44 protein-coding genes (1 of these 44 only partly in view) are annotated in these 57,671 nt (G+C 42.9%); 29 read left to right on the top strand and 15 right to left on the bottom strand.

The window, feature by feature from the left end; translation table 11 throughout:
- Positions 1–551, top strand: partial view of an ATP-binding protein gene (locus CLV51_RS05335; RefSeq protein ID WP_106526959.1) — the 3' end only. Its footprint begins 2,839 nt before the window's first position; 551 of the gene's 3,390 nt are visible here — the last part of the coding sequence; its start codon lies off the left edge, out of view; it ends in the stop codon at positions 549–551.
- A gap of 253 nt (positions 552–804) precedes the next feature.
- Here the strand turns inward: CLV51_RS05335 and CLV51_RS05330 are convergent, their stop codons facing one another.
- Positions 805–1,176: a winged helix-turn-helix transcriptional regulator gene (locus CLV51_RS05330; RefSeq protein ID WP_106527585.1), complete on the bottom strand. Its 372-nt coding sequence runs from the start codon at positions 1,174–1,176 to the stop codon at positions 805–807.
- A 119-nt stretch (positions 1,177–1,295) separates the two neighbouring features.
- On the opposite strand from CLV51_RS05330, the gene CLV51_RS05325 reads away from it, so the two are divergent.
- The 6 genes from CLV51_RS05325 to CLV51_RS05300 all read left to right on the top strand — a co-directional run bounded on the left by CLV51_RS05325 (position 1,296) and on the right by CLV51_RS05300 (position 8,169).
- Positions 1,296–2,309: a zinc-dependent alcohol dehydrogenase family protein gene (locus tag CLV51_RS05325; protein ID WP_106526958.1), complete on the top strand. Its 1,014-nt coding sequence runs from the start codon at positions 1,296–1,298 to the stop codon at positions 2,307–2,309.
- Between the two features lie 216 nt (positions 2,310–2,525).
- Entirely contained in the window at positions 2,526–3,917 is a 1,392-nt protein-coding gene (locus CLV51_RS05320) for a cytochrome ubiquinol oxidase subunit I (protein WP_106526957.1), read from the top strand.
- 4 nt (positions 3,918–3,921) lie between these two features.
- The gene (cydB, locus tag CLV51_RS05315; protein WP_106526956.1) at positions 3,922–4,956 is read left to right on the top strand and encodes a cytochrome d ubiquinol oxidase subunit II; all 1,035 of its coding nucleotides are present in this window, start codon (positions 3,922–3,924) and stop codon (positions 4,954–4,956) included.
- Positions 4,957–5,406: 450 nt separating this feature from the next.
- Positions 5,407–6,372 carry a helix-turn-helix transcriptional regulator gene (locus CLV51_RS05310; RefSeq protein ID WP_146151224.1) on the top strand — a complete coding sequence of 322 codons (966 nt, stop codon included), beginning with the start codon at positions 5,407–5,409 and terminating at the stop codon, positions 6,370–6,372.
- 74 nt (positions 6,373–6,446) lie between these two features.
- Positions 6,447–7,478 carry a DJ-1/PfpI family protein gene (locus tag CLV51_RS05305; RefSeq protein ID WP_106526954.1) on the top strand — a complete coding sequence of 344 codons (1,032 nt, stop codon included), beginning with the start codon at positions 6,447–6,449 and terminating at the stop codon, positions 7,476–7,478.
- A 10-nt stretch (positions 7,479–7,488) separates the two neighbouring features.
- Positions 7,489–8,169, top strand: coding sequence for a GyrI-like domain-containing protein (locus tag CLV51_RS05300; protein ID WP_245898621.1), 681 nt, complete (start codon positions 7,489–7,491; stop codon positions 8,167–8,169).
- A gap of 63 nt (positions 8,170–8,232) precedes the next feature.
- Here CLV51_RS05300 and rnc read toward each other — a convergent pair whose 3' ends face one another.
- Genes rnc through CLV51_RS05285 form a run of 3 tightly spaced genes read right to left on the bottom strand, consistent with a single transcriptional unit; the run spans position 8,233 to position 10,476 of the window.
- On the bottom strand, positions 8,233–8,952 hold the full coding sequence (gene rnc, locus CLV51_RS05295; RefSeq protein ID WP_245898620.1) for a ribonuclease III: 720 nt from the start codon (positions 8,950–8,952) through the stop codon (positions 8,233–8,235).
- 10 nt (positions 8,953–8,962) lie between these two features.
- The gene (fabF, locus tag CLV51_RS05290) at positions 8,963–10,216 is read right to left on the bottom strand and encodes a beta-ketoacyl-ACP synthase II (protein WP_106526952.1); all 1,254 of its coding nucleotides are present in this window, start codon (positions 10,214–10,216) and stop codon (positions 8,963–8,965) included.
- Between the two features lie 23 nt (positions 10,217–10,239).
- The gene (locus tag CLV51_RS05285) at positions 10,240–10,476 is read right to left on the bottom strand and encodes an acyl carrier protein (protein WP_012788038.1); all 237 of its coding nucleotides are present in this window, start codon (positions 10,474–10,476) and stop codon (positions 10,240–10,242) included.
- A gap of 465 nt (positions 10,477–10,941) precedes the next feature.
- On the opposite strand from CLV51_RS05285, the gene CLV51_RS05280 reads away from it, so the two are divergent.
- From CLV51_RS05280 to CLV51_RS05260, 5 genes are all read left to right on the top strand, one after another.
- The gene (locus CLV51_RS05280) at positions 10,942–12,030 is read left to right on the top strand and encodes an efflux RND transporter periplasmic adaptor subunit (protein ID WP_158266935.1); all 1,089 of its coding nucleotides are present in this window, start codon (positions 10,942–10,944) and stop codon (positions 12,028–12,030) included.
- Between the two features lie 88 nt (positions 12,031–12,118).
- Complete coding sequence (locus CLV51_RS05275; protein WP_106526950.1) at positions 12,119–15,250, top strand: efflux RND transporter permease subunit; 3,132 nt, start codon at positions 12,119–12,121, stop codon at positions 15,248–15,250.
- Between the two features lie 63 nt (positions 15,251–15,313).
- Positions 15,314–16,648, top strand: a complete 1,335-nt coding sequence (locus CLV51_RS05270) for a TolC family protein (RefSeq protein WP_106526949.1) — start codon at positions 15,314–15,316, stop codon at positions 16,646–16,648.
- A 153-nt stretch (positions 16,649–16,801) separates the two neighbouring features.
- A complete protein-coding gene (locus CLV51_RS05265) occupies positions 16,802–17,335 on the top strand; it encodes a sigma-70 family RNA polymerase sigma factor (protein ID WP_106526948.1) in 534 nt (177 codons plus the stop codon).
- Between the two features lie 13 nt (positions 17,336–17,348).
- Entirely contained in the window at positions 17,349–18,698 is a 1,350-nt protein-coding gene (locus CLV51_RS05260; protein WP_106526947.1) for a S41 family peptidase, read from the top strand.
- Between the two features lie 109 nt (positions 18,699–18,807).
- Here the strand turns inward: CLV51_RS05260 and CLV51_RS05255 are convergent, their stop codons facing one another.
- From CLV51_RS05255 to CLV51_RS05235, 5 genes are all read right to left on the bottom strand, one after another.
- Positions 18,808–19,455 (bottom strand): hypothetical protein, encoded by a 648-nt coding sequence (locus CLV51_RS05255; protein WP_106526946.1) that lies wholly within the window; start codon positions 19,453–19,455, stop codon positions 18,808–18,810.
- An 8-nt stretch (positions 19,456–19,463) separates the two neighbouring features.
- Complete coding sequence (locus CLV51_RS05250; RefSeq protein ID WP_106526945.1) at positions 19,464–20,198, bottom strand: hypothetical protein; 735 nt, start codon at positions 20,196–20,198, stop codon at positions 19,464–19,466.
- A gap of 72 nt (positions 20,199–20,270) precedes the next feature.
- Complete coding sequence (locus CLV51_RS05245) at positions 20,271–21,656, bottom strand: hypothetical protein (RefSeq protein WP_106526944.1); 1,386 nt, start codon at positions 21,654–21,656, stop codon at positions 20,271–20,273.
- A gap of 75 nt (positions 21,657–21,731) precedes the next feature.
- Positions 21,732–24,968 (bottom strand): TonB-dependent receptor, encoded by a 3,237-nt coding sequence (locus tag CLV51_RS05240; RefSeq protein ID WP_245898619.1) that lies wholly within the window; start codon positions 24,966–24,968, stop codon positions 21,732–21,734.
- A 45-nt stretch (positions 24,969–25,013) separates the two neighbouring features.
- Entirely contained in the window at positions 25,014–25,925 is a 912-nt protein-coding gene (locus CLV51_RS05235; RefSeq protein ID WP_106526942.1) for a FecR family protein, read from the bottom strand.
- Between the two features lie 221 nt (positions 25,926–26,146).
- Here CLV51_RS05235 and CLV51_RS05230 point away from each other — a divergent pair, with 221 nt between their 5' ends.
- From CLV51_RS05230 to CLV51_RS05190, 9 genes are all read left to right on the top strand, one after another.
- Positions 26,147–26,746: a 3-keto-alpha-glucoside-1,2-lyase-like domain-containing protein gene (locus CLV51_RS05230; protein ID WP_106526941.1), complete on the top strand. Its 600-nt coding sequence runs from the start codon at positions 26,147–26,149 to the stop codon at positions 26,744–26,746.
- Positions 26,747–27,120: 374 nt separating this feature from the next.
- Complete coding sequence (locus CLV51_RS05225) at positions 27,121–28,968, top strand: type VI secretion system Vgr family protein (protein ID WP_106526940.1); 1,848 nt, start codon at positions 27,121–27,123, stop codon at positions 28,966–28,968.
- Positions 28,969–29,007: 39 nt separating this feature from the next.
- Positions 29,008–30,420, top strand: coding sequence for a DUF3289 family protein (locus CLV51_RS05220; RefSeq protein WP_106526939.1), 1,413 nt, complete (start codon positions 29,008–29,010; stop codon positions 30,418–30,420).
- A gap of 4 nt (positions 30,421–30,424) precedes the next feature.
- Complete coding sequence (locus tag CLV51_RS05215; RefSeq protein ID WP_106526938.1) at positions 30,425–30,916, top strand: hypothetical protein; 492 nt, start codon at positions 30,425–30,427, stop codon at positions 30,914–30,916.
- Positions 30,917–30,938: 22 nt separating this feature from the next.
- Positions 30,939–31,727 (top strand): hypothetical protein, encoded by a 789-nt coding sequence (locus CLV51_RS05210; RefSeq protein ID WP_106526937.1) that lies wholly within the window; start codon positions 30,939–30,941, stop codon positions 31,725–31,727.
- A gap of 27 nt (positions 31,728–31,754) precedes the next feature.
- Positions 31,755–35,708, top strand: a complete 3,954-nt coding sequence (locus CLV51_RS05205; protein WP_106526936.1) for a PAAR-like protein — start codon at positions 31,755–31,757, stop codon at positions 35,706–35,708.
- A gap of 20 nt (positions 35,709–35,728) precedes the next feature.
- Positions 35,729–36,856 carry a hypothetical protein gene (locus tag CLV51_RS05200; protein ID WP_106526935.1) on the top strand — a complete coding sequence of 376 codons (1,128 nt, stop codon included), beginning with the start codon at positions 35,729–35,731 and terminating at the stop codon, positions 36,854–36,856.
- 18 nt (positions 36,857–36,874) lie between these two features.
- A complete protein-coding gene (locus CLV51_RS05195; protein ID WP_106526934.1) occupies positions 36,875–37,306 on the top strand; it encodes a hypothetical protein in 432 nt (143 codons plus the stop codon).
- Between the two features lie 141 nt (positions 37,307–37,447).
- Complete coding sequence (locus CLV51_RS05190; protein WP_106526933.1) at positions 37,448–37,903, top strand: hypothetical protein; 456 nt, start codon at positions 37,448–37,450, stop codon at positions 37,901–37,903.
- Positions 37,904–38,049: 146 nt separating this feature from the next.
- Here CLV51_RS05190 and CLV51_RS05185 read toward each other — a convergent pair whose 3' ends face one another.
- Positions 38,050–38,796 (bottom strand): carboxypeptidase-like regulatory domain-containing protein, encoded by a 747-nt coding sequence (locus CLV51_RS05185; RefSeq protein ID WP_106526932.1) that lies wholly within the window; start codon positions 38,794–38,796, stop codon positions 38,050–38,052.
- 162 nt (positions 38,797–38,958) lie between these two features.
- Here CLV51_RS05185 and prs point away from each other — a divergent pair, with 162 nt between their 5' ends.
- From prs to CLV51_RS05160, 5 genes are all read left to right on the top strand, one after another.
- Entirely contained in the window at positions 38,959–39,891 is a 933-nt protein-coding gene (gene prs / locus CLV51_RS05180) for a ribose-phosphate diphosphokinase (protein ID WP_106526931.1), read from the top strand.
- Between the two features lie 123 nt (positions 39,892–40,014).
- Positions 40,015–40,461 carry a GNAT family N-acetyltransferase gene (locus CLV51_RS05175; RefSeq protein WP_106526930.1) on the top strand — a complete coding sequence of 149 codons (447 nt, stop codon included), beginning with the start codon at positions 40,015–40,017 and terminating at the stop codon, positions 40,459–40,461.
- A gap of 132 nt (positions 40,462–40,593) precedes the next feature.
- Positions 40,594–44,034, top strand: a complete 3,441-nt coding sequence (locus tag CLV51_RS05170; RefSeq protein WP_158266934.1) for a SusC/RagA family TonB-linked outer membrane protein — start codon at positions 40,594–40,596, stop codon at positions 44,032–44,034.
- 11 nt (positions 44,035–44,045) lie between these two features.
- Complete coding sequence (locus tag CLV51_RS05165) at positions 44,046–45,533, top strand: SusD/RagB family nutrient-binding outer membrane lipoprotein (RefSeq protein WP_106526928.1); 1,488 nt, start codon at positions 44,046–44,048, stop codon at positions 45,531–45,533.
- A gap of 127 nt (positions 45,534–45,660) precedes the next feature.
- Positions 45,661–46,377 carry a DUF2490 domain-containing protein gene (locus CLV51_RS05160; RefSeq protein WP_106526927.1) on the top strand — a complete coding sequence of 239 codons (717 nt, stop codon included), beginning with the start codon at positions 45,661–45,663 and terminating at the stop codon, positions 46,375–46,377.
- A 38-nt stretch (positions 46,378–46,415) separates the two neighbouring features.
- On the opposite strand, the gene CLV51_RS05155 is transcribed toward CLV51_RS05160, so the two are convergent.
- From CLV51_RS05155 to CLV51_RS05145, 3 genes are all read right to left on the bottom strand, one after another.
- Positions 46,416–46,904: a YcxB family protein gene (locus tag CLV51_RS05155; RefSeq protein ID WP_158266933.1), complete on the bottom strand. Its 489-nt coding sequence runs from the start codon at positions 46,902–46,904 to the stop codon at positions 46,416–46,418.
- A 19-nt stretch (positions 46,905–46,923) separates the two neighbouring features.
- Positions 46,924–47,424 carry a hypothetical protein gene (locus CLV51_RS05150; protein WP_106526925.1) on the bottom strand — a complete coding sequence of 167 codons (501 nt, stop codon included), beginning with the start codon at positions 47,422–47,424 and terminating at the stop codon, positions 46,924–46,926.
- A 551-nt stretch (positions 47,425–47,975) separates the two neighbouring features.
- Positions 47,976–51,293 carry a vitamin B12-dependent ribonucleotide reductase gene (locus CLV51_RS05145; RefSeq protein WP_106527583.1) on the bottom strand — a complete coding sequence of 1,106 codons (3,318 nt, stop codon included), beginning with the start codon at positions 51,291–51,293 and terminating at the stop codon, positions 47,976–47,978.
- 337 nt (positions 51,294–51,630) lie between these two features.
- Between CLV51_RS05145 and CLV51_RS05140 the strand changes: the two genes are divergently transcribed.
- Positions 51,631–52,386, top strand: a complete 756-nt coding sequence (locus tag CLV51_RS05140) for a phosphoglycerol geranylgeranyltransferase (protein ID WP_106526924.1) — start codon at positions 51,631–51,633, stop codon at positions 52,384–52,386.
- Positions 52,387–52,479: 93 nt separating this feature from the next.
- On the opposite strand, the gene CLV51_RS05135 is transcribed toward CLV51_RS05140, so the two are convergent.
- Both CLV51_RS05135 and CLV51_RS05130 read right to left on the bottom strand, forming a co-directional pair.
- The gene (locus CLV51_RS05135) at positions 52,480–53,208 is read right to left on the bottom strand and encodes a LytR/AlgR family response regulator transcription factor (RefSeq protein WP_106526923.1); all 729 of its coding nucleotides are present in this window, start codon (positions 53,206–53,208) and stop codon (positions 52,480–52,482) included.
- Positions 53,209–53,322: 114 nt separating this feature from the next.
- Positions 53,323–54,351, bottom strand: a complete 1,029-nt coding sequence (locus CLV51_RS05130; protein ID WP_106526922.1) for a sensor histidine kinase — start codon at positions 54,349–54,351, stop codon at positions 53,323–53,325.
- A gap of 222 nt (positions 54,352–54,573) precedes the next feature.
- Here CLV51_RS05130 and dxs point away from each other — a divergent pair, with 222 nt between their 5' ends.
- Positions 54,574–56,499, top strand: a complete 1,926-nt coding sequence (dxs, locus tag CLV51_RS05125; protein WP_106526921.1) for a 1-deoxy-D-xylulose-5-phosphate synthase — start codon at positions 54,574–54,576, stop codon at positions 56,497–56,499.
- 87 nt (positions 56,500–56,586) lie between these two features.
- Positions 56,587–57,633 carry a ferredoxin--NADP reductase gene (locus tag CLV51_RS05120; protein WP_106526920.1) on the top strand — a complete coding sequence of 349 codons (1,047 nt, stop codon included), beginning with the start codon at positions 56,587–56,589 and terminating at the stop codon, positions 57,631–57,633.
- Positions 57,634–57,671 lie beyond the last annotated feature (38 nt).

Here is a 57,671-nt window from a genome sequence, read left to right as displayed (position 1 = left end):
ACCACATGGAAAAAGATGAGGCTTACGGTGATCAGCTGTTCGAGAATATAAAAATCCTCATCACGGAATTACAGCAAAACGAAACGTGGCGCCGTAAAGTAACGGATGTACGCAACTGGCTGGACTTCGGCGCAAAAGAATATTACGTGGCTGATAATAAGGCTTTCAAATATTATGAAGATACTGCCAGTCTTTCTGGTGGCGAAAAAGCACAGTTTACCTACACTATTTTAGGTGCGGCTATTGCTTACCAGTTTGGCATCAACGAAGCCAACAGGCAACACCGCAGTCTGCGCTTTATCACAGTGGATGAGGCTTTCAGCAAACTGGATCCTGAAAAGAGCCACTACCTGATGGAGTATTGCGGTCAGCTGAATTTACAGTTACTCGTAGTAACGCCGCTGGATAAACTGAATATTGCAGAGCCATACATACATGCCTGTCACTTTGTAGCAAATAAAAACAAGCGCGATTCTGTGGTGTATAACTTCACCATGGAGGAGTATCGCGATAAAAAGAAAGAGTTTGAGGCAATGGCTGCAGTTGTCTGAACTGTGATTTTTATGATTAGTATGATTATCCTGATGAGCGAAGATCTCAGGGGATATTGTCTGAACCAGGATTTTTAGGATTCAATGGATTACCCTGATGGGTGCCGAAGATCAAAGCGGAGACATTCGCGTATATCTTCCAAATAAACAATATAACACCCATCAGGGTAATCCATTGAATCCTAAAAATCCTGGTTCAGACAATATCCCCTGAGATCTTCGCTCATCAGGATAATCATACTAATCATAAAAATCACAGTTCAGACATCACCAATTCATTCTCGCATACGCTTTCCATCCCCATCTGTTTCCGGCCCCACTGGCTGAGCAGCATAATAAACGGCAGTAACTCCTTACCTGTTTCGGTTAATTGATATTCCACTCTGGGCGGCACTTCCAGGTATACCTTACGGCTTACCAGCTCATCTTCTTCCATTTCCCGCAGCACCTGGGTGAGCATTTTAGCTGTTATACCGGTAAGGGACCTACGTAGTTCACCATATCTTTTTATACCTCCACTGAGGTGATAGATAACACGACCTTTATGTTTACCTCCAATACGCTGAAAAGCATAATCTACTGCACAAATGGTATCGGTATGAATATTTTTTTCAGATTTCTTCATTTTTTTAACATTGATTATCAGCGTTAGTACCCATTTGGTATCTACATTCCCAAATGGTGCATACTTGTCTGCTATGAAGTTAGTACCCAATTTTGTAGCAGAAAAAAAATTTTATTGATATGAAAGCAATACAACAAATAGCATTTGGACTGGAAAGTTTAAAACTCGTGGAGTTACCTACTCCCACACCAGCCCCACATGAAGTGCTGGTAAAAATAGAAGCGGTATCCCTCAACTACCTGGACGTAGCATTAGCCACCGGCACCTATAGCAAAGAACTACCGTTACCCCGCATTCCCACATCCGATGGCGCAGGCGTGGTAGCAGCGGTAGGAGAAAACGTTACTAAATGGAAAGTCGGCGACCGCGTGATGTTGCATTATAACCAACTGTGGCAACACGGACTGCCCAGCCGGCAAACCGATCACGTTAGAATTGGTGTAAGCACACCTGGTCTGTTATCAGAATATACAGTGGTGCCGGAATATGCGCTGGTACGCACACCATCTAATTTAACCAGTACAGAAGCGGCCACGCTGCCTGTAGCCGGCGTAACTGCATGGACGGGACTTGTAAGCTATGCGGGTATCAAACCAGGGCAAACCGTGCTTACACAAGGTACTGGCGGTGTTTCTCTTTTTTCCTTGCAGATAGCACTGGCAGCGGGAGCAAAAGTTATTGCCACCAGCAGCAGTCCGGATAAATTAAAAAAATTACAAGCGCTGGGAGCTCATGAAGTCGTTGATTATAAAAAATATCCGGAATGGCATACAGAAGTAAAACGTTTATCCGGTGGAGAAGGCGCACATGCAACCATTGATGTAGCAGGTGCTGCAACTATCAGCAATTCCGTCAAATCTATGCGTTACAATGGTTTTGTAGGGCTCGTAGGATTTATGACCGGTGCTCAGCTGCCTGTAGATCTATTTGCGGCAGTAGGAAGTTATGTAAGGCTGCAGGCTTATTCTGTAGGCAGTTTGGAAAGCTTTGAGCATTTAGCCGCCGCCATAGAAATTAATAATATTCATCCGGTAATAGATAGTGTATTCTCTATCAACGATGCGCAGGAAGCATTCAGATACATGGGAGGAAGCACTAACCAGTTTGGGAAAATAGTAATTGAGCTAAAGTAAAGCCCCGTATACATATAAACGTCCTGCACTACGGCAGGACGTTATATCAAGTAAACCATTACACTAAAATTATTGTTTCAAGATAGTGAAAACAAGGCGATAAACGGGTTATCAACTTGTTAAGGTGTGGATAACATTATATTTTTATGAATACATGATAAACATCAGTTTCATGGATATCTTCACCAGCTACCTTTGCATCAATAATTTACTATTATGCCTTCCGTAGAAATACTATCCAGGATACAGTTTGCTTTTACTATTGCCTTTCACTACATCTATCCTCCGCTAAGCATCGGACTGGGACTATGTTTGGTGATTATGGAAGGATTGTACCTCAAAACAGGTCTTTCGCTTTATAAAGATATTACCCGGTTCTGGATCAAGGTCTTTGCCCTGATATTTGGTATCGGGGTAGCCACGGGTATTGTGATGGAGTTTGAATTTGGTACTAACTGGGCTACTTATTCACATTACGTAGGTGATATTTTTGGCAGCGCGCTCGCAGCAGAAGGTATCTTTGCCTTTGCCATGGAATCCGCCTTCCTGGGGGTTTTGCTCTTTGGCTGGAATCGCGTTAACAAGGGGGTGCATTTCTTTTCTACCTGTATGGTAGCATTGGGTTCCATCTTCTCTGCCCTATGGATCGTAATTGCCAACTCCTGGCAACAAACACCTGCCGGCTATAAAATTGAAGGCCACGATATGCAGGCCCGGGCAGTAGTCACAGATTTTTGGGAGATGATTTTCAACCCCTCCTCTGTAGATCGCTTTTCTCATGTAATTATTGGCTCCTTTCTCGCCGGCTCATTCCTGGTAATGAGTGTGGCTGCCTGGTATATATTAAAACAACGTTTTGTAAAACATTCGCAGGCCATGTTTAAAGTAGGCCTGGGAGTGGCTGTGATAGCGGCTTTGATGCAACTCTTCACCGGCCACCGCTCTGCACATTACGTAAGCAAATATCAGCCGGCCAAACTCGCTGCAATGGAAGGCCACTATGATAGCTCATCTGTAGCGCCTATGTATATAATGGGTTGGGTAGATAATAAAAATCAGAAAACGACTGGTATAAAAATTCCCGGTGGTCTCTCTTTCCTTGTCCATGGCAGCTTTAGCGCACCTGTAGAAGGCCTGCGGGCTACTCCTGAAAAAGACAGGCCCGGCGCAGTGAACTTCGTATTCCAGATGTATCATATCATGATCACCATAGGCATGACACTGATAGGACTTACACTGCTGGCGGTTATCCTGCTGTGGCGGAAAAAGTTATTCAACCAGCGGTGGCTCATGATCATCTTTGCGTGGGCAGTATTACTCCCGCAAATAGCCAACCAGGTGGGCTGGTACGCCGCCGAAGTAGGCCGGCAGCCCTGGGTGGTATACAAGCTGCTCCGCACCTCAGATGCATTGTCCAGGAAAGTAACCTCAGACCAGGTGATGTTTTCACTGATATTGTTTACACTGGTATATATGTTGCTCTTTACGCTGTTTATATATCTGCTGACCCGTAAAATTCACCATGGACCGGATATTTCAGAGAATGCGGAAAGTGATTTTGACGGCTATTACCACGATAACATTACTCATCACCCTTCTAAAATATAGGCGCATGGAAACAATACTCGGACTGGACCTTCCCACCTGGTGGTTTTTAGTGATCGGCGGCCTGATCACTGGTTACGGCGTTCTCGACGGCTTTGACCTTGGCGCAGGATCATTACATCTTTTCTTTAATAAAGAAGAAAGTCGCCGCCTTGTACTCAACGCTATTGGCCCGGTATGGGATGGTAATGAAGTGTGGCTGGTAATAGCCGGCGGCGCACTGTTTGCCGGTTTCCCACTGGTATATGGCGTGGTGCTGTCTACCTTCTACGTACCATTTATGCTTTTCCTGGTAGCACTTATTTTCCGTGCTATCTCCATAGAATTCCGCAGTAAAGAGCCCTGGCTCTGGTGGCGCAAAATGTGGGATATCAGCTATACGGTGTCCAGCACGGCTATTACGCTGTTATTGGGGCTTGTACTGGGGAACCTCATTCATGGATTGCCTATGAATAAAGAACATGAATTTACCGGCAATCTGCTGACGTTCTTTAATCCTTACGCTATACTGATCGCCTTTACCACCCTGTCGTTGTTCATGTTGCACGGCGCTATTTACCTGGTAATGAAAACAGAGAACAGGCTGTATACCAAGCTCACCGTCATAGTCAACAACTGTAGTAAATTTTTTATCCTTTGTTTTATACTAACGTCTATGGCTACACTCATTTATGTGCCCCATATGACGCATCAGTTTAAAAATCATCCGGAGCTGTTTGTACTTCCGCTGGGAGCCGTACTTATATTACTCAATATCAAGAGGAATATAGATGCCCGTAAATATTTTACGGCCTTCCTCTTTTCCTGCATCATCACAGCCTGTTTATTGATCCTGTTTGCAGTTGGATTATATCCTAATATCGTGATATCCACCACCGATCCGGCTTACAGCATCAGTATCTATGCTGCCGCCTCTTCTGTAAAATCTTTGAAAATAATGTTGCTGATTGCTGCCATTGGAACGCCTATGGTAATAGGCTATATGATATTCCTGTTCTGGACTTTCCGGGGCAAGGTGAAGTTGAATGAGATGAGTTATTAGAGAGATGCCGGCCTTCGGCCGGAAATTATCTTTCACAGGATTAGACTGATTATAATGATTTTTCTGATTTTATCTTTCTTTATAAAATATTAAAACCTGATTTTAGTAAGACTATTAAAATGAGATTAGTGTATCTATAAGAAAAAGATAAAATCAGAAAAATCATTATAATCAGTCTAATCCTGTGAAAGACAAAGGCCGAAGGCCTTAAAAAAACAGGCCCCCGCAAGAAATTGCAGGGGCTTACCATTTAACCTATATTCTGTACTGTAGCATTGATTTGTTGATCTCCCGAAAGTCACTATTATCTCATTCTCAACCACTTAATTTTATCAGGAGATTTTCCTCTGTATTAAAGACAGTTTATTTAGCGCAAAGTTTAAAGAAGATAAAAAAAATCTGAAAAATAGTTTTCTGCTACCGAAATTAGTGGCAGAATTAGTAGTTGTTATGAACCGCATCGACCGGCTTACCGCCATCCTCATCCAGTTGCAAGGCAAAAAAATAGTAAAAGCCGCAGAGATTGCTGACCGGTTTAACATGAGCTTAAGAACGGTGTACAGAGATGTAAAAGCCCTGCAGGAGGCTGGTGTACCCATTGGAGCAGAAGCCGGCACCGGCTATTATATTGTGGATGGCTACCATCTACCACCCGTGATGTTCTCCAAAGAAGAGGCAGCAGCGCTGCTTACAGGCGAAAAGCTCATGGAGCAATTCAGCGATCATAGCAACAAAAAGCAGTTTAGCCTGGCTATGCAAAAGATCCGTTCTGTATTAAGGGGTACAGAAAAAGACTACCTCGAATCACTCGATGAAAACATAGCAGTACTCCGCTACCGCCCTAAACAGGTGGAAGAGGATAACTTTCCTAATCGCTTTTTAACAGATATCCAGCAGGCACTGGGCATGAACCAGGTCCTTAATATGGAGTACTTTTCCTTTCAGGATGAAGCAGCTACCCACCGGGATGTAGAACCCGTCGGCATCTTTCATATGAATCAAAGCTGGCACCTCATTGCCTACTGCCGTTTGCGCCAGGGTTACCGCGACTTCCGGATAGACCGTATCCGTAAATTAAATGTAACTGCCATCAGCTATAAAAAAGATAAACACATGTCGCTGCAGGAATACCTGCAACAGCAACAGAAAAATCATAGTGGTGAAGCCACCTACCTCATTAAAATAGCTGTAGATAACGATACCATGAGATACATCCGTGAACAGAAATACTATTACGGCCTCATGGAAGAAATAGTAAAAGGAGATAAAACCGAACTCACCTTTCTGCAACCCTCACTGGGATATTTTGCCAGGTGGCTGATTATGTTTGGTAATAAGATAAATGTTATCCATCCGGAAGAGCTGAAAACCGAGTTAAAAAGCCTGATCATGGAGCTTCACAACCATTATTTATAAATTTTCAGGTACTGCTGACATAGGGTTGTCACTGCCCGGTTGTTGTTTTGTATTGTTATCTAAAACAATACAATATGAAAACGCTCCGCAATTGCTATGTATTTCTCTTTAACGAATATTCCGACTGGGAACCGGCACTCACCATGTACGGTTTGGGTTGTTTTACTGATATAAATGTAGTTACCTTTTCACTGAACGGTCAACCCGTTACTTCAGGTGGCAAGGTGCCTGTACAGCCACAGGCAAGCCTGGCCCAGGCCATGACAGCAGATATCGACCTCCTCATTTTACCAGGTGGGGCACCCATGGAACAGGGTGGTAATACAGAAGTGCTTCCGCTGGTTAAACAGTTACTGGCACAAAACAAAACAGTGGCAGCTATTTGTGGGGCTACTGCCTTGTTGGCTCAACATGGTTTCCTGGATCAAATCTCTCATACCAGCAACCACCCTGAAGTACTGAAAATGCTGGCGCCGGCATATAAGGGAGCAGCCTTTTATAAATCAGCACCGGCAGTAGCAGCAGATAATATTATCACCGCCAGCGGCACGGCTATGGTAGATTTTGCACAAGCCATCTATACCCATTTCAATTTGCTGGAAAATGAAAAGCTCAATTTCTGGTTCCAGTTTTTCCCGGCTGCGGGCGCCGGAACGGAGATGCAAACCGTATTACCGTTACACTTCTTTTACCGTCGCTACCAGACCAATTTTGCGGGTATGCTGCCATTGGTGCGTACTGCCATCAAAGAAATATATCAGCAGGCTATTGGTCTGGATCTTGAAATATGTGGCGGCGCACAATGGCATTACATCAATTTTGACGGGAATCCCGAAACGGTATTCACACTGGACATTGGCCTGCCTGTAACGGCTGTGAAAGCAGTGCCCGCACCTTATCATTGCGAAACACTGCCGGGCTTCAAATGCGTCAGCATGCAGCATAATGGTTCATGGGATCAACTGGCAGATACTTATACAAAACTGATTACCGGTATACAGATGCTTGGTATCCAGATGAATGGCCACACCCGCGAGCAATATCTCCGGTATGATTTTGAACAGCCATCACAAAATATCACCAACGTGCAAATAGGTGTTGCATAACCTTTGTCATATGAAAACCTACATCTACCTGGGATGGATATTATTAATAACATTCGTTTTTGATCAGCAATTAACACTAACGGAAATGACTAAACTGGATCTGACTAAAGTATTTAAAAACTACTACAGCGCTGCTATAACACCAGAGCTGGTCACAATTGAAAAGGGTTTATTTATCACTGTTTCGGGCAAGGGCGATCCTTCCGGCCCCGAATTCAGCGAGGCCACAGAGGCGCTGTTTACGGTAGCCTATAGCATTAAATTTGGCTGCAAGCAGCAGGACAGGGATTTTACAGTAAGTAAACTGGAAGGCTTCTGGTGGGTAGATGATGCAACTGCAGATCCTTTGAAGGTACCGAGGGATCAATGGCACTATGAGCTGGCCATCAGAATGCCGGACTATGTAACCTGGCAACAATTTTCGGCGGCAGTGATCACTGCGGAGAAAAAGAAAAAATCGGCGTTAATAAAGCAGGTAGATTTTAAGCAGATAGAAGAAGGAAAATGTGTACAAATCATGCATATTGGCCCCTACAGCGAAGAACCAGCGTCCCTGAAAAAGCTGGATGACTATATGCATCTACAGGGAATGACATCCAATGGGCGTCATCATGAAATTTATTTATCTGACTTCAGAAAAACAGTGCCGGAGAAATTGAAGACAATATTGCGGCATCCGGTTAGCTTTTAGCAGTTAGTCTTTAGCAGTTAACCTGCATTGATTTCCTAAAAGCTAATACCTAAAGGCTAATAGCTAATCTCCAAGTCCTAACTGTATAATAGCTTGTTGGGCTGCAATCTGGCTGGCGTCTTTTTTATTGAAGGCTTTCCCGCTGCAGATGAGTTCTCCATCTACTACGGCACCTACGGTAAAAATGCGTCGGCCATTGTCCATTTGTTCTTCGAGTAATTCAAATTCCAGGACTTTGCCGTTTTTGTTAGCCCAGCCATACAATTTGTTCTTGTGATTCATTTCCACGGTTTCCAGCAGTTCCATGTCTATGTAAGGCATGATAATGCGTTTATGCACAAAGTGTTGGGTCCTGTTGTAACCTTTATCCAGGTAAACGGCGCCTACAAGGGCTTCCAGGGTATTACCGAAGATCTGGCTTATTTTGAGAAAGCTGTTGTATTTATCGTAGATAGTGAGCTTGCGCAGCCCCATCTTGATAGCAATATCATTTAGTTGCTGTCGGTTTACGATCTTAGAGCGCATCTCTGTTAAATATCCTTCTGTTTTGTAGGGATATTTTTTAAAGAGATAATCACCTACGATGGCGCCAAGGATGGCATCACCAAGGTATTCCAGCCGTTCGTTGCTTTCCAGGAATTTTTCTTTACTGGAACGATGGCTCAGGGCCACTTCATAGAGTGCAAAGTTACTGGGCGGAAAACCCAACAGGTTATGCAGCTCTTTATATAAGTGCCTTTTTTTGGAAATCAGTCGATATAAAAAACCTGGCAGTAAATTCACACAATCAAGATCAAGGAACAAATTTTTTGAAAATAACGGAGGCATTATGTCCACCAAACCCGAAGGTATTGGTTAATGCGGCTCTTACTTCTCTGTGTTGTGCGGTGTTAAATGTAAAGTTCAGTTTCGGGTCCAGCTGAGGATCGTCGTGAAAATGGTTAATCGTAGGAGGAACTATGCCATCGATGATAGACATAATTACGGCTATTGATTCAACTGCACCAGCTGCTCCCAGTAAGTGACCTGTCATGGATTTTGTGGAGCTGATGTTCATTTTATAAGCATGCTCCTCAAAAACCCGTTGAATGGCTTTTACTTCAGCAATATCTCCCAATGGGGTGGAAGTACCGTGAACGTTGATGTAATCAATTTCGCTGGCCTGCATTTCGGCATCTGCCAGGGCCTGCCGCATTACATTCATTGCACCCAGTCCTTCCGGATGTGGAGCGGTGATGTGATGGGCATCTGCTGTAGCGCCGCCGCCGGCTAGCTCTGCGTAAATTTTTGCGCCTCTTTCCAGGGCATGGTCTAATGATTCCAATACCAGCGCACCGGCTCCTTCACCCATTACAAAACCGTCGCGGTCAAGGTCAAAAGGCCTGGAGGCTGTTTTAGGATCATCATTCCGCTCCGAGAGCGCCTTCATGGCGTTAAATCCGCCAACACAAGGTTCATTGATCACATTTTCTGATCCGCCGGTAATAACCATATCGGTTTTTCCGTAGCGGATACTGTACATCGCCTCTATAATCGCATTGGTTGCGGATGCGCAGGCTGATACAACAGAAAAATTAGGCCCCCGGAAACCGTGGCGGATAGAAATGTATCCGGCAGCAATATCTAGGATAAGCCTGGTGATCAGAAAAGGACTGAATCTGGGCGTACCATCGCCCGTGTGGAATTCTTTCAGCTCCTGGCTGAAATTGATCATACCACCAACACCGGTGCCCCATATTACGCCAACACGATCAGCATTGATCTTGTCTTTGTTAATATTGGCGTCCAGTATCGCCTGATCTGCGGCAATTACCGCTGTTTGTGTAAAGGGGTCCATCTTGCGGGCCTCCTTTTTGTCCAGGTAGTTAGTAGGATCGAAATTTTTCAGTTCGCAAGCAAAACGGGTTTTGAACTTGGAAGCATCAAATTGCTTGATATAATCCGCGCCGGATACACCGTTCGTCAATCCGTGCCAAAAATCGGCTACGGAATTGCCGAGCGGTGTAAGAGCGCCTAAACCTGTAACGACAACTCGTCTTGGTTGCATTAAAACAATTCTGATTAGTAGGATTATTTTACATGTTCTTCCAGGTAAGCAACTGCCTGGCCAACAGTAGTAATAGTTTCAGCTTGTTCGTCAGGAATGGAGATGTTGAATTCTTTTTCGAATTCCATAATCAGTTCTACCGTATCCAAAGAGTCAGCGCCTAAGTCATTGGTGAAGCTGGCTTCAGGAGTTACCTCGGCTTCGTCAACGCCCAATTTGTCAATGATGATCTTTTTAACTCTTGATGCAATGTCTGACATAATTTTAAGTGTTTTTGGTTTAAAACTTGACTGCAAAAATATAATTTTTATTGAATTGCCAACAGATAGCACGAATTTTAAAGGTGCTTCAACAGGGGCAATCTCGCCAAACCCAATACAGTAAACATATTCATTGCTTTGTTAATAAAAGAATTTATATAATTTTGATATTGCCGGCTTTACAGATTTGCATATTTTAGCACAAAAGTCGCCTTTTTCGGGACAAATCCGTCAATCTGAAAATATCCGGCTAACTAAATCTTAAAATATCTCCATTCAACCTCCTTTTTCACCACTTATCGAAAGCCTTAACGCTAATTAACAGTTGCCGGGTGCTTTCACCCCTCCCATTTATTAAATTTGCCCGGCTTGTGAGATAGTATCATGCTCCCCTCCGGAGGCATTCAGGTCCTGTTCCGGCTATTGACCAATCATAAAACGCTAGAAAACACATATATAAAAGATATGGCCAACACCAAAAAGACCGTTCGCTCAATAATATTATTGGCCGCAGCTGGTATCGTCATCTTCCTTGTTTATAAAAAGATCGCCGGTGGTAAATCCACCGAAGGAGCCGCTAACGGCGCTCCGGGTGCTAAAGGAAGCGCAGCCAAACAGATGCTGATAGACGCCTGGATCGTAAAAACAGCCAAACTGGACCAGTCCATTGAAGCCAGTGGTACCCTCCAAAGCAATGAAGAAGTAGAAGTTAAACCGGAAATCAACGGCCGTATCATCCACCTTTATTTTAAAGAAGGCACCTCCGTGAAAAAAGGAGATCTCCTCGTAAAAATCTACGATGAAGACCTCAGAGCACAGCTCCAGAAACTCAAATTACAGCAGCAACTGGCCAAAACCACACTGGAACGGCAGGAAAATCTGCTTAAAATAAATGGTATCAGTCAGCAAGACGTAGACGTGACCCGTAACCAGGTAAGCGCCTATGGAGCAGATATGGACTTTACCCAAACCCAGCTGCAAAAAACAGAACTACGCGCCCCATTCAGTGGTAAACTGGGTTTACGTAATGTGAGCGAAGGCGCTATCGTGTCTTCCGCCACCGTTATCACCACCCTCCAACAGATAGATCCGTTGAAAATGGATTTTGCAGTGGCTGAGAAATATCGCAATGCCATCAAAAACGGCGACCAGGTAAATTTTTATGTGGCCGGTGATACAAAGGAATACAAAGGCAGCATTTACGCCATTGACCCTAAAATTGACCTGACTACCCGTACCGTAAGGCTCCGTGCCATTGTTCCCAACAATAACGGCGTACTGTTCCCGGGATCTTTTGCCAAAGTAAAAATTTTATTAAAAGACCTTCCGGATGCCATCATGATACCTTCACAGGCAGTCATTCCAGGCACCCGCGATAAAAAAGTAATTATCGCCGATCACGGTGCAGCCAAATTTGTAGTGGTAGAAACAGGGCTCCGCACTGAAAGCAGCGTGCAAATTACCAATGGCCTGCAGGCTGGTGATACAGTTATCACTACCGGCATACTGCAGTTAAAACCAGGAATGCCGCTGATGTATAATAAGATCCAATAGCAATAATTATGAATTGGGAATTACGATTATCCCCGAAGATCTTCCGGTTGATCCGTAATTCACAATTCGTAATTCTAAAATATTTAACATGAGTTTACCTTCACTATCTCTCAAACGTCCGGTATTGGCCATTGTGATGAATATCATCATCGTGATATTCGGACTTGTGGGCTTTACTTTCCTGGGGGTAAGAGACTTCCCGGCAATTGACCCGCCTATTGTAAATGTGCGCACCTCCTATGCAGGTGCTAACTCAGATATCATTGAAACACAGATCACCGAACCATTGGAAAAACAGATCAATGGTATTGCAGGTATCAAAAATATATCTTCCAGCAGCAGTCAGGGTAGCAGCAACATCACCGTAGAGTTTGAACTGGGTCAGGATCTGGAAGGTGCTACCAACGATGTTCGTGATAAAGTTTCCCAGGCACTGCGCAGCTTACCACCCGATATTGATGCGCCACCCGTGGTATCCAAGCAGGACGCCAACTCAGATGCCATCATCTCCATGACGGTACAGAGCAACACCCGCAACCAGCTGGAAGTAACGGAATACGGCACCAACGTATTGCTGGAAAAACTTCAAACCATTCCCGGCGTTAGCGCCATCCAGATATGGGGCGAAAAACGTTACGCCATGCGTATCTGGATGGATCCGGCAAAATTATCTTCTTACAGTCTTACCCCCGGAGACGTACAGTCCGCACTCGCACGTGAAAACGTAGAACTGCCTTCCGGCAAAATAGCCGGTAACGCTACAGATTTCACGGTACGTACTTTCGGTCGCCTCGTTTCTGAAGATGATTTCAATAACCTGATCATCAAAAATGTAAACGGCAGCGAGATACGTATCCGCGATATTGGTCAGGCAGTACTGGGCCCGGAGAATGAAGAAACAATGCTGAAAGAATCCGGCATTCCTATGATTGCACTGGCACTGATTCCTCAGCCAGGCTCCAACTATGTAGCTATTGCAAATGAATTCTATAAAAGGTATAACCAGCTCAAAAAGGATATTCCGGATGATTACTCCGTAAATATTGCCATGGATAACACCAAATTCATCAAACAATCTATTGATGAGGTGGAAGAAACACTGATTGTGGCATTGGTACTGGTAATCCTGATTGTATACCTCTTCTTCCGCGACTGGCTCATGGCTTTCCGTCCGCTGATAGATATTCCGGTATCATTGATCGGCGCTTTCTTTATTATGTATGCCTGTGGTTTCACTATTAACATCCTCACCCTATTGGCCATTGTACTGGCTACCGGTCTGGTGGTAGATGATGGCATTGTGGTAACGGAAAATATTTATAAGAAGATAGAAGCCGGTATCCCCCGGATGCGGGCCGCACGCGAAGGATCAGAAGAAATATTCTTTGCCGTTATCGCCACATCTATAACACTGGCTTTCGTATTCCTGCCGATCATATTCTTACAGGGCTTCGTTGGGCAGCTGTTCCGCGAATTCGGTATTGTGGTAGCAGGTGCGGTACTCATCTCTGCCTTTGTATCACTAACGTTAACGCCTGTACTAAATGTGAAACTGGGACGCAAAACGCATACGCATTCCTGGTTTTACACTAAAACAGAACCTTTCTTCCGCTGGATGGAAGACGGCTATAAAAATTCCCTGCAATCGTTTATGCGTTACCGTTGGGTAGCCGGATTAATCATTACCGGTTGTCTCGTAATGATATATTTCCTCTTTAAAACATTGCAGTCTGAACTGGCGCCACTGGAAGACCGCAGTACTTTCCGCTTGTCTATTACCGCACCGGAAGGAACGGCCTATGATTACATGGATACTTATGTGGACAAGCTCACCCAGTTCATGGCGGATTCTATCCCTGAAAAGAAGATCATCCTCAGTGTTACATCGCCTGGCTTCAGCGGCTCCGGTGCTGTAAATACAGCCTTTGCCAACGTAATGCTCACTGAACCGCATGATCGTAAACGTTCGCAAAAGGATATCGTGAACATGGTGAATCGCAATATGAGCAAGTATCCACAGGGTAAAGTATTTGCGATCGAATCGCAAACTATCCAGGTGGGCCGCAGAAGCGGCTTACCCGTATCCTTTGTACTGGAGCATATCAACTTTGATTCACTCACAACGGTATTACCTAAATTCATGGAAGAAGTAGGTAACAGCACGGTTTTCCAGGGAACAGATGTGGATCTGAAATTCAACAAGCCCGAACTGCGTATACATATTAACCGCGATAAAGCCACGCAGCTGGGTGTATCTGTACAGGATATTTCCCAGGTATTACAGCTGGCATTGAGTAACCTCCGCTACGGTTACTTCATCAGGAACGGTAAACAATACCAGGTAATGGGACAGGTATTCCGTGCGGACCGTGATGACCCGATGGATCTTCAAAACCTTTATGTACGCAACTCCCGCGGCGAAGCCATTCAGCTGGACAACGTAGTAAGCATAGAAGAAGAAACCAGTCCGCCGATCATCTATCACTTTAACCGTTATAAGTCCGCCACTATTTCAGCAGGACTGGCACCAGGTAAAACCATTGGTGATGGTATTAAAGAGATGTACCGCATATACAACAAGCTGCAAAGTGAAAAAGTACTGAACGATTCTTACAGTACGGCCTTATCCGGTTCCTCCCGCGACTATGCCGAAAGTGGCTCTAATACTATGTTTGCGCTGGGGCTTGCGCTGGTACTGATTTACCTCGTACTCGCGGCACAATTTGAAAGCTGGGTAGATCCGCTCACTATCATGCTGACAGTGCCACTGGCCTTTGCCGGTGCGTTGTTATCCTTGTGGATATTTAATCAAACCTGGAATATCTTTTCACAGATTGGTGTAATTATGTTGATTGGTCTGGTTACTAAAAACGGTATCCTGATTGTAGAATTTGCCAACCATCAGCGTGATGCAGGGATGGAAAAATCTGATGCAGTAATCAATGCGTCCTCCATGCGTTTACGTCCTATTCTGATGACGAGTTTAGCGATGGCACTGGGTGCGTTACCTATTGCCCTCTCACTCGGTGCAGCGGCTACCAGTCGTATTCCGCTGGGAATTGTGATTGTGGGTGGTATTATATTTTCCCTGGTACTGACACTGTATGTTATTCCGGCCATGTATACTTTCCTCTCCCGCAGAGGTAAACATACCGCAGAAGATGACGAAGACGAAAGAGCCGAAGGAAAAGAAGAAGAGGTAGCAGCAGGACATGCGTAGCTTATCTTTTCACAGGATGATACTGATTTGAATGATTAGGATGATTTTTTTTATTAAGATTTTATGAAGAGATATATAATAAAGAACTGCTTATTCATCTTGCTGTTGCTGGGGAGTACCATTGCTGTACATGCCCAGCAACAGGTGCTTACACTGGAGCAGGCTATAGATGTAGCGCTTAAAAACAATTTCGATATTCGTCTGGCAAGGAATACAGCGGAGCTATCTGCTAACGATTACGCCTATGCGAATTTTGCTTTTGCTCCCCGTCTGAATGCTACCGCAGGTTCTACCTGGAGCCGTACGGCCACCAAGCAGGAATTTGTTAATGGCAGCAAACGTGATACGAGCGGCATTAAAGGCAACAACATCAATGCTAACATAAACCTTAGCTGGACATTATTTGATGGCTTAAAGATGTTTGCAACGCGTAATAAACTGGAATCTATCCGCAGTCTCGGAGAGCTCGCCATCAAAGCGCAGGTACAGAACTCTGTTGCCACTATTATTGGCGGCTACTACAACATCGTACAACAAAAACAACAGCTGAGAGCATTGGCAGAACAGATGTCTATCTCTGAAGAGCGGGTAAAATTATCTGATGCAAAATTCAGCACAGGTCTGGCACCCAAAACGGATCTGCTGCAATCCAGGGTAGATCTGAATGCGCAGAAAGCCCTGTATATCCGTCAGCAAACACTGATAGAACAAAGTAAAGCACTGCTTAACCAGCTAATGGCGGTTCCTGCAGAAGCTACCGGGTATGATGTACCAGATTCTATTCCGTTAAACACCGGGTTATCATTCGCCCTTTTGCAGCAGAATATTGCTAACAACAATGCCGCTATCAAAGTACAACAGCAACATGTGAATGTATCTGCCCTTGCTATTAAAGAAAGCCGTGCAGATTATTTTCCGGTGTTGTCGTTTAACTCTGCTTATAACTATGGCCGTAATACTTCCAATGCAGCGTCAAATGCTTTTAGTCCGCGTTTTAGCCGCAATGGCGTATTAAACTATGGCTTAACGGCTTCCATACCCATTTTCAACGGATTCAATGTAAAGCGCCAGGTACAAAATGCCAGGATAAATTTTGAGTATCAGAACATCACGTTAAACAATGTAAGATCGCAGGTAGATCTTTCTCTCAACAATGCTTTTAAAGATTATGAATACTATAAAAAAGCAGTTGCGTTAGAAGAAGAAACAAATGAGCTGGCAAAAGAAAATGCGATGGTAGCACTGGAGCGTTTTAAACAAGGCGTATCTACCACTATTGAAGTAAAATTAGCACAACAAAGTCTGGAAGAATCATACTACAGATTAATACAGGCACGATATAATACAAAACTGGCAGAAACAGAGCTGGGAAGGCTAAATAGTGCATTGGTGCAATAGCAGCTTTTAGTAATTAGCTTTTAGTATTTAGGGCGAAGAAATCAGCGAATATTAATTTTCACTGATTTCTTCGCCCTAAATGCTAAATACTAAAAGCTAATAGCTGTTGTTAACATTCCTGTAACATACGCTGCTTATATTTATAACCGGAATATGCTACAACCTAGAACTATGTCTGATAGCCCTCCAAAATTACTTTTTGAGAAAATATTTGAGGCGAACAATGCAAAGATTTACCGGTTTGCGCTCAAGCTCACAGCGGATGCTGGAAGAGCGCAGGAAATCACACAGCAATGTTTTGTGCGTCTCTGGGAAAACATGCACCAGGTACAGGAAGGGCAGGATGTTTTTCCGTTGCTATTCGTATATGTGAAGCACCTGGTAATTGATGAAAGCCGCAAATTGTATCGCGAGAGAAAAGCACTCTCCCTCGCAGCAATACAAAAATCTGATGTGGATAACAGCAGCGAAAAAATGTTTATCCACAAAGAGTTTCATACACAATTACATAAAGTAGTAGAAAAAATGCCGGAGCAACGTCGCAATGTATATGTACTGAGTCGCGACCATGGCTTTAGCCACAAGGAAATAGGGCAGCAGTTGTCTATTTCTCCTGCTACTGTAAAAAACCATTTAACAGCTGCCTTGCAATACATTCGTAAGGAGCTGCTTACTCATTTCCAATAACCCTTTGTAAGCCATGCGATATTATCATCTTGGCATAGCCTTGTTACTGTGTGCCTGTGGCAAAAAAGATCAACCTGTTCCTGTGCCCTCCGGCCCCGTTACACAACAGGAAATCAATAACTGGGTACTGGATAGTATGCGTTACTTCTACCTGTGGAATGATAATCTGCCACAAAAAGCAGATGCGACAATGGAAACAAGGGCCTTCTTTCAAAGTCTTAAAAATCCTGTTGATCCTTTCTCCCTGATATATAATCCCGGCAATTTTGCTACCATGCCACGCTATATGCTGAATAACTATGGTATGGATTACAGCATAATTGCCTGGCCCGCTGCAACCGGTAGTGCTATAGGAGTGGTAAAACTGGTGATTCCCGGCTCCAATGCAGCTACAGCCGGGTTCAGAAGGGGAAGTTATTTCACAAAAATCAATAGTGCTGCATTAACACCTACTAATGCAGCTACACTTACTGAGCAGGTATTGAAAGATGGTCAGGGTATTTTTACACCGGCTACCATTTCAGGTGGCGTTGTTACGGAAGGCAATCCCGTTACTGTACTGCTGGGTATTGCCACGGAAAATCCCATCTATGCCAAAACCATTATTAACAGTAACAATAAAAAGATTGCGTATCTTTTTTACAATGCGTTCAACGACGCGTATAACAATTCGCTCATATCGGCTTTTCAGGATTTCAAAAATCAGGGAGCTACAGAGCTAATACTCGACATGCGCTATAACACAGGTGGCAGCGTGGCTGCAGCTGCTGTACTCACGGCCCTGACAGCAACGGGGATAACAGAAAAAAGTACATTTGTACAATATAGTGGTAATAAAAATCAGGGCACACAACAACTTAGTTTTGGCGCTACTATGGCTTCCCCGGAGAGTGGATCAGCTATTGCTTTCAGCAGCGTACAATCAGCGGCATTAGCATTATCACGTGTGTTTATTCTAACCAGCCACGAAACTATTTCAGCAGCAGAATTGACCATTAATAATCTCAAGCCTTATACAAAAGTGATTCAGATAGGTGACACTACCTATGGAAAAGATAAAGGCGCTATCAGTATTAAAGATGGCCGTGGCCGCATCACATGGATCATGCATCCGATTACCTATAAGCTTTCCAATGCCAAAGGTGAAGGCAATTATGAAAAGGGTATACCACCGACATATTTGTCGGATGAAATGAATACACAGCCACTGGCTGCTATAGGCGATGTAAAAGATGTAATGATAACAAAAGCCATTTCTATCATTGCCGGTAACGGGCGCACAGCAATTCCTGAAAGCAATACATATACACGCACCTGGTATGTTACACCACAAATGAACAGCGAGTTAATAATACCCCGTTAACAGGTAACATAACAATGGATAAAATACAATTCCTGTCTTTAAAAAAGGCACATTGTAAAAACAATGTGCCTTAAATCAACACTAATCAATAGGGGTTTCATTTAATTTTTTATGGGAGATGTATATGTTTTATTCCATTGTGTCCTTTTTGTGTTGTTACGTTTTGAATAACTGTTTTAGTACCGGTACCCAGTAGCCATAAGCCGGATGTTTTATTATTTGCCGGATAATCTATCAGTACATGTTGCAGTATACCGGAACTATCTTCCTTAACTGATCCGCCAAATGCCAGTCCGCTCTGCAACGGCGTTTCCGGATTATCCCATACAGCTAATGGTTTTGCTGTGGGTGCTTTTCCTAATATCACGATACCGCCGGCAGTTATAATATTAAAGTGAACAGGAAGACGGTCAGTGCCAACAGCATTGATATAAGCCCCGCGTGTGATAACCAGCCCCCCGTTCTTATATTCATCATCAGGTAGAATATTTATAATAGTGCCCGGTTCCATACGCAATGATGCTTCATTGTTTACATACACCCAACCTTTGATATACCAGGAATGACTGGCGGTCAGCAGTGTATTGGAAGCAATAACATGTATGAGCGTATCAGTAACGGGGATTGTTTCCATTTTTGGGCATAAGGATACCGGGTGCAACGTATCTTTCCTGCAACTGTTCATACCAATAACGATCATCATCGTCACAATAATTTTCCATTGCTGAAAGGTTAAAAAACGTATATCCGGCTCCATATAAAAAATTAAATTTCAATGATGCTGCCACCAGGTGTGCCTGCATCGTCGAAAATATGAATAATGTTAAATGACTTATTGCTAAACTGGCCCGAGCCGAAAAAAGACTCTCCGTTTGCCTGTGGTATTACTTCACCTGTAGCAGGATCCTTCAATTGCAGAGCATATGTAACGAAGTCTCCATTGGCATGGAGTGCACGCAAGTAATGTACGGTAGTCTGTAATTTTCCGGATTCCACGCCTTTAATGATTTCGCCTTCCTTTATCTCGCCATTTTCATCAACGTATAACCATGCCACATCCACTTTTTTGTATTGTGCATAATAACTACCTAATGTCAGGTAAAGCTGATATGCGGCTGTGTCCTGCGCAATAGCTGGTGGTGTTCCCACAAAGCCTTTCAGGTTGAGTTCTTTGCTGTAAACGACTTTATATTTTTGGGTAACATTTTTAATAATAGTAATAGTAGTATCTGCAATCAGCGAATCTGTACCTGCTATGTAAAAGCTGAGTTTACCGGTTGTTCCGGCCACCTGGATAGCGCTGCTGGGGTGTTCAGGGTAAAGGGTATCCAATCGCTGCCCATTAAAAAAGACAGTAATTTTGGGCGTATTAGAAAAGTTTGTACATGCATATTCTACTTTCCCAAAATATTGTTCCGCCGGCAATTCTCCTTTCCGGCAGGAAATAACTGTTATCAACAAAACAACAAAAACAGATAACCTTAACATAGATACATTCATATACTTATCAGTTACATGTAATAACGTGCAGGCTTTTCCTGCACGTTATTACTGAGAGGGTAAATTAAAATATTAATTAAATTTTGACCAGCCATTAGCCCAGGTAGTATTACCTGTAGGGAAAGCGCCTGAAGCTTTAACTCCGGCAGGAGCCAATGCACCAGGTACAAAGTTAGCTGCAGAAGAACGGTTAAACGGACTAGCTAACAGGATGCTTCCATTAGGATTAGCAGCAATATAGCCAGTGTTACCGGTTGGTGCAGCAAGGTTGGTAAATATACCGCCGTTTTCAGTAGCGTATGCATTCACAAAACCATGTACATAGTTACCGGATGCAGTAGAAATACCACTGGTAAACTTAGTATAAGTACTACCGAGGTTTGTGTCAAATACAACACCGTTGTTGAATCCTAAGAAAATAGCGTTCTTGATTTCAAACTCAGCATTTCTTCTCAGATGAGCAGCACGGCCATATTTACCGGTACCGGAAGGAGCGCCGTTAGTGATGGAAGCTTTAGCTGCATTTGGTAAACCAACGATAGTGATGTTGTTGTATTTAGCATGGGTAACAGGTGTAGCAGTAGTACCGGTAGCGTTATTATCGCTTTCAAAACCGTTAGACTGGCTTTGATCCGCACGGGTAGTATCTGATAAACCTAAAGCATAAGAAATAGTACCGCTATAACCATTGTCAGTATCAAACATATCATCCAATGCATCTATTGCCAGCAGGTGGGAAGCATTTACTGTACCACCAAACCATTCGAATGCATCATCATTGGCTTTAAATACTTCAACGTAATCAATGGTAGTACCGTTACCAACGCCGGCCAGTGTTAAACCGTTCAGTTCATTGTTCAGCGACAGCGCAAAACCAGCATATTCAATACGTACATAACGCAGAATACCTGAATTATCTGCTGCATTGCTACCACCAAATGTAGCATCAGCCGGAGTAAGATCAGTTACACCTTCTACTCTTGTGGTAGTAGGTACATTGGTAGGTGCATTACCTAACAGCACCACACCTGACCAGTCACCTGAAGCAGGGGTAGTATTCCAACGCTCAGAAGTGAAAACGATTGGTGTTGTGGCAGATTGTCCATCAGCAAGAATTTTTGCATTTTTAGTAACGATAAGACCACCGCCGGCAACACCTGCAGTAGGGCTCACATCACCTAAAATACGTGTTCCCGGCTGGATGATCAGCACATCTGATGAGTCAACATATACAAGGCCACTCAGGTGCCATTCAATACCACTGGTCAACAGAATGGTATCTCTGACAGCATGGCCTGTTCCTAATACACCGCTCAATACAGCAGAAGAAGGTATTACCTGGCTTGCTGAAACAGCACGACCATCATTCATCCTGTTTTCCTTTTTGCAGGAAGAAAAAATTGCAGCTGTCAGTGCAGCTACAGATAAAAGGGCTAATCCAAAGGATTTTGTTTTCATGATTTTGTTTTTTGTAATGTTAAAAAACGGGATTCCTGATCAGGGTATATAAAAAAAATGCGCATATACTTTTGTTTAAAATCTATAGCTGGCCGTTATACTGAAAGTACGTCCGGGGCTGGCTTTATAGTCAATCGCATCAGTTCCTGCTTTGTATAATAACTGTTTGGTGGCTGGTGCTTTTTTCCCTTCTGCAATAGCAGGATCATCATCAAAACGATTTCTATATACCATACTGAAACTATTTAACAGGTTGGATACATTTAGTCGGACTTCCGCTTTTTCTTTCAGAAGATGAAAAGCCAGTTGTGCATCCAGTGCTTCTAAAGGCCGCTCAAACAATCCGAGGGCATAGATTTCATTAGCACGATACATTCTATTGGTTACATAATTATATACCAGGCTAAAGGAAACGGGTTTGGTATCATAGTAAAAACCTGCATTCACCATATAATTGCTGGCGCCACTTTGGGGGCGTTTTTCTTCCGCCTTCACATCCTCCGTCACTATTACCTTCAGCGGATCATTGGGATCCAAACCATTAAAATTGGTGATCATGGGAGTTACACGCGCATCGAGGTAAGTAAAATTACCATAGAGTGTAATGTCGCGCAGTATTTTTACACCTGTAAAACGCAATGATTTTCTTACTTCTGCCTCTATGCCATAATTCTTCGCCAGTTTGTTATTCCTTAACTGAAATACGTTATTAGACGCCTCACGGTAAATTTCCATCGGGTATGCCATCCGCTTATAAAATGCAGAGAAAGACACCATCTCACCAGGCCCCGGATACCACTCATAACGGAAATCATAATGCTTAATGGTGGTAGACCGTACCATACTGCTCACATACAATCCACCTAATTCAAAGTCATATTCTTTGAAGGATGACAACTCCCTTAAATCAGGGCGGATAATACTTTCTGCATAGGCCAAACGCAGATTCATAGATGGACTGAGACTATAAGTAAGATTAGCAGAAGGAAACAAACGGAAGTTCGGCTCTCTGCTCTTCATATCTGTATAATCATATTGTTCTTTATCACCACGGGAATGGTTGATCGTGCTAAACATGGAGTCCAGTGCAGCATTCACACTGTTAAGATTATAATATTCACCTCTAACGCCCCATACCAATCTGAATTTATCTCCGATCTTATTATCAAACATACCATATACAGCATGCAGTGAAGCAGTACGGTGATAATTATCTCCAAACCTGTCTGCTGTTGTTTTCAGGCCATTTTCCGGTGTAAAAAAATTGGCTACAGGTAAATAATATCCTGCGGAATTATCTACACCGTTCGCTGTATTGAATACATAAAAAAGACGGTCTTTACTCCAGCCACCATAACCCGCTTTAAAGGAGTTGCTAAGCGGTATACGGTCTATATTAAATTTAAACGGCACTTGTACTGAAACATCCCAGGTATAATTATTTTCGAGTGCTCTTACCCAGGAGCGGAGTGCCCCGCTGGAAACATCCACAGAAGCTGGTCTGCTCAAATTATAACTATTGGGAACAGTAGCATCAGCTATTGCGTAATCACTCACAAGAATATGGTTATCCGGGCGCTGACGATCCAGTTTTATTTTGCTTCCCATCCACCGCAATTTAATTCCGCTGTTACTTAACACATGCTCACCCCGTAACTGATGCTGCCATAAAGTAGTCATGGCTGTCTGATCAAAGTACCCGGCTGTTTTATAAGTGCTACTGCCATAAGTGCCGGTAGCACCTGATCCTAACAATAATTGCTGATCTAACGTGCGCTGGTATATGCTTTGGAAACTGATGCGGTTCTTTGCATCGCGGTAGCCGATGCCGGCCATCCCACCAAGATTGGTAGTAAACCCGTAACGTTTACCAGTAAAGGCGGCTTCATCATTTTCACGATTTCCTTCAAATCCGGCCCTGCCCATTACCACATCCTGGGTAGCCAATGTATTGCGATAATTTGCGGAAGCGATAATACCAAACTGTCCTTTACCATGCTGCGGCAACACACGCCCTATAGACACCTGGTAATTCTGTGAGGGTTGTGCGTTAAAATTTGTTATGCCCCAGTTATTATTAAAGTGATTCCCTTTTGCATCATTGGCATTAAAGGCAGCTATGATATCATCTTTACTCCTCCAGTCAAATTTGCCCAGTAGCTTACGATGATCCGATGGACGCGCCCAATACTCTTTTCCGTCCAGTGGTAAGGATAAAAAATGCTTACCGGTAGTTTTATCATTATAACTTCCACCTGCGCTTATATTCAGAAAATTCTCCGCAGGAATATCAAGTGTATTTACTTCTACCAAACCGCCTCCAAATTCTGCACTGCGATCGGGCGTGAGCGTTTTTATTACCGTAATATTTTCAATGATATTTGAGGGAATGATATCAAAACTAAAATTCTTCCTGTTCAGTTCTGTGCTGGGCATTACCTGCCCATTCAGCACTGCCTGATTATAACGTTCACTTAAACCACGCACCACCACATATTTATTATCGAGTGTAGATAAACCGCTAATTCTCTTTAACACTTCGCCCACGTTTTTATCAGGCGTCCGTGCAATCAGATCCGCGCTGATACCATCTGTAATAGCAGCGTTATTTTTCTGCAATGCATATAATCCCTCTATAGATGCTTTTTTATAATTGCCTGTTACCGTTACTTCTTTCAGCCTGGAGCCGGCGCTTTTCAACACAATATTCAATGGTGTAATACCAGTGGTGGTAACCTCCACACCTGTTACCTGCCGGCTTTCAAAAGAAATATAGGAAAAGGTGAGTGTGTATTTTCCCGGCTCCAGTTGCAGCTCATAACTACCATCCACATTAGATACAACACCGGTACCACCCTGTACCTGGATCGTAACACCCGGCAATGGTTCATTCTTATTATCTACTACCTTACCGGTTACACGACCACTATTTCTCACTGCGGGCTTTTCAGCATTTCCCTTGCGAACCGCGATGGTACTATTATTGGTCAGTTCTATATCTAATGGTGCATTGTTATCCAGGTATTGCAATACCGTGCTTAATGGGGCGTTCTCAAATTTCACAGCCGTAAATGCACATTGTTTTAAATATTCCGGATCGTAAATAAATGTATATGTAGTTTGTTGTTGCAGCGATTTCACCACGGCTGCGGCATTGGTTTTTCCGGCGGCCAGCTGAATTTTATCTGTCAGTGATTTATAAGATTGTGCCTTCAATAGAAAAGGCATACACCCTATCATAAAAACAAACAGGGGCACCATTCTATAAGGCATACGTTTCCCTGTACAAAATCTGTGTGTAGATTTTTGCATACTTTTTCTCTGATTAAATTGATCGTTTAGTTAACTAAGTTAGTGCTACTGCTTTTTAGTCACCCGGTATGTATGATCGCTTACAAGTACAAAATTCAGGTTATGTACATACGCCAGGGTGGCTAATATCTTGTCCAATGACATATCCATTTTAAATTCTCCGGATACTTTTTTACCCGCAAGTGATTTATCTGCTAATGTTATACTGCATCCATAGCGTTGCTGCAATTTCGTTAACGCATCCGCCAATGTGGTATTCTCAAAGTAAATTTTCCCGCTTTTCCAATCCAGTACTTCCTGCTGTGAAAATGGCTGTAGCACAGGTGTTTGGCCGTTTGTATATTGCAGCATCTGTCCGGGCGATAACACCTTCGTAAAGGTATCTTTTATGCTTACAGCTATTTTCCCTTGTATTAAACTTATCTGTATGCTGCCATCGTCTTTATTGGAGGTGGAAATATTGAATTCGGTTCCTAACACAGTGGAGGTAAGCTGACCAGCATGTACTTTAAACGGACGCTGATCATCGGCCACTACTTTAAAATATCCTTCTCCATTCAACCACAGTTCTCTGTCAGCCTGGTTATACTGATGATTGTAGGCAACGGCAGTATGAGCATTGAGCCATACTTCGGAACCATCCGGCATCGTAAACAATTGTATCTTATTACCATTATTCATCAGTGTATCCCATTTCATGGCCATTAATGGATTTGGATGGCCGGTATGCCACAGCATAGCAATAACTCCTATAGCCCCTAAAATAACGGCTGCTGCCACACTATACCACAGCCGATGGATCTTCGGCTTCCCGTTTTGTTGAGAAGCCTCCCACTTATCCATCAGCAACTCGTCTACCACAGGGGTATCCTGCAGGGCGAGGTAGTCTTCTACCTGCGCTACTTCTTCCTGTGAACAATGTCCTTTAAAATATTTTTCAAGTAATTGTTTATCCATAATCCCTGCGTAGACTGTTTACGAAAAGAGTACGTTTGAAAGGAGCCGGCTTCCTAGTGGAAAAAGCGAGTTAACAATTTGGTAATAATGTGCGGCGATGAACGGGCCATGTATCATTAGCGGACATATATGAATTTAATTAAACTGCAATCGCTTATTGATCAGATATTATTCATTCGGCATGGTTTTATGAATACTATCTGTCTAAAAGTTATAGTACTATGTTACGCCATTTTATCATCGTCTGTAATTGTCTTGTGCTCCTCACCGGTGCTGGTTTTGCACAGGACCTTCGCCTGGTCAACCGCACAGTAAGCAAGGATTCTATCATTCATTTCAATGAACAACCTGGTGCTGGCATTGCGTGGATAAAGAATAAACAGTTCGCTAATGGCACCATAGAATTTGATGTAAGAGGAAAAAATGAATTACAGAAAAGTTTTGTAGGCATTGCATTTCACGGGTTGAATGATTCTACCTATGATGCGGTTTATTTCCGGCCGTTTAACTTCACTGTTCCTGAAGCCGGGAGGAGAGGGCATTCAGTGCAGTACATATCCCTGCCTTTGTACGACTGGTCTTTACTACGTAATGAACATCCGGGTATATATGAAAACTTCATTGATCCGCCACCCAATCCTAATAAGTGGTTTCATGTAAAAATAATAGTTGCCTCACCGGATGTAACGGTGATGGTAAATGGGAAAAAATGTTTGGCGGTAGAACAACTCAGCCCCCGGAAAGAAGGGATGATCGGATACTGGACAGGCGATGGCTCCGGTGGTGATTGGAAAGGACTAAAAATCACCCCAGATAAATAACTATGTTGATTGTTAAGTTAGAAGTGGGCTTTAAGGACGCAGGTTCTTGAAGCTTTTTTGTTTTAAAGACGGTAGTATGATATATAATCAACCAAAAAAATACAAATATGTTATGCATGATAAAAGCTGCCTCATTAAATCAGCAGCAGGTAGCTATAACATCAGCGGCTACACGGAAATAGCAAGTTAATATCAGGCTATCTTTCAGGCGAAAAACGAATTAGTAAAATAATAATATATTTAGATAGGATTCATTATTAAAATTTTTATGAATTCAAATATATTTCCTAATTTGGCTTTACGTTTGTAACCAAACCTGGGCATATAGTTAACCTTATGGGAGTATAGCCCAAACCATATCAAACCTTACACCAATGGCCTTATACACGATTACTACTGTATCGATAGGAGACGAGCAATTCAAGCAGTTTAATGCGCTATGCCTGAAACAATCCCTTGAAGGACATCATGAATTTGAACTAAAAATCGGATACGAATGGTTATCCAAACTTGGTAAAAATCCTATTGCTGCCGGCAAATCATTCCTGGGAAAAGAGATCAGCATATCTATCCAGGCTATTGAATCTGCAGGTGGATTTAAGCCTTTGCTTTTTAATGGCATCGTCACCGCAGTGAGTGCTGGTAAGGAAAATGATGGCACCAACGGTAGTTGTATCCTCCGCGGATCAGGGCCATCTATCCTCCTGGCCGGAGATCCGCATATTCAATCTTATGAACAACAGGATCTCGCATCCATCGTAAATACAGTATTAAAAGCCTGCAATCCCTTTGCCAGCAGGCCGGAAGTAAAACCAGCCAGTAACAACCCGCTTAAATATATTGTACAGTATAAAGAAACAGGGTTTGATTTTCTGCATCGCTTATCACAACGCTATGGGGAATGGTTTTTCTATAATGGCCAGCAAATTATTTTTGGTCAGTATACACCCCAGAAAACCAACCTGGTACACCAGGTAGATCTCATTGATTTTGACCTGGAGCTGAAAATATTACCGAATAACCAGGTGATGAATGGCTATGAATACCGCCAGTACCAGGTACTTGAAGATACTACCGGCAGCAAATCCAATAGCAATACGGACAACTATACACAACACGCCCAATCACTGAGCGACAAATTATACCATCGCACGTCACTGTATAAAGTACCTTACGCCTTCAGTGGCAATGCCAAAGCAGAACTGGATGAACTCACCCGGCGCAGGCAGAAAGGCCGCATGTCGCAGATGGTATTGGTTAAGGGACAAAGCAAAAATACCGGTCTCCGGTTAGGCGATACCGTTAGCATACAGGAAAGTGTACTCTCGCAGGAAGACCATGGCGAATTTATGATCACTGCGCTGGAACATCATTGCAACGGTAACGGAGAATATTATAATACTTTTGAAGGCATTCCTGCTGCAGCGGCAACGCCGCCGGTAAACCTCGAAAACGTACCCCGCTGCGAAGCACAAAGCGCAGTAGTAACAGACAACTACGACCCGAAAGGGTTAGGTCGTATCCGCGTTCGTTTTAACTGGCAAAAAGGGAGCACTCCCTGGATACGCCTTCACCAGCCACATGGCGGTGGCGACAAAGGATTTTATTTTGTGCCAGAAATAGGCGAGGAAGTATGGGTGGATTTTGAAGGAGGCAATGCGGAAGCTCCTTATGCCACCGGTGCTGCATATAACGGTAACGCCAAAACGAATTATGGCGATGCTATGAACAACGTCAAGGTAATCAAAACCCGCAGTGGCCATACGATCCGCCTGGACGATACCGGTGGTCAGGAAAACATTACCATCTCTGATAAAGGTGGCAATATCATCGTCATGGATACAAGCGGTAAAAACATTTCTATCTCAGCACCCGAAAATATAAAAATAACAGCCCGGAATATCAGCATACAGGCAACAGAAAATATAGATGTAAATGCCGGTTTCAATATGAGTCACGCTGCCGGTATGAACATGAGCAACGCCGCAGGCATGAATATACTCCATAACGCAGGCGATTGCCTGAGTCAGTATACCGTAAACGATTACAAGTTAACAGCCACTAATATTACCAAAATAGCCATGGAAAACATGGATGTGCAGGCAAAAAAGATTGAGAAAAATTCAGAAGAAATGAAGATTGATAGTTCAAAGGAAGAGATGACCATCAACTCCGGAAAATCAGTCGCCATCAAAAGTGCTGAGAAATCAAAATTATTCTAACAAATTTCACCTGCCACCATAATTTTTAAATTAAACACCATGGGTGATAAAAACGTTGGTAATCTGCTCATTGTCTGCAAAAAATATACAGAGAACGGCGAGAGCATTCGCTGGAACACTTCCGGGGAAACCGCCCTCAATTGCGGCAAATCCATTAAGATGGCCGGAAAGCAGGATGGGGTTACGTTTCATAAAAATGATCCGGTTGTTTTAAATACCGCTACATCAGTTAAAGTGCTGAAGGTAACTGGTCCTGCCAGTGTGATAAACGAAAACACTTACGAATTTAAAGCCATTGCCTTTAGTGAAACAGTACCCGATAATCAGCTGATGCTGGTAAACTGGGCTTTTTCTTTTGATGGCGGCAACACCATTACCCCATTCAAAAGTGGCACCACAAAAGCAGAAAAAGGCATCGCCTATAAAACCATTACAGTAGCTGGTAATAAACTGGATAAAGAAGTAGCTGTATATGCCTATTTCCGGAAAGTAGATCCTACTATAAAAGCTTCGGCAAAAGTAATTTACCTGCCTCTCTGTGTAGATGTGTACCGCGTACCCGGCCTCAATGAAACCGGCCTGGACATTGCCAATGACATGGCTTTCGGCACCGGCAAAGCACAAAAACCGGTATACACCGCAGCCGAAATAAACGCTTTCACACAAGCTTACCTGAACGATGGTTTTGATCCGCAGCAGCATGCAAAATTTGCCAATGCAGGAACAGACGCGGCTTCTAAGGGTATATACGCGGAGCAACGGGTATTGAATACCGGCACGCTCATGCAGGTATCAAATATGTCGCCAGATGATCTGCTCTTCCTCGACTTCCGGCTCATGGTGGAAACAATGGCCCGCGGCGACCTGAATGATAACATTTACAACATGATCGCCAAATTCAAACGCAGCGAAGGCGGTATCTATGAAAACGGCGCATTGACAAGGGCAGTACAGGCAAACCCTTCCACACAGCGGTTCTGCACAGGCATAGAAGATGAAATGGCCGACAGAATAAAAAAAGGAGCAGGGGAACTGACAGGTATGGAAGATAAAAAAGTGTATTTCGGAGATGAAGCCGGCTATAAAACATCACACCCATACGGACATCCGGCCTTCCCCTTCGGAAGAGACTATAATCTTTTCACCGGGCTCACCATTGCGATCAACGACATGTGGGCATATAAAGTAACGCTCCTCTCTTATAAGCTAACAGGCAATAATTACAACGCCAAATATGAAGTGGTATTATGGGACCATTTCGGATTGGATCTTCCGGACATGGAAAAATTTTATTCCTACGGAGCAGGATTCAGAGCCTGGTTCATTTTACAACACCTCAGAGGATATAAACCCTTTCTGACCAAAGTAAAATTTGAAAAAGAATTTTCTGGTAGCATTCTTGAAGGTGCACAGGAGCGGAAAAGCAAAAGAAAAAAACCAGGGGAAATGTAATCTTATGAAGTATCTTTTTTTAGTAATAATCACTTGTAGCTTATTCTCCTGTAAAAACAGCGCAGATAACCAAACAACAAAAATTATTTATCTCGATAAACTGAAACGTGAAGGACCGGTAAATATCGATGGCGCTGCAAAGCGGGGACTATACCAATTTGCGCTGATTGAAAATGCCCCACTACGGCCGGATAGCTTAAAAAGCTTACTGCTGGGGTATTGCGACAGTCTTGTGAATAAAAAAATGGTGGAGGCAAAGTATGACCGCTATTTCATTCAGTTCTTTAAAAAGTCTGCCGCCACAGAAAGTTACCTGCACGGTAAGAAAGACTTCTGGGACTTGCATAACGATATCATGCAGGAGCTGGAAGAATACCTGGGAGAATATCGTTTTGAACGTTGTAAAACCGACACGCTAAGAGGACAATGGACATTGGAAGTGCATACAAAAGATTATGCTAATACTACTGTAGTGAGTGGTACTTGTCCAAATTAATATATGACCTAATTACTAAGCCATGGCCCTTTTTACACTAGGAAAAATTTTTACCAGTAACAGACCGGAGTTGTTAACCCCTGTGAAACTTCCTCATATTTACACAATAACGCTGGTGTACACCGGAGATGCGGCTGTGACCCTGAAATATAATGCGGAAGTACAACGTCTGTCAGGGAAAGATAATACCCAACATTATTTCCAGGTAACCCGCACAGCACTGCGCATCAATGATCAACCAGCTACAGATTATTTAGCTACAGATCTGGCGGCGCAGTGTGGCAGTGTTATTTATCCGCTGCAACTGCATATAGGTCAGGGTGGGCAGATCTTATCAGTCCCCAATTACAAAGAAATCCTGGTCAGATGGAATGAACGTATGGCAGGGCTAAAACAATACTTTGTTGGCCAGGAAGCGGAAGAATATATTGCTCATACAGATAATACTATTCAAAATCCGGAACTGTTCATACAATCACTCAAACAGGATCTTTTTCTCTCCGCCTGGTTTTCATTGTTATATACCGGCTACAGGAAGCAGTTTACAGTAGATTATCCACTCCAGGCATTTCAGGCACCGATATCCTTTTCAGTAGTACAGGAACGGCCACCTATGGGTGGGCCGCAGGACAATATCCATCAGAAAGGAACACTGATAAGCGAAGCCCTTACAGGCAGTATGGAAATAAAATGTTTGTTGAATAAACCCCGCGATTTCATTCAACAAGTAGAAGGATACTGGGAGTTACAGGAAAATGAGAAAACCCGGACAATAGCTATCAGGGCTATTTGTGTTGAAGGAGAATCATGAAAAATCAGGTTATAAAACAACAGAATCATGGCTGATAAACATTTTGTAGTGCAGGGTGCAGCGTGTAAATGTAATTTTGGAAGCGCTCCCGACCAGCTCAAAGTAGACGTAAATGATCGTGAATATATCAATGATGGCGATGGCAGCACAAAAGCGATAGCCAGCAATAAGGATGTAGGTCAACCCTTTCAAGCCAAAACATTTGGCAGCTGTTCTGTTACCCGCAGCTCCTGTAATCCGGCTGTAACCCAATGGGAAGGCGTTTATCAGAAGGTAACCCTCACCAACGGTGGTAAAATTCTTACAGAAGATAGTAAGGCCATATGCACCGTGTCGGGTTCACCCTGTATCAGCATCACCAATCATGGCCAGTCCGCAGCAGTGACCAGTGCACACTTTGATAAAGTGGAAGTGGAAAGCCTCGCAGCCCTCAACCCAATGGCTCCCAAACCAGCCAACAACAAAGAAATACCACAAGTAAACACCATAAAAGTGAAACTGGAAAAACGTATTCCGGTTACAGAAATAAACAGCCATAAAAAAAAGACTGACCCAATACCGGTTATCACAGTAAGGGTAGATGAATCATTGACATTTACAGTAAATGATTACCACAATCCTGCCAAAGCAGATAAAGAAAAAGTATCCTGGAAAGTCTTTAACGGTAACAATTTCGACGGTACCGCTCAGTCCTTTGAAGAAATAGGGCCCTCTTACAAAATTAATTTCGATGCTGTAGGTCAATACCGGGTAATGGCCTATGGAAAAGATGGTACAGATTCCCGCAGCTCACTGGATATTATAGTAGCTACCAACAAACTAAAAAATGAGTTTTCGCTGGGAAGTGGCGTGGGGCGTATTGTAGACAGCTTGTCTACTCATCAGAAAGAATACCGCATACGTAGAGGCGTTCCTGTTACCCTGGAAGCTATATATGAAATGATGCCCGCCACGGCAGACGAGAAACAACGTGTATCCATGCAGGTAACAGATGGCAACGGCAATATTGTGGCAGGTCCTACCGCCGCCGGTACGGATAAGATCACGTTTACCCCCGCCAATACAGCAGCGAGTTATCGCGTTACAGCCACTATGGTAGCAGATAGCCCAGACGGACAACCACAGGAAGTAAGCAGGGACATGGTATCTGAAGTCAACGGTGTGGCAAAAGTTACCAATGATCAAAATGCAGCGATCATAAGACCCCGTACTACCATGAGCTTTAAAGCAGCAGAAATGGTCTACAAAACCCAGGTACAGGACTTTGAGGCAGCAGCCATCAAATGGCAGCTGAATGGACAGGAGGTAGGCACCGGCACTTCTATATCACTGGATGGGAATACTTACTTCACCCGACCCGGCAACTATGTGGTAGAGGCTTATGTAATGAAAGCAGATGCCTGGGATGCACAAAAGGGAAAACCTTCCGCCAAACATCAACTGGATGACTGGCGCTTTGAAGTAAAAAACAATGAAGTACTTAAGATAGAAGTAGAAGGCGGCGCTATCAACTGGGTAGTAGGCAAACGGTATAATCTCATCGCCAAAACAACAATGCCTTATAATGCACAGCTGGATGGGCCGATTACATGGGTGCCCGCCAACAGCAGCAGCGACAGAAATGAAAATGTATTTGCCCCTCATAAAGGCAAGATCTGGATGAGTGCCAAACTCGGATTTTCTGCACAAAGACTGGAAATAAACGCCGATTATGCAACAATAACGCGCTGGTGTTTTGCTGATCAGGAAAGTATTTACAAGCCTCGCGCCGGCTGGAAAGAAACCATCAAAGCACTCATCACAAGTACAGCTGCAGCCGGAGAAAAGGTGAACATACATATATTGGAAGCCGACAGCGGAAGTGACTTCAACTACATCAAAGACATGGGAGAAGTAACCTTTGATGCACAGGGAGAAGCAAAGCTGGATATCCAGACTGATACGCTCAAACCAATGTTATCAAAGTTATATTTTGAGGGTGAGTTTTATGATGTATTATTTGCCATCCTTCAAAAGCCCGGCGGCATTGAGTTTGCCGACATGAAAAGCGTAGCGTCCAATGGCAAAAAATTCTGGTTCCCTAAAAAACAAAGCAACCAGCGCGACCTCGAAATGGGTAAATATGTTTACATCCGGGAACAAAAAGAAATCGTTTCCGTACATTTCTTTGACAGCAGCAATTATCCTGCATACAAAGTATACAAGTATGGCGAAAAGATAAAAATACATATCCAGACAAGAAATATGGCTGGTGAAGAATTAACACTACAGCTATGGGAAAATAAATACAAAGAAAAAGATCTGAATGTCCTTGAGCTGAAAGACAAAGTGAAGGAGAATGAAATCCTCGACATTGATATTGATACTAACAAGCTAAAAAGCGGCAAGAAGGCCATAGATGATACTTTCCGCTGTTTTTATGCAGTGATAAAATCTGATAAGGCAGATAAGTATATGTATCCGCAGGAAATAGCTGATAAGAATATACTCAATCCATCGTCGGTTAGTTTCTATCAACATATTAAACTATCCAACTCAATAGCCGATAGGTTAAACCAGATTACGAAACCGGTAGCACCAACTGTGCTGGGAGAAGCCTTAGAGAAGGAAGAAACAACAACCGGATGCCCTCGTTGCAATGAAAAAATAACACCTGCTACTTTGCTCAAAATATTCCCAAAGGCTGAAAACGCTACATTACAAGCTGTAGCTGATACTTACAATAAGTATATGAAAGAAATTGGGATGAATACCTGCTGGAATAAAGCACACTTCTTTGCACAGGCAATCGTTGAAACAGGGGACACTTTGCACTTAAAAGATGGAGAAAATTTCAACTGGTATTGGGAAGGGCTGGTAGACAATTTTGGTGCATTCCAAACTATAGAAGGGCAGCAAAAGGCTCACCTTTGGGGCAGGGCAAACAAAATTCCCATCCACCCTGGTGTTACTGATGAAAATCAGAAAAATATTGCCAATTATGCATACGGTCCCGATGCAGCAAAGGGTAAAGAGATAGGTAATACAACTGAAGGAGATGGCTGGAACTTCAGGGGAAAAGGTCTTATACAAATTACTGGAAGGACAGTGTATGCTTATGCCAACACTTACACAAAAAGAGAAAATGCAGATATAATTCTCAATCCGGATTTGGTAATTTCAGATATTAAAATTGCTGTATTATCTTCAATGGCATTTTGGAAACTGAAAGGCTTGCAAAATGCATCCAATGGTAATACAGAAGTAACAGAAAGAATAAGTAAGAAAGTAGGGAAAGATGTAATCTCCGATGGCAAAAGCAGCCACGCAGAAAAGAAGTTGGCGTTTGCCAACACTACTTCAGTTTTATTCAGAGTAAAGGAATGTCAATATGGTATTGTGCCAGCAGGAGATAACAATAAATATAAAATTGATGCGGATACATTTACTTATTCATTGATTCAGGCTAATGCATCCTCCACACAGTTTCAATATGATGTATACGTTGGTGGCGCACTGGTAAAAACTTATGTAATAGAGAAAAATACAAAAAATTTGCTTCCTTTTCCTGAAACTGGCCCCAATTGGGGTAGATATGGCACAAGGGATGGCGGAGATGATAATTATATAGATCCGAAGGTAGCAGCTGCCTTGATTGGTTACTTTTATTCACTTCCTAAAAATGGATACAGTGATAAATTGTATTTTAACGATATTTCAGCCAGTGACAAAAGGAATCTAGGACACCACGGACATGTTGACGGGAATGATATTGATATCAGGTATCCCGGTAGCCCAGCTACAGGCGGAAATATTTTATGGAGTGATGCAAAAGAGGCATATCCTTCAGAGGAAAAATTTGTGGAAGCATTGGAAAATCTATTGACCATATCCGGCAAATGGGGCTTCAATACAAACTATGCCTATAAAGATGGTCTGAAGAACACTATGGGAACGGCAATGACGGCTCACCAAAATCATTTTCATCTGGGATTAAGATAAAAAAGATAAATTATTTGACAATGCAATTATATAAACTACCAAGCGCTATTGCGATCGCTTCCATTTTTATGAGCTGTAATGGGCAGAATAATAGTGCACAGAACCCAGTTCAAAAAGATAGTATAAAAGCCATTGAAAAAACATATACAATGAATATTAATGCCATCAAAAAACAAATGGATCTGCAATCACATATGGAAGCATCAGATGATGGTAAATCGTCTATTTACAATTATTCACAACAAGATCTAGATGTAGCATTACCAGTTATTGCAGTCGGATTAAAAGATAAAGGATACAAAGAACCTGATGAAGCTGATTTCAACAATAAACTGAAAAAAATCTTCGGAAATACATTTAATGCAGAAAATTGTAAAACTAAAATACGCGATAAATCCATCACCATTTTTGTAGGAAAAAAGGCCGGGGATTATGAAGAATTTGACTATACTGTTGATAATATTTTTATATCAAAAGAATTTAGATTTATTACAAGAGTCCCCCTAGTAGGTGATTTTGTACAACTAGTGGATAGCAACCACTATAGAATAAATCTGTCGTCGTCGCTTGTTTCAATAAATAAATTTCTACTCAATGATAGCAAAGCAGATTTAGCCACCTTGTTGCAGAAGGATACACTCTTTCTTAAAACGTTGGTTAAATCTTTTGGCTATACAAAGGACTCTAAATTAAACGATCTCGCAATGAATGATTATCTAAGAATGGATGATAATCATATTCCCACTGTAGGAGAAATAATTTTTGTGAAACCCTGCAAAGGCAAACTGGAAATAAAAGAAGAACTGTTAAGCTGGATCGCGGAACATACTACTGCCAATGACAATAGAATCCTTGAAGGCCTCGATTGGTACGCATCTTCACTATATGACAACAGTAGTGGAGTGGCGTTTGTAAACAATCCTTTCCAGATATTCTCTCTTGATGAAAAAAGAAAAATTGTTGCATACATCGCTAATACTTATCTACCGCTATACCATAGCCTAGTTCCCAAGAACGCAGGCATCTGGCCAGCAGGAACCATTCTGGAAAACCTATTTGTTAAAGATGACGGATTAAAAGATTACCTGATAAAGAATAATTATTTCTCCTTACCTGAATTGAGAAAAGAGATTGAACCAGCTAAATAAAGTACAGAAATACTATTAATGAAAATACAATTCCTTGCTTGTTGTTGCTTTATATTATTCAGCTGCAACAACAAGCAGGTTATTACGAGAACAGAGATTAGTAAGAAAAGCGATGTACATAATCCTATAAAATTAATTTCAAGTGGCAGGCTTGAGATCAACAGAGAATACTCAAATAAATACTACTATGATACTTATGAAGATAGTCTGAATATCTATTGTTACTTCGAAAAACAAATAACTCATCATAAGAAATTAGAAATGCTTGATAGCTTAATAATTTCAAAGAAAGAGCTATTGCCTGATAAGGAATTTTCAGATATGGGCGAATATGAAAATAACGGAATACTATACGGCAACTTACCTCTTATTTATAAAAAATCAGATCATGATACAGGTACTTTCAGAAAGACAGTAATTAAAGGTTGGTATTATAATTTGCGGCAATAAAAAATACTGGCAGCTCCATTATCCGGCGGAAAATTCCGTTGTTATAATGATGGCTGTGGCGAAGAAATTGAAGCAAAAATAAACAGTACCAAATAATTTAAATAAGGGATAAACATTCCGGGATAAAAACAGTCACAGCAAATGAAATATTTATCATTCCTAATCTTCTCTCTCTGCATATCCTGCGGATCTAGCCCATCCACCAACAAGTCAGGGCCGCCAGTCGGCACCACAACAACTACCGCAATCAAAAGCACCTGTACAGAAGCAGATGCGCTGCATAAAATTACTATGCTACCAGAGCTGATAGCAATAGAAAAGATGATCGATACTATTTCCAATCATAAACAACATGTTTCATATGTTGTAAGTACAGATACCATTGATGGCAGATATTATTATCAATTTCAGGCAGGATATGAAAACACATTCAGAAGAGAAAATTATTTCAATTTTTATGTAGATAAAAGCGACTGCAGCACTATTAAAGTATTTGAGCCTATTCAGGGAGACATTATCCCTTTGGAGGAATGGAGAAAGGTACAAGATCAAACGGAGAAAAAAGGTGCGGCCACCAAAATGGATACGCTTCAATAAAAAACATAATGCCGCTTCAATCAGCAGGACCACTTGTTCTAAAAACAAATGATATATAATAAATACTTTATCGGATGTTATTTGTTGTTCCAAAAAAAAATCGCGCCAGGGACAAAATCCCTGGCGCGACAATAAATTTATGTTAATCAGTTCCTCGGAGAAATCCCTTCCCTACTCACCACCTTCGTTTTCTGATACTCTTCAAAAGATTGTTTAATGTACAACAGCAGATCATATTCCGAGGCAGTATTCAGAAACTGGTATCCCGGACGATACCTATACATGAAAGAGTCCAGCTCGGGGCTTTGCAACTTGGTCATCTTACCCACCAGCTCCGGTGAGTAGCGATAGTCAATAAATTTCTCTTTCTCCCAATAAAGCAGTTGCTCATGAAACTGCTCCTTGTGCTTACGTATTTTGCTCGGTACCAGGTAAGTTAACGCCGTAATAGGACTCGCCGGCAGTGTTTTCAATACATCCATCGCACCGGGCTTGTGGTAGTTAAAATACCGGCCGTATTCATCACGTAGGGCCATGGAGTCATTCCGATAGTTCTTCCCTTTCACATTAACACCCTGCAATTCAAACAGGCGCCTTTGCATGTACACATCCTGCGATGATGACATACCGGGCACTACCAGGTTCTTTTGCGCGTAACTCAGCATAGAAAACTCCAGTGTATCACCAGGCATAGCCTCAATATAAAAACGACCACTCTCGTTGCTGAGAGTGCCTGTCATTGTTCTTTTGTTTACAATAGAAACAAAGGGTAATCCCGTTTTAGAATCCTGATCCGCTACCATACCAGATAACCGCACCTGTGCCAGTGTGTCCTGCAGGCTAATGAAAAAGAAAAAAAACAGTGCTCCGATATATGCTGTTAAACGAATCATGAATATAGTAATGCCTCCAAATTTAATGTTCCGCCCGCAAATGAAAAGTTAAAAAAGGGTAGAAAAGTTAGTGCTCGGGCACAAAATTATTAATTATCAACCTTATAAATATCCTTTCAATCGCTTATTTTTACGATTATCACGATTTATCTTGTAAAAAACATGCCACAGAAAATCATTTTTGCTACGCAACATTATCAGTACCTGAAGGATCGTATACTGTCAATTGCCGCCCCAAACTGGGAAAATGGTGAGCTGGACATACGTGATTTTCCCGATGGGGAACATTATCACCGCATAATGAGTAATGTGAGTAACAAAGAAGTGATACTGATAGGTGGCACTATCGATGATAAAGAAACCCTGGAATTATATGATCTGGCAAGTGGCTGTATTCAGCTGGGGGCACACTCTCTCACCATTGTGATTCCTTTCTTTGGTTATTCCACTATGGAGCGGGCTGTTAAATATGGGGAGATCGTAAAAGCCAAAACACGCGCGGTATTGTTTTCTTCTCTTCCCAATACCTCACGTGGTAACAGGATCGTGATGATAGACCTGCATGTAGATGGTATCACCTGGTATTTTGAAAACGATATTCGTCCTGTTCATTTATACGCAAAGGATTTTGTAAAGGAAGCTGCGCTGGAACTCGCTGCAGGCGAACCTTTTGTGCTCGCCAGCACTGATGCGGGCCGTGCTAAATGGGTAGAGTCGCTGGCCAACGATCTGCATGTGCCGGCAGCTTTTGTATTCAAACGCCGCATCTCCGGTGATGAAACCGCTATCACTGCCATCAGCGCTGATGTAAAAGATAAAATAGTTATTATTTATGACGATATGATCCGCACCGGGGGCTCACTTATTCACGCTGCTGAATCTTATCATGATGCCGGTGCAAAAGATATCTGTGTAATTACCACCCATGGCATCTTTGCGGGCAATGGTTTCGAAAAAATTAAAAAAAGCGGTATCATTAAAAAAGTGATCTGCTCAGATACACATCCCAATGCGCTCGCTATTCACGATGATATGTTACAGGTAAAATCTGTCGACAGACTTATCCTGAACTACTTCAACGAACAACCGTCCTGATCCTCTGCAGGCAAACTATTTGTTTATGCTGCACAGGTGGGCCTATCTGACAAACTAAGATGAAAAAACCGCTCACCAACGCAAATAAGTATTTTTGCAATACACAAAAACTGATAAACAAATATGCTTGATTTTCGTATACTCGAATACGGTAGTTGTGACTATCACACAATGTTGGATCTTCGCAATGAAGTATTACGCAAACCCCTGGGGCTAACGTTTTCAGCGGAACAGCTACAGCAGGAAATGAATGATATTTTCATTGCTGGCTTTACACAAACAACAGAAAATTCATTGCTGGCAGGTGGTTGTATTCTTACACCCATAAACGAATACACTGTACAACTGCGACAAATGGCAGTATCCCCACTATTGCAGGGCAAAGGTATCGGAAGAGAAATTTTGATGTTTGCAGAACAATTTGCTGTCAGCAACGGCTTTAAGATACTCACCATGCATGCCCGCAAAGAAGCCACTGGCTTCTACCTGAAGCTGGGATATGAAACATGTGGAGAAGAATTTACAGAAGTAGGCATTCCACACTACGAAATGAGGAAAAACCTGAAATAGTATTTTTTTCCCGCTGCAACCCATTGTAGAAGGCCTTTTGATTGTATAGTTATATTGATGGAGACTCAATATAACTGTAGACAAGATAAGAATACTGTCCAAAAAATTTGTAACCAAATCTTTCATAATACCATGAGAAGCCATGTACTAGCCTGGTCGGGGCTGTGCTATGCCTTTTTCTGCTATACCTCCAGCAGCGCATACGCAAAACCCGAAGGGTATCTTCCCACAAAAAAACTGCAAGCTGATACTACTGTTCCGGTAGTAATTAAACCCGCTGCCGCCAACACTGATATCAAACAAAAGCAGGATACTACACCCAAAACAGCGGTCAAACCTAAAGAAGATACCGCATTGATCCTTCCTCCGGATGCCACTACTGCTAAAAGTGAAATAGGAAAATTCTCCCTTACAGGTACAGTGAAAGATGATAAAGGGACACCTATTCCTGGCGCTATTATCCGTAATAAAACCACCAAATTAAATGCACTGGCAGACCCCACAGGCAACTTCACCATCAAGGCAGGTATGAGAGATACAATCCTTATTACAGCACCTACTTTTGGTGAACAAACCATTCCTGTTGAGAAAAGAGGACCACTGGCTGTCACCCTCGTTCCTTCCAGCGCTACTAAAAAAGTATTGGGTGAAGTGGTGGTAACTGCTTTGGGTATTAAAAAGAATCCCCGCTCTGTTGGCTACGCAATGTCGGAAGTAGCCGGCAATGCAGTACAGGAAGCTAAAGAAGTGAACTTCGTAAATGCATTAACCGGTAAAGTACCTGGGGTGCAGATCAATACCAATACAGGTTCTATGGGAGGTTCTACCAAAATCACCATCCGAGGTGTAAAATCAATTTTGGGAGATAATAATGCCTTTTTTGTACTGGACGGCGTACCCATGATGAATAACAGCACCAACCAGGGCGGTCAGCTCAACGGTGGTGGTGGCTATGATTTTGGTAGCCCTCTCCAGGATATCAACCCTGAAGACATTGAAAATATATCTGTACTGAAAGGAGCAGCTGCAACAGCACTGTATGGTAGTCGCGGCGCTAACGGTGTATTGCTGATTACCACAAAAAAACGTCCTGATAACGAAAAAGGTATTGGTGTTACTTATAGCATCAATGCACAGGTAGACCAGGTAGCTGTATTACCTAAATACCAGAACCAATACGGTGGTGGTAGCGGTGGAAAATTCGACACCCTCTACTATAACAAAAACCCGGAAGGATTCCTAAATGAACAAAGCGCTACTTACGATGATAACAATGGCAAAGGACGCTATGACCTGATGACACAGTATGCAGTGGATGAATCCTGGGGACCTAAACTGGATGGCCGCATGGTGCGCCCTTATTGGTCATGGGATAAAAATAAAAATAATCCCTACTTCGGAAAAACAGCGCCGTGGTCATCTCAGCCTGATAATGTAAAAGATTTTTACAGAACCGGATTTACACTCACTAACAATATCTCCATGGGAGGCTCCAACGATAAAGGTGGTTTCCGTTTGTCTTATGGCAATATGAACCAAACCTTTGTGCTGCCTAATTCTTCTATCAATCGTAACAATCTTTCGTTTAATGGTAATTACGAACTCACCAAAGGGGTAAGAGCAGTAGCTTCCATGAACTACAGTGCATTAAAGGCAACCGCCCGTCCTGGTACCGGCTTCACGGGTCCAAATCCAACGTTGCAATTTACTATGTATGGTCAGCGTCAGCTGGACCTTGATATGGAAAAAAGATACAAATACGATGACGGCTCTCAGATCTCGTGGAACCGTAAAGCATGGAACGATCCCTCTCTCTCATCCAGCAACGGCCCATACTGGAACAGGTATATGGATTATGAAACAGATAGCCGCAACCGTCTCTTTGGTTATGCCGGAGTGGACGTAGATGCTACCAAATGGCTCTCCTTTACCGGCCGCGTATTCATGGATGACTATAACACACTGGAACAGGAAAGAACAGCGAAAGATTACCTCATAGGTGGTTACATCAAACGTATCCGCACCTCCCGCGAAATGAACTACCAGGTAACAGCAGATATCAAAAAGAATTTTGGAACAGACTTCCAGCTGAATGCAACTGTAGGCGGAAACATCATGCACCGCCAGTGGACAACTACCGGCGGAAGCACTGTAGGTGGTCTTATCACTAAAGATGTATACAATCTTAATAACTCCTTGCAACCCGCACAGGCAATTGATGAATTCTACGAAAAACAGATTAATTCCGCCTTTGCTACTGCCAATCTCGGATACAAAAACCTGCTGTTCCTGGACCTGACCGGCCGCAGCGACTGGAGCTCCACATTGGTAAAGGGTAACAATCAATACTTCTATCCGTCTGCCTCCCTTTCTTTTGTATTCTCAGACCTGCTGAAAAATTGGAAATGGCTGTCATTTGGTAAAGTAAGAGGTAGTCTCGCAGCGGTAGGTAACGATGCCGATCCTTATCGCATCTATAATACCTACGACTTTGTACCACCATTCGGTAGTAATCCGGTTTCCCAGTTTTCTGCAACTTTATATAACAAAGACCTTAAACCGGAACGTACTACAGAAATTGAAACAGGAGTAGAACTGAAATTCCTGGACAATCGCGTAGGACTGGATTTAACCTATTACAGACGCACTACTAAAGACCAGATCATTTCGCTGGCAATGCCTACTGCTACCGGATTTACCAGTGCTTATGTAAATGGTGGCAGTGTAGAAAACAAAGGAGTGGAAATAGGCTTAAACCTGAACCCAATACGCCTGAGAAGTGGCTTCCGCTGGGATATCAACGCTAATATTTCTTTCAATCGCAACAAACTGTTGAATCTCGATATTGCTCAATACCATACCTCCTTACCAATATTGACCTTCGGTACAGACCGCCGCACACAGAAAGTATCTGTAGTAGCGCAGGTAGGAGAGCCGCTGGGAACAATCCGGGGCACTGATTACACTTACGTGAATGGTCAAAAACTGGTAGATAGCCTGGGCCGCTACGTACCCAGTGAGGTTAAACCTATTGGCAACGCTTATCCTGATTATGTGGGCGGTATCACCAATACGTTCTCTTATAAAGGATTTTACCTGTCAGCGCTGGTTGACTTCCAGCACGGTGGAAATTTCTTTTCTTACACAAACCTCTACGGCAACAAGTCAGGCTTACTGGAAAGCACAGTAGCAGATGGTATCCGGGAAAATGGGATCGTCGTACCTGGTGTTACAAAAGATGGTCATCAGAATACAACTAACATTTCTGCGCAGGATCACTTCAACTACAATGGTGGAAATCAGATCAGCAGAGCTAACCTCTACGATGCAAGCTACATCTACCTGAGAGAAGCAAAAATTGGTTACAACCTGCCGGAATCATGGTACAAAAAGATCCGCGCTCAGCGTGCGCGCCTTTCCCTGTATGGCCGTAACCTGTGGCTGATCAAGTCAAATGCGCCTAATGTGGATCCTGCTAATATCCTCAATTCCTCTTCCAACGTGCAGGGAATTGAAGGTGGTGCATTACCCTCACTACGGTCTTATGGTTTAAACCTGAATGTATCATTCTAAATTTTGTGAAGATGACTAAAAAGATTTTAAAATATAGCAGTGTTCTTCTTTTACTGGCTTCCGTGGCTATTAGCAGCTGTAAAAAATTGGATGAGATAAATCACGACCCAACAAAGCCCACTACTGCTGATCCACAGTACTTACTCACTGGTGCACAAAAATCCACGATGGATGTGTTGTACAGTGGTTTGCAAAATGGTTACATAGCCATGCATTATGCGCAATTCTGGTCAGGTAATTCCAGAACAAATGATAGTCAGTATCAACTGGATGAAGGTAACAACGCTACTTTGTGGAATAATTTATACCGGATTTCATTGCACAACCTGGACGACCTGGTAAAACAAAACAATGCAAAAATAAACGAGCCGGGTAAAGCCAATCAAAATGCGATTGCTAAAATTACCAGTGCCTGGATCTATCAGATCCTCGCCGATACTTATGGCAATATTCCTTATTCCCAGGCATTCCAGTCCACCACCAACATCACACCTAAATACGATGATGCGCAAACCATTTATAATTCCCTGCTCGATACGCTGCAGGCACAAATAAATGTACTGGACACTGCACAAACCAGTTTTAATGCCGGTGATATTATTTACAATGGCAACGTATTGAAATGGAAAAAACTGGCGCATTCCCTGATGCTTCGTATGGCTATTCGTATGTCGGATGCAAATCCAACAAAAGCAAAACAGATCATTGAAGCGCATTACAAGGATGCTATCAGCAGCAACCTTGAAAATGCACAGTTGCTGTATCTGAATGCAGCACCTAATAAATTCCCATTGAATGATACAGAGCGGGAGATTGCTGACTTCTTTGTAAGCACTACACTGGTTGATTACATGAAGAGTGTAAATGATCCACGTTTGGGAATATATGCCCGTCCTTCACACGACGATGATACAATTAAAGGGATGCCATATGGCCTGGCAGCCTCAGATAAAGGCCGTCTGTCACAAACGCATTACTCATATCCTGGCAAACAAATTTACAGCGCTACAATGCCGGGCATCCTGATGGGCTATCCTGAAGTAGAATTTATCCTTGCAGAAGCAGCAGCCCGTGGTATGAATGTAGGGGATGCTGCCACACATTACACAAATGGGATAAAAGCATCTATCAATTACTGGCGCCTGCTCACCAGCAATACGAACATCACCGATGCAGGTATCCAGACTTATATAGCAGGAGTGCCTTATGTAGCAGCAGATTGGAGGAATGTGATAGGTACACAGAAATGGTTAGCCCTTTATCCACAAGGCTTCCAGGCATGGTTTGAAAGAACCAGGCTGAAATTCAATAAACCAGGCGGCGCCCCTCTTTTCATTACACCGGTATCCGGTTCATTGGATGCCAGTGTAAAAATGGTGCCTTTCCGGTTAACATATCTGCAATCTGAACAAACGCAGAATACGGCCAGTTATAACGCAGCTGCAGCTGCTATTGGCGGAGATACCAAAGGCACTATGCTTTGGTATAATAAATTTTGATACAACAATCAACTATAGCTAAACAACAATCTACCGGCGCCTGCTTCTGCAGGCGCTTTCTTTTTTATCCCGGATCTTATTTTTCCTGCTGATTATTTATCTTTAACCCCACCTATATTCAGCGATTATGAGGAAAGTACTGCTGGCAATGGCCTTTCTGGCTATTACCCGTTTTGTATCAGCACAAAACACAACACAAGCTTATCAACATTGGTATACTTATTTTGGCACCATGAAACTCAATAGTAAATGGGCCATCCCTTTTGATGTGCAATTACGTTTGAGAGATGGTATCAGCAACAAAGGCCAGTTGCTGATGCGTGGTGGATTACAATATTCCATCACTAAGCAGGATCATATGTTATTGGGCTATGCCTATGTACCCACCTATAATGGGGTAAGCAATTCCTGGTTACCGGAACAGCGTATCTTCGAACAATATATCCACAAGTCTGCCAGGCTCAATATGACCCACCGTGTCCGGCTGGAACAGCGCTGGGTAGCACAACCCACTGCCCCAGATACAGCGCATGCTATAGGCGATTGGAAATATGGCAACCGCGCCCGTTATTTCAACCGCACACAAATGCCCATCAAACATAAAAAAAGTGCAACACCTTTTTATGTAGCCTTACAGGAAGAAGTTTTTTTGAATCTGTGGGGAAATGATATCAGCAATCTGCTCTTCGATCAAAACCGTTTTCTGGTGGCGTTTGGCTATCAGATCAAATCTAATCTGAAAGTAGATATCGGGTATATGAATCAATTGGTGCAGGTAACCTCCGGTGCTAAAACAATGAATCATATCCTGCATTTCAGCGTGTTTCACACATTAGATTTATAAGCGAAGGGAAGGCCGAAGGCCTTCAACTATACAGCACATTACTTATAATTCGTGAATTTCTCTTTCAACATACTGGCAAAATTTTCATAAGCCTCGTGTGTTTTAAAAGCACTGGTAGGAATAAGAAAGAAGGTTTTTTTGTCCCGATAAAGGAAGAAGAATTTTTTGGTTTCCACTACCTGCGAAAAATTACTCCAGCTGATAGCCCGCTGATGTTCACTGGCGCGGGTAGAGATAAGTAGTCCCTCATCTGAATATTTCAGGTGTATACTATCTTTAAATGTAGCGGCCTTATTATAAATAGAAACGGGTAGGAGATACCAGAATACCCAGCCCAGTACCAATACCATAATAGCGATGCCCGTAAATGCTGCAGTAGTAACTACGCTGAAAATGTATCCGGTAATAGTAGCTAGTAGTAGGATGACGAGCGTGTTGCGGAAGACTTTAATCTCGCCCCTCCGCATAAAATGATAGCGCAATGCATGCAACACATCCCCCTTGTTATAACTGAACTCTAAATGCATTCTCGCCTGGCAAACGATTTTATCTGTTAACTGAAATCGACATAGGGTTGTCCATTTCATCACGCACAGTAACAGGTGCTTCTTTTTTCCGATTGCGTTTTACATTAGACAAATCGTCTTCGCTGAAACCCGGAAAATTCTTCTTGATGAAAAGGAAATATTGTTGCAAGGTTTTTGGATCCACTTTAAAAGGGAAAGCCAATTCCTTACCACCTCCCTTCAGGAAGTCGTTGGTATTTATCTTGGTTTCGTTTTGTAAGTACCATTTATATAGGTCCACAATAGCTTTTTCCAACTCTGCCTCATCAACTTTCTCAGTTGTTTCTACCCGTGGAAACATTAACACAAACTCTTCTACCCTTACAGGCTTTGAGTTACAAGTGTTTTTGGCATTATTACGGTTATCGTTGTTATCACCGTTTTTATCTCCATTATTATCCCCGTTCTTGAAACCAGTGTTGGCATTTGCTGATGCGGCTGTGGCCAAAACTACCAACAGCAGAAACAACAGCTTTTTCATAAGGTGTCAAATTTTCGAGTTTAAAAATACAATTATATTTTGAGATTTCTAGTAGGTAAAAAAATATGCGTAGAAACACGTAGAAAAAACAAAAGCAATGGGCGAACCATTGCTTTCGAGAGTCATTTACAGTGCATGATGAATCATGCGGTGTAGGAATATTTGGTTTTTCATAGGACAGTAACCATAATAAAAATTAATACAATAACAAATATAATAAAATTATATGGTGACGTAGCGAACAATAGAAATATTAGAAAAAATCAAATATTAAAGATTCTAATTTGAAAAGATCCAATAAAATCGATTTTTTTGGAAAAAATTTGAATTGCCCTATTACCCGATGGGATTATAGGTTAAAGCCGAAGGAAAAAAAGGAGGTTGGAAAAGGGCGGATTTTTCTTAAAAAGTAAGGGCGCCTAGAAAAGCGCCCTCAATTTGTTACTATCCTATGAAAACCCTATTTGAATACAAAGGTAAGGGCATGTTATTTTTCTTTGAAATTTTAGAGGCACAATAACATATCATTAACAAGAAGTTGCAACATTCAATCAGCTACAACCCATGCTGTTACCGCAATTCAGGCATTTGTAACATGTTCCTGAACGTACCGTGATATGTCCGCATGTACTACACGCCGGCGCATCACTTTGCATGCTCCGCATGTAGTCCTGCGTGCTGTTTTCATGATGATGTGCTGCTACTGTTTGCTGCTTCGCAGCCCTGGGCGCAGGCTGACCACTATTCCCCATATAGGTTACCCGTACATTAGACAGTGGTGGCGCATCACCAGCTACTTCTTCCTCCTCTTCTCCCGTATTCCCCGGTGCATCCAGCACATGCACCAGGTCTGTTCGTCCCAGGTATTCATAACCCAGCACACGGAAAATATAATCGATCAGTGAGGTAGCTGATTTAATATTGGGATGATCTACCATACCTGCAGGCTCAAAGCGGGTAAACACAAATTTATCTACAAATTCTTCCAATGGCACCCCATACTGCAAACCCACAGAAACCGCAATAGCAAAGCAGTTCATCAAACTGCGCAAAGTAGATCCCTCTTTGGCCAGATCAATAAAAATTTCACCCAGTGTACCATCATTATACTCCCCGGTACGCACAAAGATCACCTGACCACCCACATTCGCTTTTTGAGTAAAACCACCACGCTTGGAAGGCAACGTCTGCCGTTCTACTATCCGCGATAGCTGGCGCTTTAACTTAGTATCCCTGCTCGCCAGCATCCGCTTATTTACTTCATCCAGCAATTCATCAATCGTTAATTGGTCAAGGTCCGGTACAACTTCCGGCTCAGTGGCAACTGCGCCATCTGCCTTTTTCTTCTTGTCACTTTTATTACTCAGTGGCTGACTCAATTTACTACCGTCGCGATACAGCGCACATGCTTTAAGCCCCAATTGCCAGCTCATTTTGTATGCGTCTGCTATTTCTTCCACAACTGCCTCATGCGGCAGATTAATGGTTTTGGAGATAGCACCTGAAATAAATGGCTGCGCCGCCGCCATCATCCTGATATGACCATGGGGATGTATATATCTCTTCCCATGCTTACCACATTTATTAGCACAATCAAATACCGGCAAATGCGCCTCTTTCAGGTATGGTGCACCTTCTACAGTCATGGTACCACATACATAATCATTAGCTGCTTCCAGTTGCTCGTCTGTAAAACCAAGTTCATGCAGCAGGCTAAACTCCAGGTTATAATACTGCTCCGGCTTGAAACCCAGCCGCTGCAGACACTCTTCACCCAGTGTGTATGCATTGAAAACAAAAGAAATATCAAATGATGACAATACAGCTGTATCCAGCTTCTTCAGCTCTTCTCCTATAAACCCTTTCTCACTCAGCGACTGATGATTGATATAAGGCGCCCCGGCAAAACTGCCGGTTCCCCGTGCATAATCCACAATGGCCTTTATCTCGCTGGCAACATAACCCAGATTATGCAATGCCGTTGGAATAGACTGGTTGATAATCTTAAAATAGCCGCCACCAGACAACTTCTTGAACTTCACCAATGCAAAATCGGGCTCCACACCGGTTGTATCACAGTCCATCACTAACCCGATGGTACCAGTAGGGGCTATCACAGTAGCTTGTGCATTACGATAACCATATTGCTCACCCAACTTTACAGCTTCATCCCAGGCTTTGGTAGCTGCTTTTAACAGGTAATCGGCACAATACCGCGCATCAATGCCTTTGGGCTTAATTTCCAGCCCTTCATAAGCATCTATGGCATCATAAGCCGCGGCACGGTGATTCCGCATCACACGGAGCATATCAGCCCTGTTCTCTTCAAAACGCGGGAAAGCACCCAGGTGAGCCGCCATCTCTGCAGATATTTTATAAGATACACCCGTCATGATAGCAGTGATAGCGCCGGCAATACCACGTGCTTCTTCACTGTCATAAGCAATCCCACTCACCATCAGCATAGAGCCCAGATTGGCGTAGCCTAATCCCAATGTGCGGTATTCATAGCTTAACTGCGCTACTTCTTTGGAAGGGAATTGCGCCATCAGCACAGAAACCTCCAACACTACCGTCCACAGGCGTACAGTATACTCAAACCCGTTTACATCAAAAATATTTTTATCATCATCAAAAAAACGACGAAGATTCACAGAAGCCAGGTTACAGGCGGTATTGTCCAGGAACATATACTCTGAACAGGGATTGGAAGCGTTAATCCGTCCACCCTGCGGGCAGGTATGCCATTCGTTGATGGTAGTATCGAATTGTGTACCCGGATCCGCGCAACGCCAGGCGGCGTAGGTGATATGATCCCACAATTCCTTTGCCTTCAGCGTTTTCATGGTCTTCCCGTTAGTACGTGCTTTCAGATCCCAGTCACCATCTGCCTGCAGACTATGAAAGAAGGAGTTAGGAATACGAACGGAATTATTGGAATTTTGCCCGGATACGGTTTTATAGGCGTCTCCTTCATAATCAGACGAATAACCGGCAGCGATCAATGCCGCCACTTTCTTTTCTTCCTCCACCTTCCAGTTAATGAAGTCCATGATTTCAGGATGGTCCAGGTCAAGACACACCATCTTAGCTGCTCTTCTTGTAGTACCGCCGGATTTGATAGCACCTGCTGCACGATCACCAATTTTCAGGAAGCTCATTAATCCGCTGGAAGTTCCGCCACCACTGAGTTTTTCGCCTTCTCCCCGGATATGGGAGAAGTTAGTACCTACACCAGAACCATATTTAAAGATGCGCGCTTCGCGCATCCACAAATCCATAATGCCACCATCATTTACCAGGTCATCATTTACACTCAGGATAAAGCAGGCATGTGGCTGTGGGCGCTCATAGGCCGATGTGGACTTCTCCAGCTTACCACTATGCTGATCTACAAAATAATGTCCCTGCGGCTTTCCTTTAATACCATAGCTTTCAAACAGGCCGGTATTAAACCATTGCGGCGAGTTGGGTACACATGCCTGGTTGAGCATGCTATAGCTCAGCTCATCATAAAATATCGCGGCATCTTTTGCGGAAGCAAAATAATCATATCGCTCTCCCCAGGAACGCCAGCAATTAGCCATACGATGCACCACTTCTTTCACAGATGTTTCTCTTCCCAAAGTGCCATCCGGTTGTGGTACACCAGCCTTACGGAAATATTTCTGTGCAAGAATATCTGTTGCAATCTGCGACCATTCTTTAGGCACTTCCACGTTATTCATTTCAAATACTATGTCGCCACCAGGGTTACGTATTACAGAGGAGCGCAGATCATACTCAAACTGATCGTAAGGACTCACACCTTCTTTAGTAAAATGACGGGAGAACGCGAGGCCATTCGTACTATTGACTGGATTTTTCATGCCCATAAATTTTTCTTAGGTGATACAAATGAGTTAGTAATGCGGAGTACTCTAAAATTAATTTTTAAATGCCGGGATACCCCCATTTATTATGCACAGATTGTGGATAATTGCGCAAACAGTTTGCCAACACATTTGTTATACCCTCAAACCAATGTGATTAAAATCCGGCTTAAAATTTGTCATTAACAAAAAATCCACTACTTGTATTACATGTAACGCAGTAAGTATCACTAAGTTCATGAATAGAAAATGAATTGAATGCATATTTATTTAGCAATGTGGGTTATTAACAAAAAATTTATACATTTGCGACAACCGGAACAATGCGCTATTGATGTACAATAACATATACACTTCGTTCATCGAAAGAAAAAGTAAGAAAGAGAAGGCATTCGCGGTTTTAATTGATCCGGATAAGGTGACGCCTGCCGGTATCATTGAGCTTGCAGCCAAATGCACTGCTGCCAAAGTTGATTATATCTTCCTTGGAGGCAGCCTGGTGATTTCTGATCATCTTGATGAATGTGTGCAACAGCTGAAAGCCAGCTGTGACATTCCTGTTGTATTATTTCCCGGGAGCCCCTCTCAGGTATCAAAATATGCCGACGCTTTACTCTACCTTTCTGTGATCTCTGGAAGAAATCCTGAGTTACTGATCAACCAGCATGTAGTTTCTGCGGCCGCAGTAAAGAAAAGTGGCCTGGAAGTTATTTCTACTGGTTATATGGTCATTGATGGTGGTGCCCCCACTACCGTTTCATATATCAGTAACACTACACCCATTCCTTCAGATAAAGCAGATATTGCCATGTGTACAGCTATGGCGGGTGAAATGCTGGGAATGAAAGTGATCTATATGGACGCCGGCAGCGGTGCCCGTAACCCAATCACCGAAACCATGATCAGCCGCGTTGCCAGTCAGGTAGCCGTCCCCATCATTGTAGGTGGTGGCATCCGGGATGCTGAAAAAGCATATCTCAACTGCAAAGCAGGTGCTGATATCCTGGTAGTAGGAAATGCTATTGAACATGATCTGTCGCTCATAAAAGAACTGGCAGATGCGGTACACTCAGTACCGGTAAAGGCTTAATACAAACTAACTGAAAATAAAAAGAGATGGCCCGCTTTCGGCGGGCCATCTCTTTTTATACTAAAAGCTAATAACTAACTGCTAAAAGCTCCTCTACAAACTCATCATCTCTTTAAACTTCACTGCCTGCCGCCGGCTCACCTCAATCTTTTCACCACCGCGCATCTCCAGCAACAGTCCCCCGTTGAAGTAAGTATCAATTTTCTCGATCATCCGCAAATTCACAATATGTTTGCGGTTGGCACGGAAAAAAGTGCGCTCATCCAGTCTTTCTTCCAGCGCATTCAGCGATTTAAGAATAAGTGGCTTGTTTGTTTCAAAGTATACACGCGCGTAGTTACCCACGCTTTCAAACAGTCGTATTTCCTGCAATTTCACAAACCAGCAACGATCGCCATCTTTCACAAATACCTGGTCGTTTTCAGATAACAGCGTACGAATGCCGCCTGCTGCTGCTAAACGGTCCTTTTCATCCTGCTGATGCAGCTTATGAATCGCGTCAGCCAAACGTTTGGGCTCTACCGGCTTCAGCAGATAGTCCAAAGCATTGTATTCAAATGCTTTCAACGCATATTCATCATATGCGGTAGTGAAAATCACCTGCGGTGTTTTTTCCAGTTCCGCCAATAAGTCAAAGCCGGTCTTATCCGGCATCTGAATGTCCAGGAACAGCAAGTCAGGATGCAACGCTTCTATCTTTTCAATACCATCCTTCGCGTTCACAGCTTCTCCTACCACCACTATCTCCGGGTGATCTGCCAGCAATTTTTTCAGTTCACTTCTGGCCAGGCGTTCATCATCTATTATCAATGCTTTTTTCATTGGCAATATGAAGTTTGGTTGATGATTAAATTTATTAATAAATAACTAACAAAAAGTAATCATTGCCATAGCCGGTTCTACACCAGCTACAGCGGTTTACGTTATAACAAGTGATCAAAGCAAAGGCATCACTACTGTAGCTTCTACCGTTTGCTCATCTTTATTCCTTATTTCAAATGAGGCCCTGCTTCCAAATAAAAGACTCAACCGTTGCCGGGTGCTCTGTAATCCAAAACCATGGCCATTTATATTATTTTCTACTATTTGTCCGGTATTCTCAATGCTGATCACATGCTGCATCCCTTTCAGGCTGGAAGTGATATACACCGAGCCACCGCTGATAACCCGGGAAATACCATGCTTAATGGCATTTTCTACCAGTGTTTGCAACATCATCGGCGGTACCTGTAACTCTAACGTATCCGGATCAATCTCATACATTACATTCAACCGCTCTTCAAACCGGATATGTTCCAATGCAAGGTAATCCTTTACAATATTTAATTCATTTTCCAGGCTCACGGTTTCTGCCTTCTCAATTTGCATGGAACTGCGCAATATATTGGAAAGCTCTGTAATAGCAGTTCTTGCCCTTTGCGGATTTTCATCTACCAGTGCACGGATGCTGTTCAGCGCATTAAATATAAAATGTGGATTCAACTGCGCCTTAATCGTTTTAAGTTCCAGCTCCTTTACCGTTGCCTCCAGTTTTAGCTGATCTAACTGCGAACTCCTGTTTCTTTCAATATAATGCCATATAAAGTAAAGAAACCACCAGATAGTAGTAATGAGAAAGGAAGACAAAATGCCTACCAGTACAGGTGTAATAGACAAACGCAGCAGGAAAATAACTACAAAGTAATATCCAACATATAACATCAGTCCGGACCCTGTCATTAACCCGAAAAACAACAATATCTGGCTCTCAAAACTATAGTTCACCCACTTAAACCTGTTGATCAGGCTGCGAAACATATGCGTGGAAAACAGCCCGAAAAATATAAAAATGAGCAGGTTCAGGTAATAATACCCATCAGGAGATTCTTTCCTGTTGATGGAAAAGGCGAAAAGGATGTTAATCACAAAATAAGCCGACCACCCCAACAGCTGACACCACCAATATTTGTTTATTTGTTTAAACATTAATTCAAATTAGTAAACTTCGCCTATATTCCAAAAATACCTTACAGTGCTCCCCGCAGGAACCTAATTGTTATAAATGGTGAATCAAAAACGGTAAATGGCAGATGCCAGCATCTGAATGGTGAGATATCAGGAAACTGTCCTATTTTCCAGCCTGCAGATCACGGTTTACCACATATTTTTATGTATTTTTGTCTCTTAATATAAACCCTGAGCCATATTATGGATATTAAGGCCGGTCAACTGTTAAGCCAGATACAATATCCGGCTGACTTGCGAAAACTGAATAAGGAACAGCTTCACCAGGTATGCGAGGAGTTACGTCAGTATATCATTGACGTGGTAAGTGTCCATGGTGGGCATTTCGCTGCCAGTTTGGGTGTGGTAGAACTTACAGTGGCACTGCATTACGTTTTTAATACGCCTTACGACCAGTTAGTATGGGACGTAGGTCACCAGGCCTATGGCCATAAAATCCTGACCGGTCGTCGGGAAGCTTTTCCTACCAACAGGAAATATAAAGGGCTCAGCGGATTTCCGAAAAGAGACGAGAGCCAGTACGACACTTTCGGCGTAGGACACTCTTCTACCTCCATCTCAGCAGCATTGGGCATGGCCATGGCCTCCCAATACAAAGGTGAATTTGACCGTCAGCACATTGCTGTAATAGGTGATGGCGCCATGACAGCAGGAATGGCCTTCGAAGCACTGAATCACGCAGGCGTTGCCAATGCCAACGTACTCATTATCCTGAACGATAACTGCATGTCCATAGATCCAAATGTGGGCGCGCTGAAAGAATATCTTACCGATATCACCACTTCACCTACCTATAACAAGGTGCGTGATGATGTGTGGAATCTCCTTGGAAAATTGCCGATAGGCAAAAGATTCACCCGTGAAATGGCCTCTAAACTGGAAGCCAGCCTGAAAGGGGTGGTATCCAAATCCAGTAACCTGTTCGAAGCCCTGCAGATGCGCTATTTTGGCCCTATCGATGGTCATAATATCACCAAACTGGCCGATACCCTGCAGGACCTGAAGGATATTCCCGGCCCTAAACTGCTGCACATCGTTACCACCAAAGGTAAAGGCTATGCGCTGGCAGAAAAGGACCAAACTACCTGGCATGCACCCGGACTGTTTGACAAGATCACCGGTGAAATATTCAAGAAGCCGGTAGACAGGCCACAACCACCTAAATACCAGGATGTTTTCGGTCATACTATTATTGAACTGGCAGAACAAAACGATAAAATAATCGGCATTACCCCCGCAATGCCATCGGGTTCCTCCCTCAAATTTATGATGGAGAAAATGCCGCAACGTGCTTTTGATGTAGGCATCTGCGAACAACACGCAGTTACCCTCTCTGCAGGCATGGCCACACAGGGTATGCGCGTCTTTTGCACCATCTATTCCTCTTTCTTCCAACGTGCTTTTGACCAGGCAGTACATGATGTTGCCATTCAAAAACTCCCGGTGATATTCTGTCTGGATAGGGCAGGACTGGTAGGTGAAGATGGCCCTACGCACCATGGCGCTTATGATATTGCCTACATGCGTAGCATACCGAATGTGATCATCAGCGCTCCGATGAACGAAGAAGAATTGCGGAACCTGATGTATAGTGCACAGCTGCCGGATAACAATATGCCTTATGTAATCCGCTATCCACGCGGACAAGGCGTTATGCCCGAATGGCGTACGCCATTTAAAGCAATCAAAACCGGTACCGGCCGCAAGATCCGCGACGGAAAAGACATCGCCATTCTCTCGCTCGGACATACAGGTAACTTTGTAACAGAAGCCTGTAAAGAATTGATAGGAGATGGTTTGCAACCCGCACATTATGATATGCGTTTTGTAAAACCGCTGGACGAAGCCCTGCTACACGAAATATTCCAGTCATTTGATAAAGTGATCACAATAGAAGATGGCGCTATCATGGGCGGATTTGGCAGTGCTATCCTGGAATTCATGGCTGCTCATAATTACAAAGCAGAAATTAAAAGGATGGGCATCCCGGATCACATTGTAGAACATGGCAAATCGGAAGAACTGTACCGCGAATGCGGATACGACGCTGCCGGCATTGCGCGCACTACAAGAGAAATGCTTAAAAATAAAATCACGGTAACAGTATAAAATGAATTACGAACTACGAATTGCGAATTACGGATCGAAGTTATCTTCGCTCATAACCGTAATCCGCAATTCGTAATTTATTTACTCATGTACTTTCAGCTCAGGATCACTGATATTATACGCGAAACCGCCGGCACATACACTTACAGACTGGAAAACACAGCTCCCGAGCCGGTGGAATATCTCGCAGGGCAGTTCCTCACCTTCCTCATACAATTAAACAATAAAGAATACAGGCGCTCTTACTCTTTTAGCTCTACTCCTGGCATAGATCCATATCTATCTGTTACGATCCGCGAAAAAGAAAATGGGGAAATATCCCGCTATCTTATCCGCACCTGGAAAAAAGGCGATATTGTTACTACGCTGGAACCCACCGGACGCTTTACTTACGAGCCTTCCAACGTTCCCGCACGCGACATTTTTCTCCTGGCCGCCGGTAGTGGTATCACTCCCGTATTTTCATTGTTGAAGCAGATCCTGACAGAAGAACCCGGAGCGCACATCACACTTATTTACAGCAACACCACACCGGAAAGAACCATCTTCCACGAGCAGCTACAAACATGGCAAACGCAATATAGCAGCCGGTTACAATGTATCTGGCTCTTCAGTAATGATCCGGATAGCCATCATGTATACAGAAGGCTCAACAATATTTTATTGGAAAAACTGGTGACCGAACATATGCATCATAACAAAGCAGTTGCACAATTTTTCCTGTGCGGGCCGCCGGATTATATGCGTACTATCCTGCTCACGCTTACTTTCATGGGCTTTGATGAAGCACAGCTACATAAAGAAAATTTTGTAGTAAATACAGATGCCAAAATCGCCAAAACACCGCTACCAAAGGATCATAACATCAAGCAGGTATTAATCCGCTACCGCAACCAGGAATACCATCTTGCTATTCCGGGTGATCAAAACATTCTTAGCTATGCACTGGATCATGATGTGCTGCTGCCTTACAGCTGCAAAGGCGGTGTATGTGGCTCCTGCACAGCCCAATGCACCAGTGGCAAGGTATGGATGTCTGTAAACGAAGTATTAACAGATAAAGAGTTAGCAGCAGGCCTGGTACTTACCTGTGTAGGATATCCCGCAAGCGATCAAATAATCCTTGAATTATAATATATCATAATGCAAATATTATTATCAATCATAATGAT

This window comes from Chitinophaga niastensis (genome assembly GCF_003014755.1).
In the GTDB taxonomy this organism is placed as follows: Bacteria; Bacteroidota; Bacteroidia; order Chitinophagales; family Chitinophagaceae; genus Chitinophaga; species Chitinophaga niastensis.
Note: the sequence above shows the minus strand (reverse complement) of the source record. Positions and strands in the feature narration are given on the sequence as shown.

Coding starts and splice junctions, on each gene's coding strand:
- CLV51_RS05330 (WP_106527585.1), bottom strand. CDS start 1,176: ATGAAGAAATCTGAAAAAAATATTCATACCGATACCATTTGTGCAGTA.
- CLV51_RS05325 (WP_106526958.1), top strand. CDS start 1,296: ATGAAAGCAATACAACAAATAGCATTTGGACTGGAAAGTTTAAAACTC.
- CLV51_RS05320 (WP_106526957.1), top strand. CDS start 2,526: ATGCCTTCCGTAGAAATACTATCCAGGATACAGTTTGCTTTTACTATT.
- cydB (WP_106526956.1), top strand. CDS start 3,922: ATGGAAACAATACTCGGACTGGACCTTCCCACCTGGTGGTTTTTAGTG.
- CLV51_RS05310 (WP_146151224.1), top strand. CDS start 5,407: ATGAACCGCATCGACCGGCTTACCGCCATCCTCATCCAGTTGCAAGGC.
- CLV51_RS05305 (WP_106526954.1), top strand. CDS start 6,447: ATGAAAACGCTCCGCAATTGCTATGTATTTCTCTTTAACGAATATTCC.
- CLV51_RS05300 (WP_245898621.1), top strand. CDS start 7,489: ATGAAAACCTACATCTACCTGGGATGGATATTATTAATAACATTCGTT.
- fabF (WP_106526952.1), bottom strand. CDS start 10,216: ATGCAACCAAGACGAGTTGTCGTTACAGGTTTAGGCGCTCTTACACCG.
- CLV51_RS05285 (WP_012788038.1), bottom strand. CDS start 10,476: ATGTCAGACATTGCATCAAGAGTTAAAAAGATCATCATTGACAAATTG.
- CLV51_RS05280 (WP_158266935.1), top strand. CDS start 10,942: ATGGCCAACACCAAAAAGACCGTTCGCTCAATAATATTATTGGCCGCA.
- CLV51_RS05275 (WP_106526950.1), top strand. CDS start 12,119: ATGAGTTTACCTTCACTATCTCTCAAACGTCCGGTATTGGCCATTGTG.
- CLV51_RS05270 (WP_106526949.1), top strand. CDS start 15,314: ATGAAGAGATATATAATAAAGAACTGCTTATTCATCTTGCTGTTGCTG.
- CLV51_RS05265 (WP_106526948.1), top strand. CDS start 16,802: ATGCTACAACCTAGAACTATGTCTGATAGCCCTCCAAAATTACTTTTT.
- CLV51_RS05260 (WP_106526947.1), top strand. CDS start 17,349: ATGCGATATTATCATCTTGGCATAGCCTTGTTACTGTGTGCCTGTGGC.
- CLV51_RS05255 (WP_106526946.1), bottom strand. CDS start 19,455: ATGGAGCCGGATATACGTTTTTTAACCTTTCAGCAATGGAAAATTATT.
- CLV51_RS05250 (WP_106526945.1), bottom strand. CDS start 20,198: ATGAATGTATCTATGTTAAGGTTATCTGTTTTTGTTGTTTTGTTGATA.
- CLV51_RS05245 (WP_106526944.1), bottom strand. CDS start 21,656: ATGAAAACAAAATCCTTTGGATTAGCCCTTTTATCTGTAGCTGCACTG.
- CLV51_RS05240 (WP_245898619.1), bottom strand. CDS start 24,968: ATGCAAAAATCTACACACAGATTTTGTACAGGGAAACGTATGCCTTAT.
- CLV51_RS05235 (WP_106526942.1), bottom strand. CDS start 25,925: ATGGATAAACAATTACTTGAAAAATATTTTAAAGGACATTGTTCACAG.
- CLV51_RS05230 (WP_106526941.1), top strand. CDS start 26,147: ATGTTACGCCATTTTATCATCGTCTGTAATTGTCTTGTGCTCCTCACC.
- CLV51_RS05225 (WP_106526940.1), top strand. CDS start 27,121: ATGGCCTTATACACGATTACTACTGTATCGATAGGAGACGAGCAATTC.
- CLV51_RS05220 (WP_106526939.1), top strand. CDS start 29,008: ATGGGTGATAAAAACGTTGGTAATCTGCTCATTGTCTGCAAAAAATAT.
- CLV51_RS05215 (WP_106526938.1), top strand. CDS start 30,425: ATGAAGTATCTTTTTTTAGTAATAATCACTTGTAGCTTATTCTCCTGT.
- CLV51_RS05210 (WP_106526937.1), top strand. CDS start 30,939: ATGGCCCTTTTTACACTAGGAAAAATTTTTACCAGTAACAGACCGGAG.
- CLV51_RS05205 (WP_106526936.1), top strand. CDS start 31,755: ATGGCTGATAAACATTTTGTAGTGCAGGGTGCAGCGTGTAAATGTAAT.
- CLV51_RS05200 (WP_106526935.1), top strand. CDS start 35,729: ATGCAATTATATAAACTACCAAGCGCTATTGCGATCGCTTCCATTTTT.
- CLV51_RS05195 (WP_106526934.1), top strand. CDS start 36,875: ATGAAAATACAATTCCTTGCTTGTTGTTGCTTTATATTATTCAGCTGC.
- CLV51_RS05190 (WP_106526933.1), top strand. CDS start 37,448: ATGAAATATTTATCATTCCTAATCTTCTCTCTCTGCATATCCTGCGGA.
- CLV51_RS05185 (WP_106526932.1), bottom strand. CDS start 38,796: ATGATTCGTTTAACAGCATATATCGGAGCACTGTTTTTTTTCTTTTTC.
- prs (WP_106526931.1), top strand. CDS start 38,959: ATGCCACAGAAAATCATTTTTGCTACGCAACATTATCAGTACCTGAAG.
- CLV51_RS05175 (WP_106526930.1), top strand. CDS start 40,015: ATGCTTGATTTTCGTATACTCGAATACGGTAGTTGTGACTATCACACA.
- CLV51_RS05170 (WP_158266934.1), top strand. CDS start 40,594: ATGAGAAGCCATGTACTAGCCTGGTCGGGGCTGTGCTATGCCTTTTTC.
- CLV51_RS05165 (WP_106526928.1), top strand. CDS start 44,046: ATGACTAAAAAGATTTTAAAATATAGCAGTGTTCTTCTTTTACTGGCT.
- CLV51_RS05160 (WP_106526927.1), top strand. CDS start 45,661: ATGAGGAAAGTACTGCTGGCAATGGCCTTTCTGGCTATTACCCGTTTT.
- CLV51_RS05155 (WP_158266933.1), bottom strand. CDS start 46,904: ATGCATTTAGAGTTCAGTTATAACAAGGGGGATGTGTTGCATGCATTG.
- CLV51_RS05150 (WP_106526925.1), bottom strand. CDS start 47,424: ATGAAAAAGCTGTTGTTTCTGCTGTTGGTAGTTTTGGCCACAGCCGCA.
- CLV51_RS05145 (WP_106527583.1), bottom strand. CDS start 51,293: ATGAAAAATCCAGTCAATAGTACGAATGGCCTCGCGTTCTCCCGTCAT.
- CLV51_RS05140 (WP_106526924.1), top strand. CDS start 51,631: ATGTACAATAACATATACACTTCGTTCATCGAAAGAAAAAGTAAGAAA.
- CLV51_RS05135 (WP_106526923.1), bottom strand. CDS start 53,208: ATGAAAAAAGCATTGATAATAGATGATGAACGCCTGGCCAGAAGTGAA.
- CLV51_RS05130 (WP_106526922.1), bottom strand. CDS start 54,351: ATGTTTAAACAAATAAACAAATATTGGTGGTGTCAGCTGTTGGGGTGG.
- dxs (WP_106526921.1), top strand. CDS start 54,574: ATGGATATTAAGGCCGGTCAACTGTTAAGCCAGATACAATATCCGGCT.
- CLV51_RS05120 (WP_106526920.1), top strand. CDS start 56,587: ATGTACTTTCAGCTCAGGATCACTGATATTATACGCGAAACCGCCGGC.